This is a genomic window from Lacinutrix undariae, assembly GCF_052934785.1.
The window spans coordinates 2431612-2489282 of record NZ_CM128809.1 but is presented as its reverse complement, the minus strand read 5'-3'; the positions used below and the strand labels follow the sequence as shown (position 1 = coordinate 2489282).

The 57671-nt window shown below is 30.5% G+C and carries 51 protein-coding genes (2 of these 51 only partly in view); 28 read left to right on the top strand and 23 right to left on the bottom strand.

All coding sequences use genetic code 11. The annotated features are described in order from the left end of the window. From ACU4C5_RS11155 to ACU4C5_RS11130, 6 genes are all read left to right on the top strand, one after another. Window positions 1-222, top strand: the 3' portion of a protein-coding gene (locus ACU4C5_RS11155) for a UPF0158 family protein (protein WP_446844294.1). It extends 195 nt beyond the left edge of the window; 222 of the gene's 417 nt are visible here — the last part of the coding sequence; its start codon lies beyond the left edge, outside the window; it ends in the stop codon at window positions 220-222. Between the two features lie 188 nt (window positions 223-410). After that, entirely contained in the window at window positions 411-761 is a 351-nt protein-coding gene (locus ACU4C5_RS11150) for a hypothetical protein (RefSeq protein WP_446844293.1), read from the top strand. 546 nt (window positions 762-1307) lie between these two features. Then, window positions 1308-3239: an ATP-dependent nuclease gene (locus ACU4C5_RS11145; protein ID WP_446844292.1), complete on the top strand. Its 1932-nt coding sequence runs from the start codon at window positions 1308-1310 to the stop codon at window positions 3237-3239. After that, the gene (locus tag ACU4C5_RS11140; protein WP_446844291.1) at window positions 3236-5065 is read left to right on the top strand and encodes a UvrD-helicase domain-containing protein; all 1830 of its coding nucleotides are present in this window, start codon (window positions 3236-3238) and stop codon (window positions 5063-5065) included. Before ACU4C5_RS11145 ends, ACU4C5_RS11140 begins: the two co-directional genes overlap by 4 nt. Before the next feature lie 230 nt (window positions 5066-5295). Next, entirely contained in the window at window positions 5296-6483 is a 1188-nt protein-coding gene (locus tag ACU4C5_RS11135) for a hypothetical protein (protein WP_446844290.1), read from the top strand. Continuing rightward, on the top strand, window positions 6484-8745 hold the full coding sequence (locus tag ACU4C5_RS11130) for a hypothetical protein (protein ID WP_446844289.1): 2262 nt from the start codon (window positions 6484-6486) through the stop codon (window positions 8743-8745). A 444-nt stretch (window positions 8746-9189) separates the two neighbouring features. Here the strand turns inward: ACU4C5_RS11130 and ACU4C5_RS11125 are convergent, their stop codons facing one another. From ACU4C5_RS11125 to mnmE, 8 genes are all read right to left on the bottom strand, one after another. Continuing rightward, the gene (locus ACU4C5_RS11125; protein WP_446844288.1) at window positions 9190-10386 is read right to left on the bottom strand and encodes a primase-helicase family protein; all 1197 of its coding nucleotides are present in this window, start codon (window positions 10384-10386) and stop codon (window positions 9190-9192) included. Between the two features lie 2 nt (window positions 10387-10388). Continuing rightward, window positions 10389-10703 carry a hypothetical protein gene (locus ACU4C5_RS11120; protein ID WP_446844287.1) on the bottom strand — a complete coding sequence of 105 codons (315 nt, stop codon included), beginning with the start codon at window positions 10701-10703 and terminating at the stop codon, window positions 10389-10391. Between the two features lie 2 nt (window positions 10704-10705). Continuing rightward, complete coding sequence (locus tag ACU4C5_RS11115; protein WP_446844286.1) at window positions 10706-11110, bottom strand: hypothetical protein; 405 nt, start codon at window positions 11108-11110, stop codon at window positions 10706-10708. A gap of 29 nt (window positions 11111-11139) precedes the next feature. Further along, window positions 11140-11466: a helix-turn-helix domain-containing protein gene (locus ACU4C5_RS11110; protein WP_446844285.1), complete on the bottom strand. Its 327-nt coding sequence runs from the start codon at window positions 11464-11466 to the stop codon at window positions 11140-11142. Between the two features lie 184 nt (window positions 11467-11650). Then, complete coding sequence (locus tag ACU4C5_RS11105) at window positions 11651-12511, bottom strand: hypothetical protein (protein WP_446844284.1); 861 nt, start codon at window positions 12509-12511, stop codon at window positions 11651-11653. Then, window positions 12498-13640, bottom strand: coding sequence for a tyrosine-type recombinase/integrase (locus ACU4C5_RS11100; RefSeq protein WP_446844283.1), 1143 nt, complete (start codon window positions 13638-13640; stop codon window positions 12498-12500). The genes ACU4C5_RS11105 and ACU4C5_RS11100 overlap by 14 nt, the downstream gene beginning before the upstream one ends. Before the next feature lie 17 nt (window positions 13641-13657). Further along, a complete protein-coding gene (locus ACU4C5_RS11095) occupies window positions 13658-14011 on the bottom strand; it encodes a helix-turn-helix transcriptional regulator (protein WP_446844282.1) in 354 nt (117 codons plus the stop codon). Between the two features lie 255 nt (window positions 14012-14266). Beyond that, a complete protein-coding gene (gene mnmE / locus ACU4C5_RS11090; protein ID WP_446844281.1) occupies window positions 14267-15679 on the bottom strand; it encodes a tRNA uridine-5-carboxymethylaminomethyl(34) synthesis GTPase MnmE in 1413 nt (470 codons plus the stop codon). 143 nt (window positions 15680-15822) lie between these two features. On the opposite strand from mnmE, the gene ACU4C5_RS11085 reads away from it, so the two are divergent. Further along, entirely contained in the window at window positions 15823-16962 is a 1140-nt protein-coding gene (locus ACU4C5_RS11085; protein WP_446844280.1) for a redoxin domain-containing protein, read from the top strand. Window positions 16963-17034: 72 nt separating this feature from the next. Here the strand turns inward: ACU4C5_RS11085 and ACU4C5_RS11080 are convergent, their stop codons facing one another. Further along, window positions 17035-17685, bottom strand: a complete 651-nt coding sequence (locus ACU4C5_RS11080) for a rhomboid family intramembrane serine protease (RefSeq protein ID WP_446844279.1) — start codon at window positions 17683-17685, stop codon at window positions 17035-17037. 61 nt (window positions 17686-17746) lie between these two features. On the opposite strand from ACU4C5_RS11080, the gene ACU4C5_RS11075 reads away from it, so the two are divergent. Further along, complete coding sequence (locus ACU4C5_RS11075; protein ID WP_446844278.1) at window positions 17747-18637, top strand: lysophospholipid acyltransferase family protein; 891 nt, start codon at window positions 17747-17749, stop codon at window positions 18635-18637. Between the two features lie 20 nt (window positions 18638-18657). Here ACU4C5_RS11075 and ACU4C5_RS11070 read toward each other — a convergent pair whose 3' ends face one another. Both ACU4C5_RS11070 and glmM read right to left on the bottom strand, forming a co-directional pair. Beyond that, complete coding sequence (locus tag ACU4C5_RS11070; protein ID WP_446844277.1) at window positions 18658-20127, bottom strand: aminotransferase class V-fold PLP-dependent enzyme; 1470 nt, start codon at window positions 20125-20127, stop codon at window positions 18658-18660. 26 nt (window positions 20128-20153) lie between these two features. Then, on the bottom strand, window positions 20154-21542 hold the full coding sequence (gene glmM / locus ACU4C5_RS11065; protein WP_446844276.1) for a phosphoglucosamine mutase: 1389 nt from the start codon (window positions 21540-21542) through the stop codon (window positions 20154-20156). Window positions 21543-21615: 73 nt separating this feature from the next. Between glmM and ACU4C5_RS11060 the strand changes: the two genes are divergently transcribed. From ACU4C5_RS11060 to ACU4C5_RS11010, 11 genes are all read left to right on the top strand, one after another. Beyond that, a complete protein-coding gene (locus ACU4C5_RS11060; protein ID WP_446844275.1) occupies window positions 21616-22221 on the top strand; it encodes an acyl carrier protein phosphodiesterase in 606 nt (201 codons plus the stop codon). Further along, on the top strand, window positions 22218-23924 hold the full coding sequence (gene ggt, locus ACU4C5_RS11055) for a gamma-glutamyltransferase (protein ID WP_446844274.1): 1707 nt from the start codon (window positions 22218-22220) through the stop codon (window positions 23922-23924). Before ACU4C5_RS11060 ends, ggt begins: the two co-directional genes overlap by 4 nt. Window positions 23925-23942: 18 nt before the next feature. Next, window positions 23943-24647, top strand: a complete 705-nt coding sequence (locus tag ACU4C5_RS11050; RefSeq protein ID WP_446844273.1) for a hypothetical protein — start codon at window positions 23943-23945, stop codon at window positions 24645-24647. 154 nt (window positions 24648-24801) lie between these two features. After that, window positions 24802-27633: an excinuclease ABC subunit UvrA gene (uvrA, locus tag ACU4C5_RS11045; RefSeq protein WP_446844272.1), complete on the top strand. Its 2832-nt coding sequence runs from the start codon at window positions 24802-24804 to the stop codon at window positions 27631-27633. Window positions 27634-27783: 150 nt separating this feature from the next. Further along, window positions 27784-28470 (top strand): LOG family protein, encoded by a 687-nt coding sequence (locus ACU4C5_RS11040; protein WP_446844271.1) that lies wholly within the window; start codon window positions 27784-27786, stop codon window positions 28468-28470. Window positions 28471-28600: 130 nt separating this feature from the next. Then, the gene (locus ACU4C5_RS11035) at window positions 28601-31432 is read left to right on the top strand and encodes a gluzincin family metallopeptidase (RefSeq protein WP_446844270.1); all 2832 of its coding nucleotides are present in this window, start codon (window positions 28601-28603) and stop codon (window positions 31430-31432) included. Between the two features lie 153 nt (window positions 31433-31585). Then, a complete protein-coding gene (locus tag ACU4C5_RS11030) occupies window positions 31586-33997 on the top strand; it encodes an alpha-ketoacid dehydrogenase subunit alpha/beta (RefSeq protein WP_446844269.1) in 2412 nt (803 codons plus the stop codon). A gap of 331 nt (window positions 33998-34328) precedes the next feature. Continuing rightward, window positions 34329-35939: a class I SAM-dependent methyltransferase gene (locus ACU4C5_RS11025; protein WP_446844268.1), complete on the top strand. Its 1611-nt coding sequence runs from the start codon at window positions 34329-34331 to the stop codon at window positions 35937-35939. Window positions 35940-35948: 9 nt separating this feature from the next. Continuing rightward, on the top strand, window positions 35949-36326 hold the full coding sequence (locus ACU4C5_RS11020) for a DoxX family protein (protein ID WP_446844267.1): 378 nt from the start codon (window positions 35949-35951) through the stop codon (window positions 36324-36326). Further along, entirely contained in the window at window positions 36327-36590 is a 264-nt protein-coding gene (locus ACU4C5_RS11015) for a DUF202 domain-containing protein (RefSeq protein WP_446844266.1), read from the top strand. It begins immediately after the preceding gene. After that, window positions 36587-37063 (top strand): hypothetical protein, encoded by a 477-nt coding sequence (locus tag ACU4C5_RS11010; RefSeq protein ID WP_446844265.1) that lies wholly within the window; start codon window positions 36587-36589, stop codon window positions 37061-37063. Before ACU4C5_RS11015 ends, ACU4C5_RS11010 begins: the two co-directional genes overlap by 4 nt. On the opposite strand, the gene ACU4C5_RS11005 is transcribed toward ACU4C5_RS11010, so the two are convergent. Together ACU4C5_RS11005 and holA are read right to left on the bottom strand one after the other, a co-directional pair. Further along, a complete protein-coding gene (locus ACU4C5_RS11005; protein ID WP_446844264.1) occupies window positions 37064-37552 on the bottom strand; it encodes a MepB family protein in 489 nt (162 codons plus the stop codon). A 15-nt stretch (window positions 37553-37567) separates the two neighbouring features. Further along, window positions 37568-38572, bottom strand: coding sequence for a DNA polymerase III subunit delta (gene holA / locus ACU4C5_RS11000; protein WP_446844263.1), 1005 nt, complete (start codon window positions 38570-38572; stop codon window positions 37568-37570). A gap of 131 nt (window positions 38573-38703) precedes the next feature. Here holA and ACU4C5_RS10995 point away from each other — a divergent pair, with 131 nt between their 5' ends. The 3 genes from ACU4C5_RS10995 to ACU4C5_RS10985 all read left to right on the top strand — a co-directional run bounded on the left by ACU4C5_RS10995 (window position 38704) and on the right by ACU4C5_RS10985 (window position 41087). Then, complete coding sequence (locus ACU4C5_RS10995; RefSeq protein WP_446844262.1) at window positions 38704-39150, top strand: type I restriction enzyme HsdR N-terminal domain-containing protein; 447 nt, start codon at window positions 38704-38706, stop codon at window positions 39148-39150. Then, window positions 39147-40127, top strand: coding sequence for a glycosyltransferase (locus tag ACU4C5_RS10990; protein WP_446844261.1), 981 nt, complete (start codon window positions 39147-39149; stop codon window positions 40125-40127). The genes ACU4C5_RS10995 and ACU4C5_RS10990 overlap by 4 nt, the downstream gene beginning before the upstream one ends. A 102-nt stretch (window positions 40128-40229) precedes the next feature. Further along, complete coding sequence (locus ACU4C5_RS10985) at window positions 40230-41087, top strand: OmpA/MotB family protein (protein ID WP_446844260.1); 858 nt, start codon at window positions 40230-40232, stop codon at window positions 41085-41087. Window positions 41088-41162: 75 nt separating this feature from the next. On the opposite strand, the gene ACU4C5_RS10980 is transcribed toward ACU4C5_RS10985, so the two are convergent. Together ACU4C5_RS10980 and ACU4C5_RS10975 are read right to left on the bottom strand one after the other, a co-directional pair. Further along, on the bottom strand, window positions 41163-41783 hold the full coding sequence (locus ACU4C5_RS10980; RefSeq protein WP_446844259.1) for an L-threonylcarbamoyladenylate synthase: 621 nt from the start codon (window positions 41781-41783) through the stop codon (window positions 41163-41165). Window positions 41784-41836: 53 nt separating this feature from the next. Next, on the bottom strand, window positions 41837-44161 hold the full coding sequence (locus tag ACU4C5_RS10975; protein WP_446844258.1) for an ATP-dependent helicase: 2325 nt from the start codon (window positions 44159-44161) through the stop codon (window positions 41837-41839). Between the two features lie 136 nt (window positions 44162-44297). Between ACU4C5_RS10975 and ACU4C5_RS10970 the strand changes: the two genes are divergently transcribed. Beyond that, complete coding sequence (locus ACU4C5_RS10970; protein WP_446844257.1) at window positions 44298-45860, top strand: FMN-binding glutamate synthase family protein; 1563 nt, start codon at window positions 44298-44300, stop codon at window positions 45858-45860. On the opposite strand, the gene ACU4C5_RS10965 is transcribed toward ACU4C5_RS10970, so the two are convergent. The 7 genes from ACU4C5_RS10965 to ACU4C5_RS10935 are packed head-to-tail and all read right to left on the bottom strand — an operon-like array spanning window position 45853 to window position 52316. Further along, window positions 45853-46593, bottom strand: coding sequence for a LytR/AlgR family response regulator transcription factor (locus ACU4C5_RS10965; protein ID WP_446844256.1), 741 nt, complete (start codon window positions 46591-46593; stop codon window positions 45853-45855). The genes ACU4C5_RS10970 and ACU4C5_RS10965 overlap by 8 nt on opposite strands. A gap of 3 nt (window positions 46594-46596) precedes the next feature. Then, on the bottom strand, window positions 46597-49452 hold the full coding sequence (locus tag ACU4C5_RS10960) for a sensor histidine kinase (protein WP_446844255.1): 2856 nt from the start codon (window positions 49450-49452) through the stop codon (window positions 46597-46599). Between the two features lie 57 nt (window positions 49453-49509). Then, window positions 49510-50055, bottom strand: a complete 546-nt coding sequence (locus ACU4C5_RS10955; protein ID WP_446844254.1) for a hypothetical protein — start codon at window positions 50053-50055, stop codon at window positions 49510-49512. Window positions 50056-50064: 9 nt separating this feature from the next. Then, complete coding sequence (locus ACU4C5_RS10950) at window positions 50065-50499, bottom strand: hypothetical protein (RefSeq protein ID WP_446844253.1); 435 nt, start codon at window positions 50497-50499, stop codon at window positions 50065-50067. Window positions 50500-50523: 24 nt separating this feature from the next. Then, window positions 50524-51171: a hypothetical protein gene (locus tag ACU4C5_RS10945; RefSeq protein WP_446844252.1), complete on the bottom strand. Its 648-nt coding sequence runs from the start codon at window positions 51169-51171 to the stop codon at window positions 50524-50526. Between the two features lie 37 nt (window positions 51172-51208). After that, window positions 51209-51871 carry a hypothetical protein gene (locus ACU4C5_RS10940; RefSeq protein ID WP_446844251.1) on the bottom strand — a complete coding sequence of 221 codons (663 nt, stop codon included), beginning with the start codon at window positions 51869-51871 and terminating at the stop codon, window positions 51209-51211. A gap of 4 nt (window positions 51872-51875) precedes the next feature. Then, window positions 51876-52316 carry a hypothetical protein gene (locus ACU4C5_RS10935; protein WP_446844250.1) on the bottom strand — a complete coding sequence of 147 codons (441 nt, stop codon included), beginning with the start codon at window positions 52314-52316 and terminating at the stop codon, window positions 51876-51878. Window positions 52317-52768: 452 nt separating this feature from the next. Between ACU4C5_RS10935 and ACU4C5_RS10930 the strand changes: the two genes are divergently transcribed. Beyond that, window positions 52769-53296, top strand: coding sequence for a DUF7935 family protein (locus ACU4C5_RS10930; RefSeq protein WP_446844249.1), 528 nt, complete (start codon window positions 52769-52771; stop codon window positions 53294-53296). Here the strand turns inward: ACU4C5_RS10930 and ACU4C5_RS10925 are convergent. Beyond that, window positions 53293-54204 carry a patatin-like phospholipase family protein gene (locus tag ACU4C5_RS10925; RefSeq protein ID WP_446844248.1) on the bottom strand — a complete coding sequence of 304 codons (912 nt, stop codon included), beginning with the start codon at window positions 54202-54204 and terminating at the stop codon, window positions 53293-53295. The two genes, ACU4C5_RS10930 and ACU4C5_RS10925, sit on opposite strands and share 4 nt — an antisense overlap. Before the next feature lie 95 nt (window positions 54205-54299). Between ACU4C5_RS10925 and recG the strand changes: the two genes are divergently transcribed. From recG to ACU4C5_RS10905, 4 genes are all read left to right on the top strand, one after another. Further along, complete coding sequence (recG, locus tag ACU4C5_RS10920; protein ID WP_446844247.1) at window positions 54300-56402, top strand: ATP-dependent DNA helicase RecG; 2103 nt, start codon at window positions 54300-54302, stop codon at window positions 56400-56402. 66 nt (window positions 56403-56468) lie between these two features. Beyond that, on the top strand, window positions 56469-56840 hold the full coding sequence (locus ACU4C5_RS10915) for a hypothetical protein (protein ID WP_446844246.1): 372 nt from the start codon (window positions 56469-56471) through the stop codon (window positions 56838-56840). 106 nt (window positions 56841-56946) lie between these two features. Next, window positions 56947-57414 carry a hypothetical protein gene (locus ACU4C5_RS10910; RefSeq protein WP_446844245.1) on the top strand — a complete coding sequence of 156 codons (468 nt, stop codon included), beginning with the start codon at window positions 56947-56949 and terminating at the stop codon, window positions 57412-57414. Window positions 57415-57473: 59 nt separating this feature from the next. Beyond that, window positions 57474-57671: the 5' portion of a MarC family protein gene (locus ACU4C5_RS10905; protein ID WP_446844244.1), read on the top strand. Its footprint extends 417 nt past the window's final position; only the first 198 of its 615 coding nucleotides appear in the window; the start codon lies at window positions 57474-57476; its stop codon lies beyond the right edge, outside the window.

Sequence of the window (57671 nt, the reverse complement as noted above, 5' to 3'; positions counted from 1 at the left end):
AAAATTAACAAAATAGAAAGTGTTGCGTCTTTTCAAATAATGAAACAGTTTATTAACGAGGTAACTGATTCACACTTTAAATTGGAACTAGAAAATGCTTTACAAAAGAAAAAACCTTTTCAGAATTTTAAGTTTTTAATTGATAATTCAGAATTCAGACAATCATGGTTTAATTTCAAAATAACAGCATTAGAACACTTAGTAGAAAATCAATTAAAATAAACGTATTCATTTTAAATTCACACTAAAGAGATAACGATATTAATTACATGACGGGTTAATTTTAGTTTACTAATACAAACACGCCAACCAAAACAAAAATGACTCTCAAAAAAAGAATATTAGTTAACAAAGTTTTATTTCCTGCGGTATGCTTATTTTTTTTGGTGATATACCTCATTAATAGTGGCATGAATAATTTTAAAGCGTTTTATGGCTTTTATTTATTTTACGCTGCGTTGTGGATTGTAATAAGTTTAATATCTATCAGTAAAACGACTAACCACTTAATTAATTATTCTACCGAAAAGGAAATTATTAAGTTTACTTTTTACAAAAAACTAAATACTATTCAACAAATAGAAGTTCCTATTTATTCAATAAAAAAAACAAAACTAGATACAAGAAGTTTTCAATTTGGTTTTGATGTTTTAAAAATTTATTACATTGATAAGCATGAATTACATCAGCTTTTAGAATTAAGAATATCTGATAAAAAAGATTGGGTTTCCATTTTATCAATGGTTGAAAAAACAAACTAATCTCAACAAATCAAACAAAAAAAAGCCTCATCAAACAATTGTTTAATAAGGCTTTTATAGCTTAAAAAAGCATTATTTAATAAGGGGTAATCTTAATACATATTACTTTCCAATACAGAAAGAATTTTTATAGCATTTACGGTACATTAAATAATATGAGGTACAAAAAAGGTACAGATATCTATAAAAAATATTTTTACTCAGTAAAGTAATTCCTTCTTTTATTATTACTTCATACGTTATAAAAACAAGTAAAAAGTAATTTTCATTTTATAATAATGATTACTAAAAAACAACAGCTCTATTTAGAGTCATGCAATGTAAACTACATACTATTATTAAACTGTATTTGAATATGAAAAATTATTTTGATAGTTTATAATAAAGTAAGTACATTCGTATTAATGAGTTGAAAATCTAATTAATATGAATGGAGTTGTTACACAAAAAGCATCGTTATCCCTCCATTTTGACATATTATAAGATATTCAACAATCTATATAACTAAGTTAGCTGTAATACCAAACCACCTCCTAAAATCAAAGAATGTACCTATCATATATCAAAATAGAAAATTACAAAGGTGTTGAAATTGTAGAAACGGAATTTGACCCTAATATTAATATAATTATTGGAGAAAATGGAAGTTGTAAATCTGCTTTAATTGATGCAATCAGGTTACTTTACAACATTGGAGAACCAATTAGAGAAATATCAGTGTCATCTGATGATTTTCATCAAAAAAGGACAATAACTGATAGTGGAATACAAAATGAAAAAGCTAGCCTAATTACAATAACATATATCTTTAAAGGTCTTACGAACTCACAGAAAGGTGCTTTTTACGAATATATGGTAATCAACCCAGATGACACAGCAGAAGATTATGCGAAAATAACAATCAATTATGAAGAAAAAGATGGTAAGTATCCTCAGTTTTCTTACAATACAGGAGATATTGATGGTCAAAAAGCAGACTATAAAACATTTGAGTTATTTCAACATTATTATTTAGGAGCATTAAGAGATAGTACTCGTGATTTATTAAGTACTAGAGGAAATGTTTTAGGAAGAGTTATCAAAAGATTCGTAAAAAGAAATAAAACAGAAACAGAGATTGAGCAGATAATGAAAGAAGCAAATTCTCAGTTGCTTGGGAGAGAAGAAGTCATAAGTACTAGAGATGGTGTAAATCAAAACTTAGAAGGAATTTTTAAAAAATTCCTAGACAATAAAATCGGACTTAGAATAGAGGAATCGAGAACTGAGTATATTGTAAACGCAATAAAACCATTTTTACCTCATAATAGAGAGAGTCTAACAGAAGAGGGGTTTCATTTATGGCAAAACAGCTTAGGTTTAAATAATCTTATTTATATTGCAATTGTATTGGGAGACGTTAAAGAACAAATTGAAGATAACGAAATTCCTCATTATGCACTTTTAATTGAGGAACCTGAAGCTCATTTACATCCTCAACTTCAATTAAGTTTATACAACTTTCTTACTAGTGCAAACACTTCAGATAATAGCCAGCTATTCATAACAACCCATTCTCCTACGTTAACTTCTAAAGTGCCACTTAAGAATCTAATTCTTTTAGAGAATAAGAAAGCTCATAAACTAGAACATCAATTTCAAAATAGACTAGCTGAAGGTATAATTCAGGATACAACTAAAGGAGTTCCATTAAATGATGTTGGTTTTCAACTAAGTCAGAAAAAACTTGAACGATATATAGATGTAACAAAATCTCAGCTTTTTTACGCTAAATCAGTGCTATTTGTGGAAGGAATTTCAGAAGAACTTTTACTTTCTTCATTTACAAGGTTAGATGATTATGAACTTGAAGATTATAGAGTTGAAGTAGTAAATGTAAAAGGAACATCTTTTTATCCTTTCTTATATCTATTCAACAATCGAGAAGAAACTAAAAGAATAAATAAACCAATTACAGTACTTACGGATGATGACCGTTTTACATCTTCTAAAAAGTCAAAATATAGTTTTGAAAAATTGTTAGAAACAGATTATTCCGTCTTAGACGAATTAGATGATAGTATTCAAACTAGTATTCCTGTCTCAAGAATTGCTAATCTAAATTCAGTTGCAAATAATGCAGATAACATAAAAATATCTCACTCTTACAAAACTTTAGAATATGAATTAGCTATTCATAATATCAAGGAGAACCGCACAGAACTGCTTAATAATTTCCTTTTTGATTATGTCAATCAAAATTTACCAGATAAAATTGACAAAATTATTGAATACACTCAAACATTCGAAAATGATATTATGTCAGAAGCTGAAAAGCGAAAAGTAGGTATTTTATTATGGAAAGCATTACCATCAAAAGCTGACTTCGCTCAAAATTTTTCTATACATATCCTTGAAAACTTAACAAGTGCAAAAGATTCTTTTGTAATCCCTCCTTATATACAAGAAGGACTAACTCATTTAAGACAAGGGATATGATTTATGACTTAAATGAAGAAAGAAGTGCATATCTACAAGCAAGAGGTAAAATCATATTGAATGCTTGTCCTGGAAGCGGTAAAACAACTACAATAGCTCAAAAAATTATAGAGTTAGAACAATCAAAAGAAATTGATTCTTACTCCGGTATTGCTTGTCTTTCATTTACAAACTCTGCAAAAGATGAAATAAACGAATCTTATTCAAAACTAAGTGGGAAAATTTTAAGGTTTCCTAATCACGTTTCCACTATTGATAGTTTTATAAATAAATTTATCACACTGCCTTTTTATAATATCTTAAATCGAGATTTTAATAGACCTAAAATTCTTGACCATACAAATATCTTAGATGATATGTGGAAGAATGAATATACTGGTAGAGACGGAAAATTAAGAGAGGGTTTAAAAAGGCCTTTGAATAATCCTGAATATAAGGCAAAAAATAATAGAAGTATTTTCTATGCATATCCACCAAGTTCAATTAGAATAGAACCTGATGGAGCATTTACAATTGAAGGTAAGACACCTTCTAATGGTACTGTTGATTCTGATAAATTCAACAATTATTGCCAATTAATTAAACAAACACAGTTTAAAAAAGGGTTAATATCAACAGGAGATTCCGCATTTATTGCTCTTCATATTTTAAGAACAAATCCAAAAATTTGTCAATGGTTAGCATTAAGGTTTCCTTTTATTATAATTGATGAAGCTCAAGATAATTCTTTAATTCAACACGCAATTTTTGAAGAATTGGCTAAACAAGGATTAAAAAACATAGAACTAATTGGTGACCCTTATCAAAGCCTGTATGAGTGGAGAGATGCAAATCCAAATGAATTTTTAAAAAAATATAACGAAGATAATAGTTGGAACTCTTTTGACTTAACAGATAACAGAAGGTCTCCTCAAAATATTATTGACGTATTCTCTGTACTTAGAAAAACAGATGATTCAAAAATAAATTGTGTTGACAATCCTACTTTAGACAACTCAATTATTTTTTATAAATACTCTGAAAACAATCTTCAATCAATCATCAAACACTATGAAGAACTTTGCTCGTCTAACAATTTCAAAAAAAACAACATTGTAGTTAGAGGAAATTCATTAAAGAATAAATTATTAGGAAAAACAGCAGAAGAAAAACCTTGGGGAATTGAACTGCCAAAAGAAATTATTACAGCAAAAAATCGTTTTTTAGGTAATGACATTAAAAACTCTATAAACGAAATACGTACTATTTCTATAAAGTTATTAAATCCTAGTAGTGACTACCATCAGTTAAAAGAAATCGAAAGAGATTTAAAAGAAAATCATCTTTTTAATTCACTTTTATTTCAGATTCTAATAGAACTACCAAGATTTGATTTGACTGTTGCAGATTGGACAAGTCAAACTCAAAGCTTTATGAAAGAAAAATTGAATTTAGATTATGATGTTGATTTTAATCTGCGAAATAGAAAATCAAAATTTTTCAACAAAGAAAAAACATTAAACGAATCAATAAACATTCATTTTAAAAAATCATATTCTGAATCCAATATTCCAATTACTACTATTCACCAAGTCAAAGGAAAAACTTTAGATTCAGTATTAATATTTTTTAACGATAGAAAGCACGCTAGTAACATTCTATTTGAAGATATTTCAAATCCAGATAACAGCTTTCCTAACGAAAACAAAAGATTAATTTATGTTGCTATGTCTAGACCTAAAAAAGTCTTAGCAATGGCATTTCCTGACACAATAACTGATGAAAATATTATTGCGAAATTTGGAAGGAATATTAAAATTGTAACTGAAGACGAACTAAATGAATAAAGTACTACAGCTAACAAGGTATAAAAAACATAGGGCATTTGTGTTAACTCCAAAGTTCTGTGTTTATTTATAAAGTCCGCTAAATATAAAATTTGGCATTTAAACCAAAAATAAAAGCAAAATATTTATATTTAGCTAAGTTATAAACCGAAACGAAAGTGCTTATCAACCGCCCTACGTTTCTTATACAAACCGTTATAGGCAATTAAAAACTCAACTGAATAAAACTAATGATAGAAATAAAAATTCCAAAGAGTGTAACCCATAGCAAAATAAAATCGCTTCAAAAAAGTGTTTTATTATATACTGGAGACTCTAAAGAAATAACTATAATTCTTCCGAGTAGTATTACTAAATATAAATTTAGTTTACTTTCAGATTTATTGCAATTAATCATCACCGTTAATAACAAAATTAAAATATCAAAAGTTGTATTTGATTTTGAATTATCAAAAAGTACTCTTGAGTCTCTTTACGGACAAGAATTTATCTATCCTATTGTATCTCTTCTTTGGAATTCATCAAGGTTTATTGATTTAAATAAAAAAAACATTAAACCAGAGTTACGTGATTTTCAAAATGATTACTTCAAAAAAATGAATTCTCTTTCTCGATTTAAAGGAAATAAATTTATTCTAACAAATACAGACCATTTCTCCGAAAGCAAAGGATTAATTAAACTTCTAGAAAATTCAAATGGATTTAATGATAACGAAACTCAAATAATTGATTCTATAAGAAATGTATTATTGAATAATGTATTGACTTTTAACAAAAATAATTCTGAGGAAATAGAAAACATAATTGACGATATTGGAGCTATAGTTTATGAACTTAGTAAAAACACATATGAATGGGGAAGGACTGATTCTATTAACGTGCCTATTTCTCCAAGTATTAGAGGTGTCTATTTGAAATTTTACAACAATAAGAAAGAAAAAATAGTTGAAGATTATTCTGATACTCCATTAGCCGAATATTTTAATCAAGAATCCCTTATATCTAAAAGTCTCAACAAAGCAGGAAACATCTATTATCTAGAAATTATGGTTTTTGATTCTGGTATAGGATTTATTGATAAATTTAACAATCAAGATAAATTAACGGATTTAGATGTTTTAAAAAGGTGTCTAGTTAAAAATCAAACGTCCGCTACTTCAAATTTAAAATCTAAAAAAGGTTTAGGATTAGATCGAATTTTAAATATTCTAAACAAAACAGGTTTTATAAAAATATCCACAGATAAATATTGTGCCTATCGTAATTTAATTAAAGATGAATATACTCCAATAGATATTAGGAATTTAGACAGTTTAAAATTAGAAGATTGGAATAACAATGATTTCAGAGCAAAAGATTCTGAGAAAATTTCAGGTTCTTATCTAAGTATTCTTTATCCTTTTAAAAGCTCAAACTAAATGGGGAAATATTACATCTATAACTCAAAAGTACAATCAAAAAAGTACAATCAAATTACTGTTGTTTTTAACCCTGACATTAAATTCAATTTTAATAGTTTAAAACAAGAATTAACTAAACATTATAGTACATCTAGCCAAACAGATGCTTTGTTGTTTATCACAAGTTCTGATAACACAAATGTTGAAAAAGAAATCAAGGATAACATTCAACTAATTTTTAAAAGTATTCCTAAAGTTCAAGAAGACTCATTAATTGACAACCTATTATATATCCAATATGATGGAAATAATCTTCTAACTAAAACAAATACATTCCTTCATAAAAACAAAAAAGAGATAATTAATAAAGGACTTGCAAATATATTCATTAAAAATGGAGGGTTAGTTGAAACAAACGGAATGGCTCATCATTATGTTTTTCCTTCTGGAAAACATTCTTCAAAATTTTTAAGAACTGCAAATGTATTAGTAAAAAAAGCAGAAATTGATTTTATAGCTATTAATACTTTACACCTGTTTAAAGGACAGACTTTTAACAATATATACTGTGATACTTTATCTATAAATGTAATTGGTTATTCCATGATAAATTACATTAAAAGATTTAATGGCTCAACAGACATAAATGTAGAGTCTTTTAAATCATATGATGGATTATATAATAAAGAATCTGTCTTTTATGATAATTCAATATTTTTAATATCTGCCTCAACATCAGGTGGTTTAATTGAATATATTAAAACAAATCACCCTGAAGTTCATTCAAATGAAATTTGTGTTTTATTTTATCTTCCGATTGAAAAGAAATCAGAAGTCATTAACGAAAGAACAGTATGTAATTTAGAATACAACAACGATTTTGACTATGGATTAGATTTATATGACATATACAAACCACCTACCAAAAAATGTCTTTATTGCGATAATAATTCTGCCTCAATAAAAATTTTAGGTGATTCATTTAGTATAGATGAACCCATTATAAATACTAAAAACATAACGGTTAAAAATTATGTTACTCAAAAATTAAAAGATTTTACTGAATTATTTAAATATCAAAAAGATATTGGAACATCTTTAAAAGTTTCTTTCAGTGAAAATACTATCACCAGAAAAAAGTATAGTGTTTATATTGATTATGAAAACATTATTTCAAACATTACTTCATTTCCAAAACATAAGGAAAAATTAGATTCATATATCCAGCAATATGTTCCTGCTTCTTTAAAATATATTGTTCATTTAAATGATAATGGCTCTAAAATGCTATCAGAATATATTTTATCAGGCATAAAAGATTATGTAAATTCAGAAAAAGTAACAATAATTAATCAATCTGAATTAAGTGACTCTAATATAAATGAAGATGAAACAGGTTCAATCTTAATTGTAGGCTCTTGTATAAGCAATGGTAAAAATCTCTTATATTTAAGTAGATACTTTCGGAATTTTGAAAAAATAAGGTTAATTTATTTTGTAGGAATTAACAGGACTAGTGATAATAAAAAAAACAAGGAACTAAAGACTAATATTAAATATGGTTTATATGGTCCTGAAAACAGCACTTATATTGAGGTGGAAAATATAGACTGTGACAATTCTAATATAGAAACTCCTTGGGAGGTTGAGTTAAACTTCTTAAAAGAAATTCAACAAAATCAAGATGTACCTACTGAGTTTATAAACAAAAGAATAAGTATAATTAATCAGTTTGAAAGCATTGAAAATCGAGGAGGTAGCGATAGGATATTCTTTTCAAATTATCAAAATAAGGAGCTAGAGATTAGAAAAAATTCTGCTTTTTTCAATGACAATAAATACTTTGAAAACATATCACAATCAGATGTATATTTTTCAATATCTTGTGTTTTAAATAATATGAGAAATAACCAAAAAGATGGGTTATTTCAAACAACTTTTGTCAAAAATTTAATTGACCCGTTTATCTTCAATAGATTTAATGACGGAATAATTCAAGCATCCATTTTAAGAGCTTCCAAGTCTAATGAATTAAATTATTCATTAAGTTTTAATCAATCTAAGAATATGCTTTCGCTAATAAAAACCTTTATAAAATATAAAGAAGAACAGCAAGGTGAGGCTATTTTTGAATTTTTATATTCAATTGCAATTGGAAAACTAAGATTACATAATGACCATTATTTGGTTTTATTAAAAGAACTTGATGAACTTGATGAAATTAGAATGAATATTTTCAAACAAGAAATAAAAATTGTATATAAAAAAAACTGCCTATAACAAAGTACTGTGGTAAAAAACAAGTAAAAACGATTAAAACACGTCTATAGTTATTGTTATAAGTTAATCCTGATTCTTAATTTCTTATTAGGATTTTCCGTGTTCATTTTTAATAATATACTTCCTTCTGGTAGTTACGTTCTTTTTGATGTAATAGTGTTATTAACGTTCTGCACTACTATTAATAAGTGGGGCTATCGTTATAAGCTACGTTTGTAATTACAAAAGATGTTTTTAAAATTATAATAGTTATAAGTTTTATTAAAAAAATGTTGATTTGTTGATAAATCTTTGTGAAGCCATAAAGAATAAGAGTTTACTAATAAACATTGAAGCAACAATAAGTCAACAATAACTAAAACACGTTTGTTGCTTACAAGTTGATAATCTGTTGTTATCAAAAACACTAGCTAGCATAGTGTTTTGACACAAAACAGCAACAAATCAACCTAAATCATCAAACATTGTTTTCGTAAAGGTGTAATGTCTTCCTTTAAAAGTATTTTCACCAATAATTACTTTATTCCCTGCCCCATACGAAACATGATACTTAGTATAGGTGCTATTCTTACACTCTAACTTATAATTCTTTTTTAAAAGCTCTGACACCTTAAAAGAACTTGTTTTAATATTGTTCTTAGATAATTTTTCAACTAAATCACCAACAGAATATTTTAATTCAACGGTATCATACTGAGCAAACTCATCTAATAATATTTGCTCTAATTCTTTATCAAGAAAAGTCTTATTACCATTCATTAACACCTCTAAAGCATGTGTATGTATTTGTTCTTTAGTAAACCACATTCTTGTTTTTCGTGGGCTAATAACACTTCTTTTGTTTAAGAAACACATAAAATATGGTAATTCTTCTTTTAAACTATCCAATAAATTAGGGTTGTCTTTTGATACTTCGAAAGGAATTATTTTACGTACCCAATACCTAATTTCAGAATTATCGATATAAACAAAGTTCTCCTCGTTATTGGAGCACAATATAAATTTCCCAAAAAAGCTACCTTCAATTTTATCTTTCCCTTTTGCTTCACTTTTATAACTTTTTGCAGTAGATAAATTTTTCAAACGTTCACTGTCGTCTCTTTTATCTAATAAAACTTCATCTACAGCAATTATTAATTTTGATGCCCAATCTGAATTAAACCGACTTCTAAAATCTTCATTATTATTAATAGTCATATTATTTTGAAATATGAGTTTCATCCAATTTAAAAAAGTTGTTTTACCTGTGTTACGTTCATTACTAACTAGGCATAAAATTGGCAAAACCTGAGAGGGATGATGCCATAAAATACTTAGATAATCTAAACCTAACACATATTGTTCTCCAAAAATATGTTTCAAAAATCTAATTGTGTGAGGAAACTCGCCATCTATAAATTTATGTTCTAATTCTTCATAACTATTATAAAATCCTTTTATAATTTTTTCATAATTAGTGTGAGATGGGATTAGACAAAAACCATCATATCTGGAAATTTTCCCTAATACATCTTTTCCATAATCTGTTATTAGCTCACTCTTAGACCATGGTTGCAAAATGCTAATACTATCTTGACTTAATAAAGGTTTAGTTACATTTTTATAATAAGTCGTACCTATTCGTAAATATTTATTTTCCATAATCATACATTTACTTTTATGACACCAAATCTGCTATAATCTATATTTGGAAATTTTGATGCAAACGAAATTTGAATATTTACACCTTGCATTAGTTTATCTTCCTTACAGTGTTTAATTATTGCTTTTTCTATATCATAAAACGGTAATCTAGATTTGTTTTTATAGATCTCAAGAATTGTATTCACTTTTGAGATTAAATTATCAACGATTTTTTGCGTTAATTGGTCGTTTGTTTGAAGTGTCAGTAAATCTTTATATAGCTGAGTCAATCTATTTAAACATTCTGAGTTATCAACTATGTTATAATCCTCCATAATTAATGTTTATAAATTACTATTTGCTCAACTGTATCAAAATAAGCTCTAGCTCCATCACTCCTAACAGGTACATTTTTGATTAGAATACTTTTATTCAAACTAGCATCTAGAAGCTTTTGAATATCACCTTTAGTAGCAGGTTTATTTTCTTCTCTTGTAAAAATGTTTGTAATAACATTTGTTGCCAATGTTCCAACCGCAGCATTTCCAATTCCTGAAATACTCATTTTATCATTTTTAGGGCTTATTGTTCCATTTAAAGCTTCTGGAAAATTTTGTTTTAACGCTTGCTTACGTGTAAATGCATTTACACGACAACTATTACTACAATATTTCTGCTTATGTCTTCTTTTCGGAATGTAACTACCTCCGCAATAGTTACAAGTGTATGTATATTTATCCATTGTTCGTTATTTTAACGTTAGACTAACGCTTATTGAAATGGATTTTTTACAAGGTACTCATCTACCTTATTGAGAAGAACAGAATTTGTTTCACGCTTACCTTCCTTAATCCAATCTAAAATCTCGGATTTTAAGAAATAAAGCTTTCCTTTTTTATGATAAGGAATTGCATTTTTATGAACCAGTCCATAAATACTTCCTTTAGTCATATTTATAAAGTTGGCGAGTTCGTCAATAGAGAGAAAGACATCCTCATTTAGATTTTTAATAATACCAAACTCTTTTTTTAAATTTCTACAAATTGCAGCTGCAAGTTGGTTTACAATTTCCTGAGATAACAGTTTACTTTGTTTCATAATTTTTGATTTATTTTTAAATTCAAAACGAAAGTAATATGAAGGCAAACCGTTTTACACAACTAGTGGGATTGCCAGTGGAATGAAAAAAAACGAATTTAAAAAACAATAAAACACTTAAAAACAACACGTTAACACCTTTTCAGAAAAAGCAAACACATGTGTTTTTATTATCTTATTACTTTTATTTTTTGTTTAATTTTCTAATTAACAACCTTAATTCTCCTTTTATAGCTGTTAATTTATATGGCTCTAATTTATCTAGTATATCTGAAATCCATTTCTTTTTAGCACTATCACTATTCAGCTTATCTATACCACTAGATAAAATCTTATAACCATCAACATTTCTATAATCTTCTGATAATATTTTTTGGTTATCTATATTAGCCAACACTAAAACTCTAGCTATTTCTATACTACTCACTCCTCCTCTTCCCTTTTTAATTAATAAGATTAGAGTATGTAGTATTAAAAATTTATCATTTTCTGAAAACAAATCTTTTGGAACACCGATAGTCTTTACACTATCTGGGTCTTTAATAAACATCATTTCTAGATATTCTTTTGAAGCGGAAAAACTTTTACCATCAAAGGGTTCTCCATAAAAATAATCGAACTTCCCTGTAAAATACACCAATTCATAGTACTTGTAATAAGTGTCAAAATGCATTTTAATTTTATTAGTAGAATCTATATTGGCTAACTTTATTAAAAACTCATCATAAGCTGAGTACCCTTGATTTTTATATTCTTCTAATACATGATTACTTAATATAATATCTATTTTTTCATCATCTAAAACGGAATTATCTATTAAACTTGCTCTCTTATTAAGTAAACGAAAACATTCAGTTAAGTCATTTTTTTTAATCTCGTCAAAAATTTCATCATAGTCATTATCTAATCCCTTTATAAGACTTTCAAATTCTACATGAAAATTAGCTTTAATAGATTTTGCTGATTTTAACTTATTGATAGTATTATTTTTTACCCTTTGCCAATTATTATCAAATTGGTCTTTATATATATTATAGTAATCCATCTAAATCTAAATTAATTCGATTAGCCGCTTCAATCTTATTCTTATCCATAACCTTTGTGTAAATTTGAGTTGTAGATAAATTTTTATGTCCTAATAACTTTGATACTGTATAAATATCTGTACCGTTTGCTAATTGTAATGTAGCATAACTGTGTCGAAAATTATGAAATGAAATTTTTTTATTAATACCAGAACGTTTTATCCAATCTTTTAAAGGTCTTGTTATTTGATTGTATTTTATATCTGTAAAAACCTCTCCTACACTTGTTCCTTGTATTTCAAGTAATTTATACGCAGTATTTGATATTGGATGGTTATTGATGTTACCCGTTTTTTTCTCTCTTAATTTTATATAATACCCTTGATGCTTATCATTAAAAACATTCTCCCATTTCAAACTTATAACATCTGAAAAACGCAATCCTGTAAGTGCCGCAAAAAATGCTAAATATTTTATCTTTTTTATTTTAATATCAGTCTTCCATAAAACATCTAATTCTTGCTCTGTAAGATACTCTCTGTGCGTTTGTTCTTCTTTAATATAATCAGCTTTTTCAGCTAAATTCATTGATAACAAGTTCCTTTTGTTTGCTTTTTTTAAAACAGCAATAAAGTGTTTGAAATAAGAAGAAGCTGTATTTATCGATAGTTTTTGCTCCGCTTTAACTCTAAGGTTATTTGTCGTCAATAAAAACTCACGATACTGTCTAACATGATTTTCATTTAATTGATGCGTTTGAATATCCTTTCCTATAAACGTTTCTAAATAATTTAAAGACGATTTCCATGCGAGGTAATTTGAATGACTACCTGTATTTAATTTTTCCTCAACAACACTATTATAAAACACTGAAAAACTCACATTTAAACTCACATTCTCCTTTAAACCAAACTCTTTATCCCTCCATTGCAACAACCTCTTAGCTCTAATTATTTCTGCAAATTCAATAGTTTTTTTATTATGCAGCTTTTCTGTAGCACCTTTAGGCTCTGCATAAATTTGCAGTTTTAAAAACTCTCGTCTAGTTGGTTTTCCTGTTTTGGGACTTATAATAGGTGATGAATAATCTAAGTATAGACTTAACTTATTATTTACAAGCTTTTTTTTACGTACCGTTATGTTAGCCATAATTAAAAAATTTAAAATTAAGAAAGAAGGTTTTCAATATCTGCTTTTTTTACTCGCAGTAATCGTTGAGATAAATTTGAAGCTTTCAACTCACCGAGTTCTATTAATCTATAAATAGACCTTTTTGATACACTCAGCAACGCTGCGGTTTCTTTAACTGTTAAATATTCTCTTACCTGTAAAACTTCCAAAGGTTCAACCTGAACTTTTAGAGTTTGCGCATTAGACTTTTTAACCTTTTTAATTCTAGCCCTCTTTTTATATGCAATTTTAGCACATTTATCACCACAAAAACGTGTAACTGTTGTCTTTGCAACAAATGATGCATTACAATTTTCACAAATTCTTTTAACCCTAATATTTGAACTCATTTATACGATAACCTTCCGTTAATAATTAAATGCCTTTTAGGTGAAATAAGACACATTAAGTATCATTAAGTGTAATTAGGTGCCATAATCTCCCCCTAAAAACAAAAGTAAAATTATAAATCAAAAAAAGGTACAAAATCGGTACAAAATATTGTAAAAAATAACAAAATATAATAAATAAAAAAAACACCTAAAACATGTAAACAACTGATTAAGTGTGTTTTAATTTAAAATAGTTTATTATATTTTAGCACCCTATTTGCCAATACAGAAATTCGCAAAGATATTACCTAACAAATCATCGTTAGTAATCTCACCTGTAATTTCACCAAAATGGTAAAGCGCTTGCTTAATATCAATCGCCAATAAATCGCCCGAAAGTCCTGAATCTAAACCAAATTTCACTTTATCAATCTCCTCAAAAGCTTTTAAAAGTGCATCATAATGACGCGAGTTAGTCACAATAGTTTCGTTATTTCTAAGTGCGCCAGTATTAATTAAATTAAGTAAAGTATTAGTAAGTTCTTCTACTCCTAATTTAGTTTTAGCCGAAATAGGTATTAATTGAGACACATGAGGTGTAACAGCAGTTGTAATTTGTGCTAATTGAGCATCGGTTAACTGATCAATTTTATTCAAAATCACTACTAATTGCTTTTGTGGAAACTTATTTTTTATTTTTTCAATCTCTACAATAATTGCTTGTATTGCTGCTGCATCATCTGCTAGAGTTACTCCATTTACTAGAAATAAAACCACTTGCGCTTGAGCTATTTTTTCAAAAGTTTTTTTAATACCAATACTCTCAACAACATCTTTAGTTTCACGTATTCCTGCGGTATCAATAAAACGAAACCCAATCCCTCCTATTGAAATTTCATCCTCAATAGTATCTCTTGTAGTTCCTGCAATTTCAGATACAATAGCACGATCTTCATTTAATAATGCGTTTAGTAACGTTGATTTTCCAACATTTGGTTCACCTACAATAGCAACCGGTATTCCGTTTTTAATCACATTTCCAACAGCAAAACTGTCTATTAAACGTTTTAAAACAAAATTAATACGGTTTACAAGATCTTTAAACTGACCTCTATCTGCAAATTCTACATCTTCTTCAGCAAAATCAAGCTCTAATTCTATTAACGATGCAAAATTTAAAAGTTCTTCTCTAAGCTTTGCTATTTCGGTTGAAAATCCACCACGCATTTGTTGCATTGCTATTTGGTGAGACGCTTCATTATCACTAGATATTAAATCGGCAACAGCTTCTGCCTGACTTAAATCTAATTTTCCATTTAAAAAAGCACGTAAAGTAAACTCTCCAGCATCTGCCATTCTACAACCATTTCTTAAAAATAATTGTATAATTTCTTGTTGAATATATGAACTTCCGTGGCATGAAATTTCTATAACATTTTCACCCGTATAAGAATTTGGATCCTTAAAAATAGTCACCAAAACCTCATCAACTATACGTTTTCCCTCTACAATATGGCCTAAATGAACCGTATGCGTTTTCTGATTGGCTAATTTTTTACCCGAAACAGATTTAAAAAACTCAGATGCAATAGTAATCGCTTCGTCTCCAGATAATCTAATAACAGCAATGGCGCCACTTCCAGAAGGCGTAGCTAAAGCAACAATAGTATCGGTGTGCAATCTCATAGTTTATTTTTTATGCAAAAGTATTGTAAAATTGTAATTATATCGTAAAATCACGCCACTTCTTTTCATACTTATTAGCATATTATTACCCTCTTTTTTTATGATACTTAGTATATTTGTTGAAACTTAAAAATTGTATTGAAATGAAAAAAATCCTTAGTCTTTTTATAACAGGACTTATTTTAACGTCTTGTAATACGGAACAAAAACCTGATGGATATGTTATTAATGGAACTGCAAAAGGGTTATCTAACGGTATTAGAGCATATCTTCAAACAGATTCTCCAAACGGAAACCGTGTAAACAGAGATACAGCAATTATTTTTAATGAAACCTTTAAGTTTGAAGGAAAAGTTAGCGTACCAGAACTTCAATATCTTTATATTAATAGTGTGAATGCTAACAAACCTTTAATTGTTGAAAACGATATTATAAATATTGAAGTTTACAAGGATAGCTTATTCAAATCGGTTGTTACCGGAACAAAATCAAACGAGGTTTATAACTTATACCTTGAAGAATTAGACGTATTAGCAAAAAAGCAAAACGTTTTAAAAATAGACCTCAGCAAAGCAGGAATTTCAAGAGACACAGATGCTATTAACCAAGCAAAAAAAGCACTTAGCGAATTTAATAACGAAAGAAACAGACGTTCATATGAGTTTGTAAAAAAACATAATGACAACTTTTTTGTATTAACTATTTTAGAAACTTTAATTGACAGTAAAGTTGCTGATACTAATCAAATTGAATCAGCTTTTAACAGTATCACTCCTGAATTTAAAGAATCTATCTACGGAAACTCTATAAAACTAAAAATTGCAGCTTTAAAACATGAACAAGATCGTTTTACAGCTTTAAATATAGGTAAAGTTGCTCCTGCTTTTTCAGCTCCAGATACTAACGGTAATTTAGTGTCATTAGATGAAATGAAAGGAAAAGTAACTATTATTGATTTTTGGGCAGCCTGGTGTGGTCCATGCAGGAGAGAAAATCCAAACGTGGTTAAAACATATAAAAAATATCATGAAAAAGGTTTAGAAATTATTAGTGTTTCTTTAGATAAACCTGGAGAAAAAGATCGTTGGTTAAAAGCTATTAAAGACGACAATCTTACTTGGCATCACGTATCTAACCTAAAATATTTTAACGACCCTGTAGCTAGATTATATAATATTCGCTCAATCCCATCAACTTATATTTTAGATGAAGATGGTAAAATTGTAGCAAAAAACCTTAGAGGCGCAAGACTTGAAGCTAAAATAAAAGAGCTTCTCGACTAAATATATATCACATAAAAAAGCCTTCAAAATTTTGAAGGCTTTTTTTATATCTAAATTCTAAATAATTTACACTTATAGTTTTCCCATTTTATGCATTACAAACAATACAATAATAGGCAATGCTAACAAACATACCATTAAAAATTGTGTTTCAAATAATGTAGGAGCTAACATTAATGTAATCACATAACCGCCAATAGCACCTCCAAAATGGGCATCATGACCAATATTACCTATGCTCTTTTTCATTCCGTAAATAGAATATAAAAGATATCCAATACCAAATAAATATGCAGGAATTGGAATAGGAATAAAAAACATATAAAGACTCATATGAGGCTCAAAAAGTATGGCTGAATACAGTATTCCTGTCACCGCACCACTGGCACCAATAGCGCTGTAATGAGGCTCATTTCTATGAAAATAAAAGGATAACAAATTACCTAAAAGCAAACTACACACGTAAATAATAATAAAATTTAAGCTTCCTAAATAACTCACTACAATATCTGCAAAGAAATATAGTGTTAGCATATTAAAAATTAAATGCATAGTATCTGCATGTAAAAACCCTGAGCTAAACATACGTATTTGCTCCCCTCTTTTTATACTTCCAATATTAAATTTATAACGCTCAAAAAAACTATAATCTCCAAATCCTTTGTAAGAAATAATAATATTGGCAGCTATAATAACAATTGTAACTAAACTTAAATTACCCATAAACTTTAAACGTATAATTATAATATAACATATCTTTGTGCGACAAATTTAATACTTAATAATGCAATTTCTTGTTTACATATTAATTTATCCGTTTTTATGGTTAATATCAATTTTACCTTTTAGGTTATTATATGCATTTTCTGATGGCGTATATGTATTGATTTATCATATTATTGGATACCGAAAAAAAACAGTCGCTTACAATCTTAATCTTGTATTTCCTGAGAAATCCGAAAAAGAAATTAAGCGTATCACCAAAGCATTTTACCATCATTTATGTGATATGATTTTAGAATCTATAAAATCAATGACCATCACTGAGGCTGAAATGAAAAAACGTTTTACTTTTAGCAATGTCGAACTTATAAATGATCTTGAAAAGCAAAACAAAAGTGTCGCATTAATGTGTGCGCATTACGGAAGTTGGGAATGGATTTTTATCTTACAATCTTACGTAGAAGCTAAAGGATATGCGGTATACAAACGTTTAGCAAATAAGCATTTTGATAAATTAGTAAGACGCATTAGAGCGAAATACAACAGTTATTTAATTACTACAAAAGAAACTGTACCAACACTAATTAAAGCCAAAAGAGCTGGAGAATTAACTATTAACGGTTTTGTATCCGATCAATCCCCTAAAGTAGGAAAAGCTTTCCATTGGAATGAATTTATGGGCATAAAAGTTCCTGTACATACCGGTGCCGAAATGCTAGCTAAAAAATTAGATATGGCTGTGGTGTTTTTTAGAGTGAAGCGTTTAAAGCGTGGATTTTATGAAACAACTTTTGAGACTATAGCTGTTAATCCTAAAGAATTTGATAATTACGAAATCACAGATATCTTCTTAAAACTTGTAGAAAAGCAAATTTATGAAGCTCCAGAATACTATTTATGGACACACAAACGTTGGAAACATAAAGATAAAGTGCCTAAAGATTTTCAATAGGCACTTTACTTAAAACTTTTTTATAATTCAAACCAAGCATCAACAGGGGTTTCCTTAATGGTGCTTTGTTGGTTATGTACAAATTCGTTATTTGTTTTATTATATGTATAATCGTTTGCCCAATCGGTATGATGTTCAGCAAGCGCTTTAATACTTTCACAAACGTATTCTACTTCTTTTGTAGTGGTTGTTGGGTGAATAGACATTCTAATCCAACCTGGTTTTCTCGTTAATTCTCCAATGGTAATTTCGTTGGTTAACTCGTGAGAAGTAGCATAATCTACATGTAGTAAAAAGTGTCCGTAAGTTCCGGCACAACTACAACCTCCACGTGTTTGAATTCCGTATTTATCATTCAATAATTTTACCCCTAAATTATAGTGTAAACTATCTATATAGAATGAAAACACTCCCAAACGATCTTGATGCTGACCTGCAAGAATATTAATGTTTGAGACGTCGCCTAATTCCTTAAATATAATTTCAGAAATCTCGTGCTCACGTTTCAGCATATTATCAACACCCATTTGTTCTTTCAACTTAATAGAAAGTGCTGTTTTTATAGTTTGAAGAAAGCCTGGTGTTCCACCATCTTCTCTGTCTTCTATATTATCAATATATTTATGTTCTCCCCAAGGGTTGGTCCAACTTACGGTTCCTCCTCCCGGACAATCGGGAATCATATTTTTATATAATTTCTTATTAAAAACTAAAACTCCAGAAGTTCCTGGTCCTCCTAAAAATTTATGAGGTGAAAAGAATACCGCATCTAAAGCTTCGTCTTCATTTTCTGGATGCATATTTATAGCGACATAAGGTGCTGAACATGCAAAATCTACAAAACAAACACCACCATTAGCGTGCATTAATTTAGCGATTTCATGATAAGGGGTTTCAATTCCTGTAACATTTGATCCTGCAACAACTGAAGCAATTTTAAGTGTACAATCTTCATATTTAGCTAGTAATTCTTTAAGGTTTTCTAAACTAAATAAGCCATCTTCTCCTGGTGGTACCACTTCTACTTTTGCAATAGTTTCTAACCAAGAAGTATGATTAGAGTGATGTTCCATATGCGAAATAAAAACTACTGGCTTTAATGCTTCTGGGACAACAGTATGTGCTTTAAGATTTTCAGGAACTTTTAATCCTAAAATACGTTGAAACTTATTAATAGCTTCGGTCATTCCGCTTCCACAAACCAACAATACATCGTCAGCATTAGTGTTAACGTGGTCTTTAATAATATGTTTTGCTTTATGGTACGCTTTAGTCATTGCAGTTCCAGATACCGTAGTTTCTGTATGTGTATTAGCAACGTATGGTCCAAATTCATTACATAACTTTTCTTCTATTGGGCGGTATAAACGTCCTGAAGCTGTCCAGTCTGTATAAATTATTTTTTTAACACCATAAGGCGATTCAAATTCTTGATCAATCCCTACAATGTGTTGTCTGTATTGTTGAAAATATTTTTCTAATTCTGTCATAATCTTATCTATCTCTTAGCAAGCAATTAAATATTTGCTACATCTTTAATTTCAGCAATAATTTTATCGGCTAAAGTATCGGTTTCATTTTGAGAAGGTGCTTCAGTATATACTCTAATTATTGGTTCGGTATTACTTTTACGTAAGTGCACCCAACTATTTGAGAAGTCAATTTTCACACCATCAATAGTCGTTAAGGTTTCATGACTATATTTTGCTTCCATAGCTTTTAAAACAGCATCAACATCTAATTCTGGTGTTAAAGCTATTTTCTTCTTACTCATATAATAAATAGGATAAGAGGCTTTTAATTCGCTTACAGATTGTTGTTTTTCAGCTAAAAGACTTAAAAATAAAGCAACTCCTACTAACGCATCTCTTCCGTAGTGAGATTCTGGATAAATAATACCTCCATTACCTTCTCCACCAATTATAGCGTTGTTCTTTTTCATTAAGTCAACCACATTTACTTCTCCAACAGCACTTGCTTGGTAAGTTCCTCCATGTTTTTCGGTAACATCACGTAAAGCTCTTGTTGAACTCATATTACTTACCGTATTTCCTGGAGTTTTACCTAATACATAATCTGCACAAGCTACTAGTGTGTATTCTTCTCCAAACATCTCTCCTGCTTCATCCATAAAAGCTAAACGATCTACATCTGGATCTACTACAATTCCAAAATGAGCGCGCTCTTTTACAACAGCTTCAGATAAATCTGTTAAGTGTTCTTTTAAAGGTTCTGGATTATGAGGAAATTCTCCGTTAGGTTCGCAATATAATTTTACAGCTTCAACACCTAAACGATCTAATAATAGAGGAATTGCAATTCCTCCTGTTGAATTTACACCATCAACAACTACTTTAAATTTCGCTTTTTCAATAGCTTCCACATTTACTAAGTCCATATCTAAAACCTCATCAATATGAATATCTATATAAGCGTCATTTTTGGTGATTTTCCCTAAATCATCAACCTCAGCAAAAGTCATACTATCCGTTTCAGCAATTTCTAATATTTTAGCGCCTTCTGCACCGTTTAAAAATTCACCTTTTGCATTTAATAATTTTAAAGCATTCCATTGTTTTGGATTATGACTTGCTGTTAAAATAATTCCTCCATCGGCATGCTCCATTGGTACTGCTATTTCTACAGTTGGTGTGGTAGACAAGCCTAAATCAATAACATCTATTCCTAATCCTACAAGCGTATGCATTACAAGATTTTGTATCATTTCTCCCGAAATTCTAGCATCTCTTCCTACTACAACTCTGTAATCACTTTTATTACGTTGTTGTTTTAACCAAGTTCCATAAGCCGAAGCAAATTTCACCGCATCAATAGGTGTTAAATTCTCGCCAACAATTCCTCCAATGGTTCCGCGTATTCCTGAAATAGATTTTATAAGTGTCATGGTTTTTTTTATTTTTAACAAATATAGTATTTCAAACTTGTAATTCTAAAGTCCTTATTCGTAATTTACACCTATGAACTTTTTAGCACACATTTACCTCTCTCAAGAGGACCCAAATATTACTATTGGAAACTTTATTGCCGATGGTATAAGAGGAAAAGATTACAAATCTTACCCAAAAGATATTCAAATCGGTATTTTACTACATCGCCATATTGATACTTTTACTGATGCGCACCCTATTGTACGCCAAAGCACCAAACGTTTACATGAAAATTACAGCCATTATAGTGGAGTGATTGTAGATATTCTTTACGATCATTTTCTAGCAAAAAACTGGAGCGATTATTCAAATACGCCATTACCAGAATATGTGGATAATTTTTATAAGTTATTACAAGACAATATCAAAATTCTACCTGAGCGCATCCAACGTATGATGCCACATTTAATTACAGATAACTGGTTACTTAGTTATGCTGAAATTGATGGTATTCAACGTGTTTTAGATGGCATGAATAAACGTACAAAAAACAGATCAGGGATGCATACTGCGACTAATGAATTAAGAGCATTTTATACTGAATTTGAAACCGAATTTACCAGTTTTTTTAAAGAACTCATTATTTTTACTGCTGAAAAGCGCATTGAAATCACAAAATCACTTCTAGAAGAATGAAACATTTATCTCTAATCGCACTCTTATTTTTAAGTATAGTTGCTTGTAAAAACACCCCTACAAAAACAGAAGAACCAACAAAAGAAACGATTCCTAATACAGCAAAAAACGCGATGATTGTTTCAGCACGAGCAGAAGCATCGGCAATTGGTGTTTCAATTTTAAAACAAGGTGGAAATGCTTTTGATGCAATGATGGCTACTGAAATGGCACTTGCTGTCACGTATCCATATGCCGGAAATTTAGGCGGCGGTGGTTTTATGGTATACCGATTAGCCAATGGAGATCATGGTGCGTTAGATTATAGAGAAAAAGCACCTGCTGCAGCTACAAAAGACATGTATTTAGATACTGATAATAATATAATTCCTCACAAAAGTACCGTTGGCGCTTATGCCGTTGGAATTCCGGGAACAATTGCCGGAGTTTTTGAAGCGCATAAAAAATTTGGAAGTTTACCTGTATCACAGATTTTAAAACCCGTAATTGAATTAGCTACCAACGGTTATGTAGTGACCAAAAAACAAAGTTTAAAGTTTAACCAATATGATAGTATTTTTAAAGCCGTTAACAGAAAAGCTATTCTATATTCAAAAGATTTACAAGCGGGAGATACTATAAAAAACCTGCAATTAGCAACTACCTTAAAACGAATTTCTAAAAACGGAAAAGATGAATTCTACAAAGGAGAAACAGCACAAAAATTAATTAGCTTTTTAAATGCTAAAGGCGGAATAATTACAGCAGAAGACTTAGCGCAATATCAAGCCATTTGGAGAACACCTGTAACGTTTCAATATAAAGATTTAAAAGTCATTTCTATGTCACCGCCGTCAAGTGGTGGTTTGTGTTTAGCGCAAATTATGAAAATGATTGAACCTTTTGATTTAAAAAACTACGGACATAATTCTTTAAAAACAATCCAGGTAATTACCGAAGCTGAACGTCGCGCTTACGCCGATAGAAGTCATTTTTTAGGAGATCCTGATTTTGTTAAAATCCCTACCAAACATTTACTAAGTGATAGCTATTTAGCAGAACGTATGAGTGATTTCTCTTTTGAAATGGCTACACCATCATCTTCAGTTTCTCATGGAAATATTTTGGGTAATGAAAGTGACGAAACCACACATTATTCTATCGTAGATGCTTTTGGAAATGCTATTGCCGTAACCACAACGCTTAACGGTGCTTATGGTTCTAAATTATTTGTGAATGAACTTGGTTTTTTTCTTAATAACGAAATGGACGATTTTAGTAGTAAACCTGGAGTACCAAACTCTTATGGTTTAATCGGGTCGGAAGCCAATAGTATTGCACCTCAAAAACGCATGCTAAGTTCAATGACCCCAACAATTGTTGAAAAAGATGGCGAATTACGTATGGTTGTAGGAACTCCAGGAGGATCAACAATTATTACTTCAGTATTACAAACCATTTTAAATGTTGAAGAATTTAATATGAATATGCAAGAAGCGGTTGATGCTTCACGTTTTCATCACCAATGGTTACCTGACGAAATTAGAATGGAACCTCAAGGTTTTTCTGAAACGATTACCACACAATTACAAGAAAAAGGGTATTCTACCAACTTAACCCGATCACCTATTATAGGAAAAGTAGACGCTATTTTAATACAAGAAAACGGACAACTTCAAGGTGGTGCCGATCGTCGTGGTGATGATGCCGCTATTGGATATTAACCGAATGTTTATATAATTATGAGAAAAAAAATCACCCCAAAACGTATTCTAAAAATTGTAGTTGGAATATTTGTGTTTTTCACCTTACCTGCATTACTCCTTTTTGGTTATGTGTATTACAAACATCATGAAGAATTACCTATAGGTTCGCAACCAGAACAGGCCGATATTTTAGCACATAAAATGCTAGAAACATTAAATTATGACGCCTATAAAAATGCCAATTATATAGAATGGACCTTTAAGAAAAAACGCCATTATAAATGGAATAAAGCCGAAAACACTTGTGCTGTATACTGGAAAAACTACACTGTAAATTTAGATTTTAACACTCCAAGTAATAATAACGTACTCGTAAGTAAAGTGCTCGCTTCCGCGGAAGCGTCAACCAAACTTATTACCGAAGCTAAAGCCTATTTCACTGAAGATGTATTTTGGCTTGTAGCGCCATATACCATATTTAACGAAGGTACAAACAGACAACTCGTAACAAAAAACAACGCAAATTCTTTATTAGTGACTTACAAAAATAAGGACGCATATTTATGGGAACTTAATAATGATTTTTCTCCTAAAGGTTTTAAAATGTTTAATAATAAACTTCCTATTGATGGCGTGTTTATGACTTGGACAGATTGGACAACTGTAAACGATGTAGAGTTACCAAAGTTTCATAACTTCTTGTATTTTGGAATGGAAATTACAGATATAATTGTGAAATAAATGTTAACAATCTAGAAGTAGAAAATAACATCTAAATTACTCAATAACAATTACTTAAATCGTTATAATTTTTAGTTATTAAACTATATTATTAACTCATTAGGGAATGTGCATTTTTCAACACTAAATCTGTACCTTTGTTTTTTGCAATCTTATGAGTGAATTTAAAGAATTTATAGAGGTACAAGGTGCGAGAGTACACAACCTTAAAAATATAGATGTTATCATACCACGTGAAAAACTTGTAGTTATCACAGGACTTTCAGGAAGTGGAAAATCATCATTAGCTTTCGATACTATTTATGCCGAAGGACAGCGTCGTTATATCGAAACATTTTCGGCATACGCGCGTCAGTTTTTGGGAGGTTTAGAACGTCCTGATGTTGATAAAATTGATGGGCTTTCGCCTGTTATTGCTATTGAACAAAAAACAACTAGCAAATCGCCACGTTCTACAGTTGGTACTATTACAGAAATTTACGATTTTTTAAGACTTCTTTTTGCTCGTGCTAGTGATGCTTACAGTTATAATACTGGAGAAAAAATGGTGAGTTATAGTGACGAGCAAATAAAACAACTTATCACCGAAACCTATAACGGAAAACGCATAAACATTTTAGCGCCTGTAATTAAATCTAGAAAAGGACATTACAGAGAACTTTTTGAGCAAATTGCAAAACAAGGTTTTGTAAAAGTACGTGCTGATGGTGAAATTAAAGACCTTGTAAAAGGGATGAAATTAGACCGTTACAAAATGCACGATATTGAGATTGTAATTGACCGTCTTAAAATTGATAACACCGCAGATAACGATAAACGTCTTACCGAAACTATAAATACAGCAATGTATCATGGTGATGATGTTTTAATGATATTGGACCAAGACACTAACGAAGCACGCTATTTTAGTCGTAATTTAATGTGTCCGTCTTCAGGGATTTCATACCCTAATCCAGAGCCAAATAATTTTTCATTTAACTCACCAAAAGGTGCTTGTGCAAAGTGTAACGGAATTGGTGAGTTGTATCAAATAAATGAAGCTAAAATTATTCCAGATGAAAATCTGTCTATAAAAGCAGGAGCATTTGCACCACATGGTCCACAAAAAAATACATGGATTTTTAAACAGTTTGAAACTATAGCACAACGTTATAATTTTGAACTTACAGATGCGTATAAAGATATTCCGGAAGCCGCAAAACAAGTATTACTTTATGGAGGAAATGAGAAGTTTTCTGTTGAAAGTAAAACACTAGGTGTTACCCGCGATTATAAAATAGATTTTGAAGGCGTTGCAAATTTTATTGAAAGCCAATATGAAAATGCAGAAACAACAACCTTAAAACGTTGGGCAAAAGATTATATGGATAAGGTAGCTTGTAGCGAATGTGAAGGTAGCCGACTCCGTAAAGAATCATTATATTTTAAAGTAAACGGACTTAATATTGCTGAATTAGCTAATAAAGATATTGTTGATCTTGTAGCTTGGTTTAAAGATGTGCCAAAGCATTTATCTGAAAAGCAATTTAAAATTTCAGAAGAAATCATAAAAGAAATCAGTTCTCGTTCACAATTTTTATTGGATGTAGGCCTCGATTATTTATCTATAAACAGAAGTTCAAAATCATTATCAGGTGGAGAAGCACAACGTATAAGATTGGCAACACAAATTGGTTCGCAACTTGTAGGTGTACTTTATATACTTGATGAACCTAGTATTGGATTGCATCAACGTGATAACGAAAAACTGATAAACTCTTTAGTCGCTTTACGTGACGTTGGAAACTCGGTTATTGTTGTTGAGCATGATAAAGATATGATTGAACGTGCCGATTATGTGATTGATATTGGCCCAAAAGCAGGAAAATACGGTGGAGAAATTATTAGTATTGGTACACCTGCGGAATTAAAAACGCACAATACCATTACTGCACAATATATAAATGGAGAAAGAGCTATTGAAGTTCCAAAAGAACGTAGAAAAGGAAATGGCAAAAAAATCACCTTAAAAGGTTGTACTGGAAATAACCTGAAAAATGTATCTGTAAGTTTTCCGTTAGGAAAAATGATTGGTGTTACAGGTGTTTCGGGAAGTGGGAAATCGACATTAATAAACGAAACCCTCTACCCTATTATGAACGCCCATTATTTTAATGGTGTAAAAAAACCAATGCCTTATAAAAGTATAACTGGTTTGGAACATATTGATAAAGTTATTGATATTAACCAATCACCAATTGGAAGAACACCACGAAGTAATCCAGCAACTTACACCGGAACATTTAGTGAAATACGTAGTTTATTTGCCAAAATACCAGAAGCTTTAATACGTGGTTATAAACCAGGACGTTTTAGTTTTAATGTAAAAGGCGGACGTTGTGAAACTTGTCAAGGTGGTGGTTTACGTGTTATTGAGATGAATTTCCTTCCAGATGTTTATGTGGAATGTGAAACTTGTCATGGAAAACGTTTTAACCGTGAAACTTTAGAAATTAGATACAAAGGAAAAAGTATTAGTGATGTTTTAGATATGACTATTGCTGATGCAGTAGACTTTTTTGAGCATATTCCTAAGATTCATAAAAAGCTAAAAACTATTAACGATGTTGGTTTAGGTTATATTACACTTGGGCAACAAAGTACCACACTTTCTGGAGGAGAAGCGCAACGTATTAAATTGGCTAGCGAACTTAGTAAACGCGATACCGGAAACACCTTTTATATTCTAGATGAACCTACAACAGGATTACATTTTGAAGATATAAGAGTTTTAATGCAAGTGCTAAATAAATTGGCCGATAAAGGAAATACAGTGTTAATTATTGAACACAATATGGATGTTATTAAAATGATGGACCATATTATTGATGTAGGTTATGAAGGCGGAAAAGGCGGAGGAGAAATTATTGTAGAAGGAACTCCTGAAGCTATTAGTAAACATAAAAAAAGTTATACGGCTAAGTTTTTAAAACAAGAATTGAAATAATTAATAACCTTAACGTGATATTATGGTATTAAAAAAAGAACTAAATTAGCAAGTCCGTAAAAAGACAGAATTACAATAAAAACGAAAACAAAAATTAATTATAAAGCACTAGTTTTTTATACTAGTCACTAATTATTTAATATTAAAAATATGAGCGAACAACATCACAAACGTTGGAATGAAGTAAAAACAAATGATTCTTGGGCAATTTTCAAGATCATGGGAGAATTCGTAAACGGATACGAAAAATTAAGTAAGATAGGACCTTGTGTATCTATTTTTGGATCAGCAAGAACACAACCAGATCATAAATATTACAAATTAGCCGAAAGTGTAGCTAGTAAAATTGTAGAGCACGGATACGGTGTAATTACAGGTGGTGGACCAGGAATTATGGAAGCTGGTAATAAAGGAGCACATATTGCTGGAGGAACATCAGTAGGATTAAATATTGAATTGCCTTTTGAGCAACATGACAACCCATATATTGATTCGGATAAGAGTTTAGATTTTGACTACTTTTTTGTAAGAAAAGTAATGTTTGTAAAATACTCTCAAGGTTTTGTAGTAATGCCTGGAGGTTTTGGAACTTTAGATGAACTTTTTGAAGCGATTACTTTAATTCAAACTAATAAAATTGAAAAATTCCCTATTATCCTTGTCGGAAAAGATTTTTGGAGCGGATTAATGGATTGGGTAAAAGCAACATTATTAGATAAATTTGGAAATATTAGCGCTAAAGATTTAGATTTAATTCACCTTGTTGATACTGCAGATGAGGTTATTGAAATCTTAGATGTATTCTATAAGGAATCTAACTTGAGTCCTAATTTCTAGAAAAACTCAAAATAATATCATAAACAACAAGAAATTGCGTTATTAATATATCGTAGTTCCTTGTTGTTATTTTTTCAACCTTTAATTTGTCACTGCTCTACAGATAACCCTTTAAAGTTAAATTAGCCTTTTGAAAATACGTTTACTCATAATTATACTTTGTTTTATAAACCTATCGGTTGTAAGTCAAAATAAAATTGAATTAAAGGCCAACTTTGATGTGCCAAATAAAAGTATTTCAATTACAGAATATATTGTTTACAAAAACACATCAAAAGATACTTTAAATACCATATATCTTAATGATTGGAACAATAGTTATTCTACAAAAAACACACCATTAGCAAAACGTTTTACTGAAGAATTTAACACTAAATTTCACTTTGCTAAAAATGAAGAACGCGGTTATACCGTAATCACTTCAATTACCCAAAAAGACACACAACAGCTACATTACAACCATCTAAAAGAGCAACCAGATGTTGTAAAAGTGCATTTAAAAACACCTATTGCGCCTAATGCAAGTTATCAAATTACACTTAACTATAAGGTAGTGGTTCCTGATGATACTTTTACAAGCTACGGAATTTCGGATAATGAAAATTTCAACTTAAAATATTGGTACATTACTCCTGCCGTTTATGATGGTGAATGGCAATATTATAGCAATAAAAACCTTGGAGATTTGTATGTTCCTAATTCAGATTTACTTTTTGAAATAGAACATCCTCGAAACTACAAACTGTTTTCAGAATTAAATATTATAAACACCACGCAAACGGACAGTACACAAACGTCAATTCTATCTGGTAAAAACAGGATTAATGGTAATATTACACTAACTAAAAAACCAAATTATACTTACGTAAAAACAGATAATTTCACCGTAATTAGTGATATTGAAAGTAAGGAATTACAACCTCACGAAACAGCATTAATTACAGATAAGATTACAACATTTATTACTAAAAATTTAGGGGAATATCCGCATGAGCAACTTATGCTGTCTAATTTAGAGTATAAGAAAGATCCCTTATATGGATTAAACCAACTACCAGATTTTATAAGACCTTTCCCAGATCATTTTCAATATGAATTGAAACTTTTAAAAACAGCTTTAAACAGGTATTTAGAAAACACACTACTTACCAATCCAAGAAAAGATTATTGGTTAAAAGATGGTTTACAAATCTATTTTTTAATAAAATACATTGAAGAAAATTACCCAGACATGAAACTCCTTGGCTCTTTTGCTAATATTTGGGGTGTACGTTCTTTTCATGCATCAGATTTAAAATTTAACGAACAATACACGTTATTTTATATGCAAATGGTGCGTACTAATAAAGACCAACCTTTAACAACATCAAAAGATTCATTATTAAAATTCAATTCTAATATCGCAGGAAAATATAAAGCCGGTGTTGGACTAAAATATCTAGATGATTATATGGATTCTGATGTTTTAGAGAAGACTATATTAACGTATTTAAAGCAATCTAAATTACAACAAGCATCGTCCTTAGATTTTAAAACACTTTTAAAACAACAGAGTAACAAAGATATCGATTGGTTTTTTGAAGATTACCTAAACACGAGGAAAAAAATTGACTTCAAAATAAAAAATGTAAAAAAGACCGAAGACTCTATAACGCTTACCATAAAAAATAAACGTGATAATAATATGCCAGTATCGTTATTCACACTACGTAACGACACTATTGTATCTAAACAATGGATTACAAATATTACTGGTCAAAAAACAATAACTATCCCTAAAAATAATGCTAACAAGTTAGTATTAAACTACGATAATACGATTCCTGAAATCAACCTGAGAGATAATTGGAAATCCCTAAAAGGCATTTTTTTTAACAATAAACCTTTACAGTTTAGACTTTTTAAAGACCTTGAAGACCCAAATTACAATCAAGTTTTTATAATGCCGTTAATGGAGTATCAAAACATTTATGATGGGTTAAATATTGGTGCATCGATTTATAATAAAACCTTACTCCGAAAAAAATTAAATTATCGTTTCAAGCCACAATACTCAACACGATCACAAACATTAACAGGATCTGCATCTGTATTTTACACGCATAATTTAGAAAATAGTAATTTATACAATATTACTTATGGGATTGCAACTGGTTACGAATCGTTTGCAAAAAATGCTTTTGTTACCTCAATAACACCAAGTATTTCATTCTCTTTTAGAGATGATCATAATTTAAGATCCAATAGACTAGATAATTTAAACATAAGATATTTAGATATTTCTAGAGATCAATTAGAATCTGATATCGTATTAACCGAAGAACCAGATTATGGGGTTTTTAACATCAGATACGTAAAATCAAACCCTGGTTTAGTAAACTATTCTAAATGGTATTCTGATTTTCAACTTTCTAAAAACTTTGGAAAAGTAGCCGTTAATTATGAATACAGAAAACTATCAGAAAGTAATCGTCAATTTAATTTCAGATTCTTTGCTGGTACATTTTTATACAATCATAACGATATAAACTCAAACTATTTTAGTTTCGCTTTAGATCGCCCTACAGATTACCTTTTTGACTATAATTACTTAGGAAGATCGGAAGCTACAGGGATTTTTAGTCAGCAAATTATTATTGCAGAAGGCGGATTTAAATCTAAATTAGATACCCCATACGCAAACCAATGGATGACTACCATTAACACAAGTACTACACTTTGGAGATACATTGAAGCTTATGGTGATCTAGGAATTGTAAAAAACAAACTTGAAACCCCTGCAGTAGTTTATGATTCTGGAGTACGACTAAATTTAGTGACCGATTATTTTGAAGTATTCTTTCCGGTATATTCTAATTTAGGTTGGGAAATAGGACAAAAAGGTTATGATGAAAAAATAAGATTTAAATTCACAATAGACCCAGAAGTGCTTTTAGGGCTATTCAGACGAAAATGGTATTAACACATTCCTAACAAAAAGGCTCTTTTTTAGAATTATATATATAAACAACAGTCAAATAACCCATTTATTGTCATATTGATAATATTATAACAAAATTAGACGTTGCTAAAACTATAAAAATTCATTAAATTTGCATGAACAAATACCTAGACTATGCAAACATCCCAAAATATAAAACAAGATATTACTTTTGAAGATTTTCAAACTGAAGTTATTAATGATTACAAGATTGCTGTAACCAGTAGAGAATGTAGTTTATTAGGACGACGAGAAGTACTTACAGGTAAAGCTAAGTTTGGTATTTTTGGTGATGGAAAAGAAGTACCACAATTAGCATGGGCAAAAGTGTTTAAAAATGGTGATTTCCGTTCTGGATATTACCGTGATCAAACCTTTATGATGTCTATTGGACAATTAAATATTCAACAATTTTTTGCTGGATTATATGGTCATCCATCAATTGACGCAGATCCAATGTCGGCAGGTCGTCAAATGGGAGGTCACTTTGGAACTCATAGTGTTGATGCACAAGGAAATTGGAAAAATCTTACAGAACAAAAAAATTCAAGTGCAGACATTTCACCTACCGCAGGTCAAATGCCACGTCTTTTAGGATTAGCACAAGCCTCTAAAATTTTCAGAAACGTACAAGGTATTGATACTAATAAATTCTCAGTAGACGGAAATGAAGTTGCTTGGGGAACTATTGGAAACGCAAGTACTAGTGAAGGCTTATTTTTTGAAACTATAAATGCTGCCGGAGTATTACAAGTACCAATGGTTATTAGCATTTGGGATGACGAATACGGTATCTCTGTACATGCAAAGCATCAAACTACAAAAGAAAATATCTCTGAAATTTTAAAAGGATTTCAACGTGATGACACATCTAAAGGTTACGAAATTCTTCGTGTAAACGGTTGGGACTATGTTGCTTTAGTTGAAACCTATCAAAAAGCATCAAAAATTGCGAGAGAAGAACACGTGCCTGTATTTATTCACGTACAAGAATTAACACAACCTCAAGGGCATTCTACATCAGGATCTCATGAACGTTATAAAGATAAAGCCCGTTTAAACTGGGAAACAGAACACGACTGTTTAACCAAAATGCGCGATTGGATGTTAAGCAATAATATTGCTACTGAAGATGATTTAGACGCTATTGATAAAGTGATAAAAAAAGAAGTTAGACTTGGTAAAAAAGCAGCTTGGGAAGCTTATTCTAACCCAATTAAAGCAGAACGCGATACTGCTGTTACTATTATTAATAACCTTGCAGTAACAAGTCCTAACAATGCTTTTATTTCTAAATTAGCGAATGAGATTTCTGAAATAAAAGAACCAATAAGAAAGGATATACTTTCTGCAGCTAGAAAAGCTTTACGTTATGTTATTAACGAAACTTCTCCTGAAAAAACAGCACTTCAAACTTGGATAAACACCTATTTTGAAGATGTACAACCTAAATACAGCTCTCATCTTTACAACGAAAGTGTACATTCTGCCTTAAACGTAAAAGAAGTGAAACCTACTTATGATGCTAATGCAGAATCTGTAGATGCAAGACTTGTAATTAGAGATAATTTTGATGCCATATTTAGTAAATACCCACAATCTTTAATCTTTGGAGAAGATTCTGGTAACATTGGAGATGTAAATCAAGGATTAGAAGGATTACAAGAAAAATATGGTGAACTTAGAGTTGCCGATGTAGGAATTAGAGAAGCAACTATTTTAGGTCAAGGAATTGGAATGGCAATGAGAGGTTTACGCCCTATTGCTGAAATTCAATATTTAGATTATTTATTATACGCATTACAAATTATTAGTGATGATTTAGCAACCTTACAATATCGTACTTTAGGTCGCCAAAAAGCACCATTAATTATAAGAACAAGAGGTCACAGATTAGAAGGAATTTGGCATTCGGGATCTCAAATGGGTGGAATTATTCACTTAGTTAGAGGAATTCACGTATTAGTTCCAAGAAGTATGACAAAAGCTGCTGGTTTTTATAACACGTTACTAGAAGCTCAAGAACCTGCTTTAGTGATTGAATGCTTAAACGGATACCGTCTTAAAGAACAAATGCCAACTAATATGGGTGAATTTAAAACGCCTATTGGAGTTGTTGAAACCATTAAAGAAGGTGCAGATATTACTTTAGTATCTTACGGTTCTACACTTCGTATTGTAGAGCAAGCTGCAAAAGAATTGCTTGAAGTTGGTATTGATGCCGAAGTTATTGATGCACAATCATTATTACCTTTTGATATTAATCATGATATCGTTAAGAGTTTAGAAAAAACAAATCGTTTAATGGTTATTGATGAAGATGTTCCAGGAGGAGCTTCAGCATATATTTTAGACGAAATTATAAATAAACAAAACGGATATAAGCATTTAGATAGTCAACCAAAAACATTAACATCAAAACCACACAGACCAGCATATGGAACTGATGGAGACTACTTCTCAAAACCTTCTTTAGAAGACATTTTTGAAGCTATTTATGATGTTATGCATGAAGTTAATCCTACACAATATCCTGCTTTAAGATAATACTTAAAAGCACATACAAATCAATTAGCTATATTTCATTTTAATATAGCTAATTGATTTTTTTATTTCTACAGCTTCTACAACTGTTTTTTTCAATATAAAAACAGCAAAACCATCTACATTGAAATTCTTATTCAATAGGTTAAAACAAATACATTTCCCTTTTCAATTTAAATAAATAATATAGCATCATAATTTCTAATTTTATTCTGAAAAAATATATTCAGGCTATTTCTAATTCTAATATTAGTTAAAAAGCTCCTAAATTCGTTTTTAAACCTAAAATGGTATTCCGCTTTTAAGTATATTTATATGAAAAGAAAAAACACCTATGCTTACAAAATCAGATAAAATAAAATTAAGAGGCACTATTTTTAGACACCTCGACGGGATTGCAACTGCCACAACAGCTTTCTCATTATATAAAAAAGGAGTTTTACAATACCTTTTAGATCATAAATCGGCTTCAATAACAATATTAACCCAAAAATTTAATGCTAACGAAGGCTATCTTAATGTGGCTTTACGCGTATTATGCTCTCAAGGTTGGCTCACACAAGAGTTAGATAACAGCAGCAATACAGTTACCTATCATACAAATTCGCAAAGTGAAACCGCTTTTGCTTTAGTACATTTATATGAAGCACCGATAAACTTACTTTCACTTGCTGTTAAATACCCGAATCAGCATGAAGTTAGCCCAGAAGCTTTTATAGCTTTAGAGCGTGTTTTTAAAACTTACGAAGCTAATTTCGGATTAGAAAATATTGAAGAAGATAGTATTGCTCATCAAATATTAAAACATATTGAAGGCGTTATTGTCGCACCAATTGTAGTGTTACTTGGTGTAAATGGTTTGTTTCATAAGTATTTTATGGAAGCTTCTTTTACTGCCGAAGAATATCATAAAGATCCAGAGAGTTTTAAGAAAATATTAGACTTCTTTGCGCATTTAGGTTGGTTTAAAAAGAAAAAAAACACTTATCAATTTACAGATAAAGGATTGTTTTTTGCAAAAAGAGCCAGTGCTTACGGAGTAACCGTTTCTTATTTACCAACCTTTGTTCAGTTAGACGAATTGATATTTGGAAACGCATTAATCTTAAAAACCGACTCACCAAACGACACTGAAAAACATGTAGATAGAGAGATGAATGTTTGGGGAAGCGGTGGTGCGCACTCTACATATTTTAAAATTATAGATGAAATTATCATCAAACTCTTTAACAAACCTATTGATGAGCAACCTAAAGGCATTTTGGATATGGGTTGTGGTAATGGTGCGTTTATTCAGCATATATTTGAAGTTATTGAACACCAAACTACAAGAGGAAAACAGCTTGAAGAACATCCGTTATTATTAGTTGGTGCAGATTTTAATCAAGCAGCATTAAAAGTTACAAGAGCCAATTTAATAAAAGCAGATATATGGGCAAAAGTGATTTGGGGAGATATTGGTCGTCCAGATTTATTAGCAAAAGACCTCAAAGAAGATTATAATATTGATTTAAAAGATTTATTAAATGTACGTACATTTTTAGATCATAATCGTATTTGGGAAATGCCAAAAGCACCTACAAAAAGAATCAGTTCTTCTACGGGAGCTTATGTTTCTGAAGGAAAACGCCTCTCAAATAACTTGGTAGAAGACTCTTTATTAGAACATTTAGAAAAATGGAAACCTTACGTAGAACGTTTTGGGCTTTTAATTATTGAACTTCACACGATAAACCCTAAATTTACAGCAAATAATTTAGGAAAAACAGCCGCAACAGCCTACGATGCAACTCACGGATATAGTGATCAATTCATCTTGGAAGTTGACGTTTTCAATAAAATTGCTGCAGAAGCTGGTTTACTCCCAGATCCAAATTATTTTACTACATTTCCAAATAATGAACTCGCAACAGTGAGTATTAATTTATTAAAAGGAACGGAATAAATAATATATATGATGTTGAAAAAAAACTTTTACGACCTTGCTCTTTTATTACTACGTGTAGGATTTGGAGGTTTTATGCTTACGCATGGAATTCCTAAAATAGCAAAATTATCAGATCCATCTACATTTCCAGATCCATTAGGTATTGGACATTTACCATCATTAATTTTAGCATTAATAGGAGAAGTTATAGCACCAATCTTAATCATTATAGGTTTTAAAACTAAATTAGCAGCAATTCCTGCAGCAATTACTATGTTTGTAGCCGCTTTTGTGATGCATGCAAAAGATAGTTTAGCATCAAAAGAGCACGCACTTTTATACTTTATTGTATTTGTTGCACTATTTTTAACTGGAGCAGGAAAAATGTCTATAGATCGTATGTAAATGGAAAATAACAACGCATTAACCACTAGAGATTGGCTTGCTATTGAGCGTACAAAACTAGCTAACGAGCGTACGTTTTTAGCTTATTTTAGAACATTTGTTGTCTTTTTAGGAACCGGATTAACCGTACTTAAAATAGAATTATTTTCAGATTTAAAAGTCTTTGGAATTGTTCTTTTAATAGTGTCTCCTCTAATATTGAGTATTGGAATTTACAGACTTATTAAGACTAAAAAAATCATCAAAAAACATTATCAGGCTTGAAAGCAGTATCTGTAGTTACCATAAAAAAAGAGTTGCAACATCGTTCTCCGGAAGAGTTGATGCAACTCTGTTTGCGTTTATCAAAATTCAAAAAAGAAAATAAAGAACTCCTCACCTATTTATTATTTGAATCTGATGATGAAGCCGGTTATATTGAAATTGTAAAGGCCGAAGTTGACGAACAGTTTAGTACCATCAATACATCTAGTTATTTCTACATTAAAAAAAGTGTTCGTAAAATTTTACGATTGATAAAAAAATACGCGAGATATTCTCTAAAGAAAGATACAGAAGCCGAACTACTACTCTACTTCTGTTATAAATTGAAGCATTTTTCGCCATCAATATCAAATAACGTAACGTTAACCAATATTTATGATCGTCAGATTTTAAGTATCAAGAAAATTGTAAAAACACTTCACGAAGATTTACAATACGATTATAATATACAGTTAGAAGATTTGGGTGAATAATTACAGGTATAAAGATTTCACCTTCTCTAAATCTAAGGTTTTAGCATCATAGAAGTAATCTAATTGCCATTTTTGAGTTTTTTCGGCTTGTTTACTTGTAGGAATATCCCAAGAAGGATACACTCTAAATGCTCTTTTCCCTTCTTTTGTCGTTGTTGAAATAATGCCTTTTTTAATAAGTATCGCTTTAGGAAATACAAACTGACCAAAGCGATTGTCTTTACGAATATTCACTACAAAAAAATCAAAATTATCATCCCTATCAAAAGGTGCAATTGGGGCTTCATCGTTGGCGCGTTTCCAAAAAGTTACAAACTGCCCTACTTTTTTAGGTGTTATTTTTGACGACCTGCTTATAATCTGTTTTCTATTTAGTGTAAACTGACAAGCATCATATTCTGTACTTTCAGCTTCTATACGTAATGCTACTATCTTAAAATCACAAGATTTGTATACGCTATTTTGAATGTCTTCTAAATTAGTATTCATTTTAAAAAATTTCAATTAACTGAAAATTCTGACTAACATTTCTTTCAGTAAATCTCCTTGAGGAACAGCATTACTACCAACCCCTTTACTCTTAACGTCGTACTCTCTGAGTATTTCAATAATGCCACTCACTTTTCTCATTGGAAAGTTTTTGGCTGCTACTAGATATTCAGTTACAAAAAAAGGATTCACTTTTAATGCAGAAGCTACGTTACGTGGGTTTTTATCACTCATCCCATGTAATTTTAATATCTGAGAAAAATATCCAAATAATAAAGACACAGTCATCACCATAGGATTATCTTTAGGGTTTTCGCCAAAATAATTAACAATCTGAAATGATTTTACAGTATTACGTTCGCCAATTGCTTTTCGTAATTCAAAATTATTATAGTCTTTACTAATCCCAATATTTTCTTCAATATGTTCTGGCGTAATTTGAGTATTTTCTGGTAATATTATTTTAAGCTTTTCGAGTTCGTTATTAATTTTACTTAAATCGGTACCTAAAAACTCAACTAACATTTGAGATGCTTTTGGTGTAATGGTATATTTTTTACTCGCTAAAACACGTCTTATCCAATCGGCAACTTGATTTTCGTACAATTTTTTACTTTCAAAAACTACACCTGTTTTTTTAACTTCTTTATATAATGCCTTACGTTTATCTATTTTTTTATACTTGTAATTCATCACCAAAACCGTTGTAGGTTGAGGATTTTTAGCATATGCTGCTAGTTTTTCAATATTACGTGCCAAATCTTGTGCCTCTTTAACAATAACCACTTGTCTCTCGGCCATCATTGGGTAACGTTTGGCATTTCCTACAATATCATCAATCGTGACATCGCGACCATAAAGCACCATTTGGTTAAACCCACGCTCGTCTTCGGCAAGTACATTTTCTTCAATAAAATCTGATATTTTATCAATATAGTACGGCTCTTCACCCATTAAAAAATAAATAGGTTTTAAGTTTCCTTGCTTTATATCTGTTACTAATTGTTTGACTTCGTCCAAAATATATGTGTATTATATAAAAAATCTTAACTGGTTATGCTTCATTTTCAAAGTATTAAATCGTGAAAAATTATCGATAATATTTTTGTTGAAAATCGCCAAAACCGACATTATAATTATAAATTTGTGTAGTGCAAAAGTTAAATTTCCCCACATACACATTCCGATTCAAAAATAGCGAAAATAAAATTTCTATTTTCGATGAAATCCGTAAAAGATTTATGGTATTACAGCCCGAAGAATGGGTGCGTCAACATTGTGTGCATTATTTAATGACAGAGAAAAAATATCCTAAGTCATTAATTAATGTTGAAAAAGAATTAACTGTAAACGGTTTACGTAAACGCTACGATATTGTGGTTTTTAATCCCGATGGTAGCATTCATATTGTTGTAGAATGTAAAGCGCCTAAAATTAAAATTAGTCAGGCAACTTTTGATCAAATTGCACGCTACAACCTGGCCTTAAATGCCACTTTTTTAATGGTAACTAATGGCTTGGAGCATTATTATTGTCAAATGGATTTTGAAAACGAACGTTATGTCTTTTTAAAAGATATCCCAGATTATACCTCATGAAAACAGCTATTGTTATACTAAATTGGAATGGAAAAAAACTTTTAGAACAGTTTTTACCATCTGTAATTGCACATTCTGAAGCTGCAAAAGTTTATGTGGCCGATAATGATTCAACAGATAATTCGATAGCGTTTTTATCTTCAAAATATCCAAATATTGAAATTATAAAAAACACTACAAATGGCGGTTATGCAAAAGGCTATAATGATGCCTTAAAAAGGATTGATGCCGATGTTTTTTGTTTAGTTAATAGTGATATTGAAGTTACCAAAAACTGGTTAAATCCTATAATTTCTGAATTTAAAACAAATAGAAATACTGCAATTGTACAACCTAAAATTTTAGATTTTAAAGATAAATCTTACTTTGAATATGCTGGAGCAGCTGGTGGATTTATTGATAAATATGGCTATCCATATTGCCGCGGACGTATTTTTGATACTTTAGAAAAAGATAACGGACAGTATAATGATACTTCTGAAATTTTTTGGGCTTCGGGAGCGTGTTTCTTCATTAGAAAATCTGTTTTTGAAAGCTTAAATGGTTTTGACGAATCGTTTTTTGCTCATATGGAAGAAATTGATTTGTGCTGGCGAGCTTTCAACCAAAATCATACTATAAAATATATAGGAACATCAACAGTATTTCATGTTGGCGGCGCAACTTTAAATAGTACAAACCCTAAAAAAACGTTTCTAAATTTTAGAAATAGTTTAATCACTTTAGTAAAAAATGCACACGGTAATATCTTCTTATTAGTGTTTACGCGTCTCCTTTTAGATGGATTAGCGGGACTAAAATTCTTATCTGAGCTAAAATTTGCTCATTTCATTGCTATTATAAAAGCACACTTTAGTTTTTACAGTAAATTACCTTCAGTATTAAAACAACGTAAAACCCTTACTCAGAAAGGAAACTACTATAAAACGACATCAATTGTTTGGCAGTATTTTGTAAAAAAGAGACGCCAATTTTAATTCTCTTTAAATATGTTAAATTTTCTGTTAACATATAGCTAATCAATAATTCTTTTATATAATTTTGGTTATGTTAATATAACACCTATAATTACTATTATTATGAAGAAACTAATGTTATTAAGTATATCTGGAATGTTACTTTTAGGATCATGTGTCTCTAAAAAGAAATTTACAGATCTTGAAGCACAACAAAAAGAAACCCAAGATTTATTAAATACTGCTACTGTAAAATTAAACAGTTGTTTATCTGACAAAGCAGCATCTATGGCTCGTGTAGAAACAATGAAAGATCAACTTTCAGATCTGCGCAAATCGAACCAAGATTTAATTGACACAAAAGGGAATTTAACAACACTTACTCAAAAAGGTGCTGATAATCTTGAAAAATCTTTAGAAAGCTTAAAAGAAAAAGATTTAAAAATTACACGTTTACAAGATGCTTTAACTAAAAAGGATAGTGTAACACTTGCTATCGTTACTAGCTTGAAAAAAGAGGTTGGTCTTAACGATCCAGACATTCAAATTAATGTTGAAAAAGGAGTCGTGTTTATCTCAATTGCTGATAAATTATTATTTACTAGCGGAAGTTATAATGTAACATCTCGTGCTAAAGAAGTTTTAGCTAAAGTTGCTAAAGTAATTAATGGGAAACCAAACTTTGAAGCCATGGTTGAAGCTCACACAGATAATGTACCTTATAGAAAAGGTGTATTATTAGATAACTGGGATTTAAGTGTAAAACGTGCAACTTCTGTAGTTAGAACTTTAGAAGAGTTAGACGTAAACCCTCAACAACTTATTGCTGCTGGTCGTAGTCACTATGTACCTTTAGTTGCAAACGATACTGCTGAAAACAGAGCAACAAACAGACGTACTCGTATTGTTGTTTTACCTAAAATTGATCAATTTTACCAAATGATTGAAGAAGAAATGAAAAGTCTTTCTGAAGAGAACTAAGTTTCATTTTAAAACATAAAAAAGCTCAACTAATTATTTTAGTTGAGCTTTTTCTTTTTATAATATTATGAGCGCTTAAAAAATCTCTAAGCTTCCTTTTCCTTCTCTAACAATTACCGCTTCTCCATCTGAGAAATCAATGATCGTGGATGCTTGGTTATCCCCATAACCACCATCTATAACTAAATCTACAAGGTTATTCCATTTTTCAAAAATCAATTCGGGATCTGTGGTATATTCTATAATCTCATCTTCATCACGTATAGATGTTGATATTATAGGATTACCGAGTTGCTTAACAATCTCTAAAGCAATCGCATTATCTGGCACACGAATACCTACTGTTTTCTTCTTTTTAAATACGTTAGGCAAACTTTTTGCTCCTGGTAAAATAAAAGTATACGGTCCAGGAAGTGCACGTTTTAAAATCTTAAATGTTGTGGTATCAATTTGCTTCACATAATCACTTAGGTTACTTAAATCTTCACATATAAATGAGAAATTAGCTTTCTCTAATTTTACACCTTTAATCTTTGCAACACGCTCTAAAGCTTTTGTATTGGTAATATCGCAACCAATACCATAAACGGTATCGGTTGGATAAATGATTAATCCACCACGTTTTAAAACTTCTACAACCTTTTTAATTTCTTTAGGGCTGGGATTTTCTTCGTAAATTTTTATAAATTGAGCCATAAGACTATATATTATTACACTTTTTACTTAAAACATTTTTAAGCTACTCTAAGTTACCCAATAATCTGCAATTTTGCAAAACGAAGTAGTAAATTTTTAACACCTCCATTTTCAAAATTAATTTCTGCTTTTGTATCTGGTCCTACGCCTTCAATTTTTAAAACCTCCCCTTTACCAAAACGTAAATGTTCTACAATATTTCCTTTTACCATTTTACCATCAAATAAATTTGCGGCAGTTCCTGTAGCAGATTTAGATAAAGGTTTTAATTTTTTAGGGGGTACAAATTGTGGTGCTTTCTTTTGAGGCTTTCTAATTAATGGTTTTTTAAATCGTACTGTATTTGCACTAGGCATATCATCACCAAAAATATTAGGATTAAGCATTGGATTTTGCCTTGGGTCGTCCATTGGAGTTATCACATCTACATATTTTTCATCAATTTCTTGAATAAAACGACTTGGTTCAGCATCAATTAATTTTCCCCAACGGTAACGCGATAACGTGTATGTTAAATAAGCTTGTTTTTCAGCTCTTGTAAGTGCTACATAAAACAATCTTCGCTCTTCCTCTAGTTCACTACGTGTACTCATACTCATACTACTTGGAAACAATTCTTCTTCCATACCTACAATATATACGTATGAAAACTCTAGTCCTTTTGCCAAGTGAATAGTCATTAATGCTACACGATCATCTTCTCCTTTATCATTATCTAAATCTGTAGCAAGCGCAACATCTTCTAAAAATTCTGCTAAAGAACCTGTGGTATCTACCAACTCTTTTTGTTCTTCAACAAAATCTTTCATACCATTAAGAAGCTCTGCAATGTTATCCATTTTAGCAACTCCTTCTGGCGTACTATCTTTATTAAATTCTTTAATTAATCCGGTAGCTTTAGTTACATGATCTGCTAATTCAAAAGCATTTGCCGTTTCACTCATTACCGTAAAACTCTCAACCATTAAGGCGAAATCCCTTAATTTATTTTTGGTTCCAGAATTAATTTTTAGATCAATTTTATCTATATTCTGAATCACTTCAAAAATAGAACGTTTATAACCATTAGCAGCTACTATTAATCTATCAATTGTGGTTTGCCCAATTCCTCTAGCAGGAAAATTTATAACACGTTTTAGTGCTTCTTCATCGGCAGGATTAATTATTAAACGTAAATATGATAAGACATCTTTAATCTCTTTACGTTGATAAAACGAAACACCACCGTAAATTCTATAATCAATACCACGTTTACGTAAGGCATCTTCCATGGCACGAGATTGTGCGTTGGTACGATATAAAATTGCAAAATCACTATTTTTAAGTTCACTATTTTCTCGCATGTTTTCGGCGATAGAACTCGCTACAAAACGCCCTTCTTCACCATCGGTAAGCAAACGGTTCACTTTTATTTTTTCACCTTCATCATTTGCGGTCCAAACAATCTTATCTAATTTGGTTTTGTTTTTATCTATAACTGAATTTGCCGCATTTACAATCACTTTTGTAGAACGGTAATTTTGTTCTAATCGATACATTTTCACATCGTCATAATCCTTTTGAAAATTCAGAATATTATTAATATTTGCACCACGGAAAGCATAAATACTTTGTGCATCATCTCCTACTACACATATATTTTGAAAACGATCTGATAAGGCTTTTACAATTAAATATTGAGAGTGATTTGTATCTTGATACTCATCTACCAAAATATATCTAAAACGATCTTGATATTTCGCTAATACTTGAGGGAAACGCGTTAAAAGCTCGTTGGTTCGTAATAATAAATCATCAAAATCCATCGCTCCTGCTTTAAAACAACGCTCTACAAATTCTTGATAAATATCTCCCATCCTTGGTCGTCTTGCTGCTTTATCAGCTTCAATTAACTCTGGGTTATTACGGTATGCTTTTACGGTAATCAAGTTATTTTTATACGAAGAAATACGCGAACGCACCTGTTTGTATTTATAAATCTCTTTATCTAAGCCCATTTCTTTTATAATTGCAGAAAGCAATCTATCGGAATCTTGGGTATCATAAATGGTAAAATTTGCTGGATACCCTAATTTATCGGCTTCAATTCGTAATATTTTAGCAAAAACCGAGTGAAATGTTCCCATCCACAAATTTTTTGCCTCACTTGTTCCTACAATTTGAGAAATACGCTCTTTCATTTCTCGAGCGGCTTTATTTGTAAATGTGAGTGATAAAATATTAAACGAGTCTATTCCTAAACTCATTAAATAGGCGATTCTATACGTTAAAACACGTGTTTTTCCTGAGCCTGCTCCAGCGATAACTATCATTGGACCATCCTTTTGGATTGTTGGTGCTAACTGTGCTTCGTTTAACTGACTTAAATACTTCTCCAATTCATTTTCTTTTATGGCATAAAAATAAGAATTGTAGAGTTTTAAACCCCTTACATTTCTTAATAATTATAAACAATTCATAAAACTTTTATTTGTTCTGATAAAATTAAAATATCTTTGTTCAAAATTATTATTTATGAATTCTGTTCTCGATTTTTTAAGCCAAATAACATGGTGGATGTGGTTATTATTTATTATTGTACTTGTTGCAATAAGAGATGTTTTCTTTCAGAAAAGACATACCATAAGCCATAACTACCCTATTATTGGGCATTTTAGATATATTTTAGAAAAAATAGGTCCTGAATTAAGGCAATATCTTGTTGCTAATAACAGAGAAGAATTACCTTTTAATCGTATTGAACGCGGATGGATTTATGCTTCGGCTAAGAAGGAAAATAATTACGAAGGTTTTGGTACCGATAGAGATATTTACGCACATCAACATTTGTTTATTAACAATGCGATGATGCCTTACCAAGTTAAAGATGATCATCCTAACGCTACCGACCACTGCTTTTTACCATGTGCGAAAGTAATAGGTGCTCATAAAAATCGTAGAAAACCATTTCGTCCGGCATCTGTAATTAATGTATCGGCAATGAGTTTTGGGTCACTATCAGCAAAAGCTGTAGAATCTATGAATAAAGGTGTGCATATGGCTGGTGCTTATCACAACACTGGAGAAGGCGGACTTTCGCCATACCATAGTAATGGAGGTGATGTTATTTTTCATTTTGGAACAGGTTATTTTGGTGTAAGAGCTGAAGATGGTGGTTTTTCAATGGAAAAGATGAAAAAACTCGTTGAAAACAATCCGTTTGTTCGTGCTATTGAAATAAAATTATCTCAAGGTGCAAAACCAGGAAAAGGTGGTGTATTACCAGGTTCGAAAATTACAGAACAAATTGCAGAAATTAGAGGTGTTGAAGTTGGTAAAGATGTATTGTCTCCACCAAATCACAAGGCATTTAGTAACGTTCCTGAAATGGTTGAATTTATAGAACAAATTGCTAAAGAAACAGGACTTCCTGTAGGAATAAAAGCGGCTATTGGAAAATTAGAACAATGGGAAGAATTAGCAGATATTATGGCTGCAACGGGTAAAGGTCCAGATTTTATTACTGTTGATGGTGGTGAAGGTGGTACTGGAGCTGCTCCTCCAAGTTTTGCAGACCACGTAAGTTTACCATGGGTTTACGGATTTGGAGATTTATATAAATTATTCCAAAGAAAAGGATTAAGTGAACAAATTGTATTTATTGGAAGTGGAAAACTAGGATTTCCAGCGAAAGCTGCCATGGCTTTTGCAATGGGTGTAGATTGTATAAATGTAGCGCGTGAAGCAATGATGAGTATTGGTTGTATACAAGCGCAAGTTTGCCACACCAACAAGTGCCCAAGTGGTGTTGCTACACAAAGTAAATGGTTACAAAACGGAATAGACCCTACCTTAAAATCTGTACGTTTAGCACAATATTTTAGAACGTTTAGAAAAGAATTTATTGAAATAACACATGCTGCAGGTTACGAGCATCCTTGTGAATTTAAAATGAGTGATATTGAAATTAATGTAGATGATCACAACTTATCTAGCGAGTTGAGTGTTACTTATCAATATACAAAAACACCTGTTCCTTTTAATGGCATGCAAGAGTTGAAAGATTGTAAATATTTGGGTGGAAATAAAGCTAGTTAAACACTTTTAAAAACGCTTTTCGGTTGGCTTTAGAGATAGGTACACGATACTCATTCTCTAAAACAACATACCCTTCATTTTCAAAATGACGCACTTTCTCAAGGTTAATAATATGTGATTTATGGCATTTAAAAAAAACGGTGCTTAATAGTTTTTCAAAACGTCCTAAATTATAAGAACTTGTTATTGTTGTTGTGTTTATTAAATGAATTTTAGTGTAACCTTCATAACCTTCTAGATGAATTACTTCTTCTTGAGGGATAAATGACAAACCTTTTGAAGTAGGAATTATTATTTTCTTATTATCTGCCAACGCACCTGTTAACAAATTCACTAACTTATGGCTATTATTGAGTTCGCTTTTTTCGCTTATTACAGTAATCGCTTTATCTATTGCAACAGTTAAATCGGCATTATCAATTGGTTTTAGCACATAATCAATAGCATTTTGCTTAAACGCTTCAATTGCATACTCGCTATATGCCGTTACAAAAATCACTTGAAACTGAATATTAGATAACCGCGAGAGTAAATCAAAACCGTTAATTCTAGGCATTTCAATATCTAAAAACACTAAATCAGGTTGCTCTGTTTGCAACGCTTTTACGGCATCTTCAGGTTTTTGAAATGTATGAGTGATTTCAATTTCAGGAAATAATTTCCCTAGCTTTTGCGCTAAACCTTTTAGATTAGAAACTTCGTCGTCAATTAATACCGCAGTTAATGTTTTCATAAATTATAATTGAGTAATTATAAAGGTTGATTTGTTTCCTTTATCATTAAGTTCTGGTTGATATTCTTCTTCTGAATAAGTAATTCTCCAGTGTTCTGATTTATTTAAATATTTTAATCTATCTTTTAAAACATGAGACGATTTTATCTTTAGATTACTTTGTTTTTGTGTATTTATAAAACCTACTCCATCATCAATAATTTCAATTTTAGTGCTTTTATTAGATATATAACAGATGTTAATGTACACATTTCCGTTTTCTAATTTATTAAAAATTCCGTGATTTATAGCATTTTCAACAATAGGTTGTAAAAGCATTGTTGGTAATTTTACATGTTTAACATGAATATTTTCATCAATATTAAAATGATATTCAAACTTATCCTTAAAGCGGAGTTTTTCTATATCTAAATAACTTTTAATTAATTTTATCTCTTTATCTAAAGTGATTTCGGTTTCTTTTGATAGTTCAAAAAACTGACGAATAAGCTTAGAGAATTTTACCAAATATTTCTCGGAAGCTTCAATTTCATTATTATTAATATAATACTGAATTGCTGCTAATGAGTTAAACACAAAATGAGGATTCATTTGAGAACGCAATGCTTTAAGTTGCGTTTCTGTAAGCATTTTTTCTTGTATCAGTTTTTTGTTCTTTTTAAGTTGTGTTTGTTTACTCACATACCAAACAATATAACTTAAAATAGCTACAGAAAATAAAATAAGAAGTGATTTTGCCCAACCTTTTTGCCACCATAACGGTTCAATAGTAAATTTTAATTCCTTTACAATAGTCCCCGATTTTAAATTGAATACATAATCATTGGGCTGTAAATTATTAAAATTAAAAACAGGTATTGCTGTTGTAGTCCATTCTGTTTGAATAGGTTCTAATTTATAAGAAAAGTTATTTTTTGCAACTTCAGAAAAATCAATAGAATTTACAGTTAAGCTTAACGTATTATTAGTTGTATAGTAAAATTCAAAATTACATTCGTCAATAACATTTGTATTATAAGTCGCTTTTTCAATAAAAACATCAAAGAATAAATTTTCTTTTTTTTGCCGAATTGGTAAAATTGCCAATCCATTATTAGTCCCCACTATTAAACTAGAATCGTTTACAAAAACTTTATTTATGTTGCTATTAGGTAAACCATCTTCAATAGTATAGGCTGTTTTTAATTGATATTTTTTGTGTTGTTTTTCAAAATGTAACACCCCTGTATTTGTAGCTAACCAAATTGCTTGTCCTTTAATATATGCATCCTGAACAATTAAAAAATCGGAACCTTTTAAGGCATAAATATCATTTAAATTTGAAATAAAACTTCCAAAACCATCTGTGTTAATTAACAATTTATGATCTGGTAAAGTTTTTACACTTAAAACAGCTTTAGTAAACTGCTCGTTATTAAAATTAACATTTATAATTTTATCGTTTTTTAATTCCTTTAAACCATTATTTGTTGCAATAATTAAACGCGAATTAAACACTACAAAATCATTTGAACCACGTAGTTTAAAGTCATTTTCTATATGAAAAGTTTCAGGGTTTAATTCATAAATTCCGAAGGAATAAATACCATATAATTTATCATTAAAATAGATTACTTTTTTAATAAATGAGTTTACATATTCGGAGCGTTCTTCATCAATTTTAAAATCTATAGAGCGTTGTGTATGCTTTTTTTCAATAATTACATTTGCATTTTTTAAGAAATAGCAGGTATTAAATTCTTTAATTTCATTGACTCCAAATACATAATCTATAGATTCAATATATGGTGAGAACGTTTTTTTAATATCATTATATTTATAAAATCCTTTATTGTAAACTCCTACTATTAATTGGTTATTTATAAAATCTAAACTTTGTATTTTCTCCTTTTCAAAAGCATAATCAACATGTTGTTTTATATAAGGTAATTTGTACACGCCGTTAGCAAAAGTAGAAATCCAAATGGTGTTTTGCACATCTATATATCCAAAATGTGCATTTAATTCCGAAGGAAAAAAGAAAGGCGATTTAACATGAAAATTATCATCTAAAACACCTACAAAAGGTTCTCCTGAAATTTGAATGGTATTTCCTACTAAGTTAATTCGCGGGTATTTGATAGTATCAACACCTATTTCATCTTTAAATTTAAAACTCTTTAATTCTAAAGTCTCTAGATTTAAAATCATGTACATATGATTAGATGTCCAAAAAAAGACCTTTTCATTAATTTGACCTCTTGAGCTACTTAAAAAAAAACTACTTTCTATAGAAAAACGTTTTAAAATGGTATGATTTTTATCGTATACAAACAGACTGTCACGTTTCTTTTTAACTTTTAAATAAGCCACAGGAGAGTTGAAAATCATAATAACATCTTGAATCTCCTCTTTATTTGTAGGTGTTTCTATATGTTTCCAAATGCTATTTTTTAATTTAAAAATTTTATTTGGGCCTCCAAAATAGACATCGTTATCAATTTGAGTTGAGTAGATAGGATTTATAATTTCATCTTTATTTTCGTTTGAAAAAGATAATACACTATCGTTTTTAATATAACCTAATTTAGAAGATTTAGACATGTACCATACTTTACCATCTGGTGTGGAAAAAGCATCCCAAACATCATTATTTGGTAAGCCATCTCTCGTGGTATAAGTTTTAAAGGTTTTTCCATTATACTTTACCATGCCCTTATCGGTTAAAAACCACATAAATCCTTGGGCATCTTGTATAATGGTATATACCTGATTACTAGGTAAACCGTCTTTGGTAGAAAAATTGGTGTATTGCTGTGCCATTGAAATGCTCCATACTAAAAAGACGCAAACCGTAATATGGAGTGTTTTATATTTCAAGTATATAATTTTAATGGTTTAACACAAAAGTAATGGTTTTATATTATTAACTATTTATTATTGATCATCAAGACGATATATGCGTCCAGACCCAGAAACTGTTCCTTGAGATAAATTTCCTACAACACTAATATACTCTCCTTGAAAAGTAAATTCAAGATAATCACCAACATTAGTAGGATGTACGGTTACAATACATTCAACTGGGTTTGTTGGTAAATTTATTATATCTGAAAAGAATACATTTCCTGGTGTAAGTTCTGTAAAATAAAACTTAGCGTTTACACCATCGGAAATTCCCCAAGAAAAATTATTAGTATTTATAAATGTAGTCATATTTTGAAAGGTAAAATCGCCATCAACATATATACTAGCAGCTGAATTTGCACCCGCTCTAAAGAAAAACTTATCATAAGCGTTATTTGTATTTGATGTATAATATCCTTTTGCCGTTGTATCAAATATACGTTCGGGTCCGTTATTTATGGAGTACTTAAAATATTCACTTGTATTTAATGTTGGTGTAATTGTATCATCTTCCGAACAATTAAACACTAACAATACTAAAATAACTAACAGTAATGGTTTTAATTTTTTTTTCATCTTTATATATTATAAAACTTCATCAATAGTTACACAAAACTCTACTTCAACACCACCATAAACCACATCATATCTCACTTCATCTCCTACTGCAGATCCAGCGCGTTGACAAGTGACCACAACGCCTACTTCTTCAATACCGTCTAATAAGAAATAACCACTTCCTACTTCGTTTAGATCAATAACGTTAGTGGTAAAAAAAATTGTTGGTGATGATGAAAATGATGCAATTTCTATTCCTGGAGCACCATAAGGTCCGTTACTTGCGTTTGGAAAATATTGAGTATTTAATTCGGATTCCGCAACAATTGATTGGTCATTATTATTGCTATCTAAATAAGAAAACCCTTCGTAATTACATGATACTTGATTGGTTGCATCGTCGTCATTATTACATGAAACAATGGTAAACATTAAAATAAATAAAATAAGTAGATTTTTCATAATCGTAGTTTTAAAAGCAAAAAATTAATCTAAAATAATTCCTAAAGATCCTTCGTAATGCCCGGTAACAATATCACCGCTCAGTTTTACAAAAGTATAATCTACATTAATAGTGCTATTTTGCGGGTTAATAACATCAATATTTAAGACGTTAATAGTTATTGTATTTCCTTGGGTTGCTGGCCAATGTTCTGTAGTAACATCTTCAACACCTTCACCAAACTCTAAGCCGTTATTAAAATAAGAAGGTGATAATTGTGAAATTGTTCCTCCGGTAATAATTACAGTATCATGATCTGAAACTACATAAGTATTACCTACCGTAGGAGCCGAATTAGCTAAACTTGGATTATCTTCAACATTTACAGCTAAATACACCCATTCTGAAGTGTTTAAAGAAAACAAATAATCACTTGAAGACCCATTTACATCTGCATCATTATCAAACATTCGTCCGTTTGAAAAGAAGAAAATATAATCATCTGGATAACTATCTCCACCTGTTAAGGGATCGTCATCATCTTCATCTACTTCATAATATGCGTTAGGAGTTTCAAAAAATGTACTTCCTATTGTAAATCCATCGGTTGGATTTTGAGAATTTGTTTGTGCATCATCATTATTATCACAACTAAAAATAGTGACGGCGAATAACACAAAAAGTATTTGCATTTTTTTCATAAGTATACGCTATTATTTTATAAAATCATTAATCTAAGATAATCCCTAAAGTACCGTCGTAATGCCCGGTAATTGAAGTCCCATCTGCTGCTAAAAAAGTGTAATCAATATCAATTGTACTATTTTCTGGCGCAGAAGCATCTATATTTATAGCGTTTATGGTTACCATTGGTGCTACAGTTCCTACATAATACCAAGTTCCTGGAGTTTCTAGAAGATTTCCAAAATCAATACCATTTTCAGTACCAAAACTGGTTGCAACCAATCCATCAAAAGCAATTACAGAGTCTGCCGAAAAATTAGGTGTTCCGGTACTAAAACTAGAACCTATATAGGTGTTTCCTGCCGAAATAGCGCTTCCAACTAAACTTGTATTATCTACTGATCTAACTTTTATTAAAGCTAATTTAGAGGTTGTATTTACTGAATATGCATACTCATATCCTACGCCTACGTCTCCAAAAGTATCTGTAATTCTTCCGTCAGTAAACATAAAATTATACTGATCAGGATGTCCGTCTGCATTATTATCCAACTGATCAATAGTTATATAAGCATTTACCGTTTCGTGAAATACTGAATTAATAGTAAACCCATCAATTGAAGAAGTTGTAGCGTCATCGTTATTATCACAATTACATAAAGTGATTGCCATAATACTCATTAATAAAAATTTTGAAAATATTTTCATAAAATTATGGTGTTACCTGATCAATAACCACACATAATTCTGCCTCTCCTACTCCTGTAAGTACAACATCAAATCTTAATTCTTCTCCCACTGCGTTATTTGCTCTTTGGCAAGTAACAACACCAGCATAATCAACATCATCTATTCTAATTTCTGGATTAGTATCTATAGCTCCAACAGTTAAAGCTCTTGTAACTACAAATGTATTTCCTAAATTAGTGGTATAACCTACTTCTACTGCTGGAGAACCTGGTCCGTCATTATTTGGAAAGTAATGTGTGTATAATTCGTCTTCAGGTATTAATGTTATTGTACCGTTTATTTCAGCAGTAAGTCCTTCATAATTACAAACATCTACATTTGCTGCATTATCATCGTCATTATCACAATTTAAAAATGTTAATGTTAATAATAGTAATAGTACTGATTTTAAAGTCGTTTTCATGTGTATTGATTTTAGGGGTTATTATTATTTTTTTTTCTAAAGAAAGAAATACTACAATATTCAAAACAGATATTTACACCATGTTATTGAAATTTATATTTTGAATGTATTAAGAAATGCTATGTCGTTTTATGGTATTTTAAAACGATATCTTACTGATAAAACTACAAATCATAGTCATATCACAGAAACTAAGGGGAATTGTTTCATTGTTTTAAGATTTAGGGTAAAAAAAATCGTCAGCGTCATACAATTAAGTAACCCAAATTGCTGACGATTTTAAGTTAGTCTGATTAATAGTTATGATAAATATATGATGTAATATAAAAATTACAGATACCCATTACACTTCAGACAACTTTCATTTAATTAAAGGCCACATTCATTCAATTAACTGTTTTATTTGTACAATAGTTGGAAAGGGTTTAAGTTTGTAATCTAAATCATATTTTATGAACGTTGAAAAAATATTAGAAGTTATACTATACGCGGTTCCTGCTTTAATTACAGGATTAATTGCATTCTATTTTTTTAGAGAACATACTAAAAATGAAGAAGGCCGAAGACGTTTCCTGTTACATAAAGATTTACAAAGTAGCACCACACCGGTACGTCTTCAAGCATATGAACGTATGGTGTTGTTTTTAGAACGTATAAAGATTACAAAGCTTTTAGTTAGAATTCAACCAACATCTTCTAATAAGAAAGATTACGAAACTTTACTTATTGCAACTATAGAACAAGAATTTGAACACAATTTAACGCAACAAATTTATGTTGGTGAAGAATGCTGGAACTATATTATGGCTGCTAAAAATGCCACTATAAAATCTATAAGAACTGCAGGATTATCTACCGAAGTAAATTCGGCAGATAAACTAAGAGAAACAATCTTAACTGAAGGAATTGAAAGCTTACCACCTAGTGATGCAGCTTTATCTTATATTAAAGAAGAAGTTAATCAACTTTTTAGCAACTAATCTTTAAGCTCATTCATGGTCATACGAATACCATGTTTTTTTTCGGCATAATTAAAACCATCCTCCCACCATTGGGTCATTAATTTCTTATTAAAAATCAATGAATTTTCGGTAAGCTTAGTAGGTGTATAATATAAATTCAACTTTACACCTTTACTTTTGGCTGCCAATTTACCTATAATAACATCGCTACGTTCTACTTGATCTAATAAGTGACCAAATAGATTTATCATTAACGAAAACGGATTTTTACCTAAAACTTTAGTGCGATCCATTTGTTCAGACTCTAAAATAATGGCATCAATTTCAGTAGCGCCTCTTTTTATAGCTTCACGAATTGGCACAACACAACCTAATCCTCCATCTGCATATTCATAACCATTAACTTTTGCGAGCGACATAAACGGAATATAGTTACAAGAAATCCAGATCCAGTTACAAAACTCTTCGTAAGTACATTCGTTAACCGACTTATACTCTACTCTGTTTTTGGATAAATTAGAAACCGTAACTACAACATCTTCTTTAGTTTCTTTTATTAAATTGAATTCCAATTCGGTAAAATGCTTCTTTATATGTCTTTTAAGTGCTTTACTTTCACCAAAAGTACGCTTGCGTCTTATAAACTGCCAAATTGAATTTACAAAGTCGATAGACACATATTCTCTATCTCCTTTTTTACGTAGCACAAAAGGATTTACACTAAAAATATCACGCTGTCTTACATTAGTAAAAACATCGTACAATTTTCCTAAGTTATTAGTTGCCAAATGCGGTACTAATAAACTTCCTGTAGAAGTTCCTAAAAACATATCGTATTCTTTTTTTTCTTGCTCCATAAGATATTGAGCAACTCCACCGGCAAAAGCGCCTTTACTTCCACCACCAGATATAACTAATGCACGCATGTATTTTATTGTTTTAAACTATTATTTTTAGATTTACCAAAATACATAAAATTTAAGGTTTTATCTTTCAAGTATAAGAATTATATTCGTCTCCTATGAATACCAAACTTCAAACCCCTATTGATTATCTCAAAGGCGTAGGTCCAAATCGAGCAGATTTACTACGTAAGGAACTTGGTATTCACACCTATCAAGACCTAATTAACTTATTTCCAAACCGCTATTTGGATCGTACACAATATTACAAAATTAGTGAACTCCCTAATAGTTCAGCAGATGTACAAGTTGTAGGAAAGCTCACAGCGTTTAAAGAAGTGAAACAAAAACGAGGAAAACGACTTGTTGCAACTTTTGTTGACGATACCGGAGCCATGGAATTGATTTGGTTTAGAGGTCAAAAATGGATTAGAGACAGTATAAAACTACATACAACTTATGTGATTTTTGGTAAAACAAATTCCTATAACGGAAAATTTAGCATGCCTCACCCAGAATTAGAACTCTTTTCTGAACATGAAAAAAATTTACGTTCGGCAATGCAACCGGTCTATCCATCTACCGAAAAACTATCAAATAAAGGAATTTCAAATCGTGTGATTTCTAAAATAATGCAACAGTTGTTTTTAGAAACTAACGGACGATTTTCTGAAACACTTTCTGAAAACCTACTTTCAGAATTAAAATTAATACCAAAAAGTGAAGCGCTTTTTAATGTGCATTTCCCTAAAAGTCAAGAGCTATTAAGTAAGGCACAATTCAGATTAAAATTTGAAGAATTATTTTACACACAGTTGCAATTAATTCTGAAAAACTTAATCAATAAATCAAAAATAAAAGGCTTTCCTTTTAATAAAGTTGGCACGTATTTTAACTCCTTTTACAGTACACATTTACCCTTCAATTTAACCAATGCTCAAAAGCGAGTTCTTAAAGAAATTAGAATTGACTTAGGAAGCAACGCGCAAATGAATCGTCTGCTTCAAGGTGATGTAGGTTCAGGTAAAACTATCGTCGCATTCATGTCTATGCTAATGGCACTCGATAATGATTTTCAAGCTTGTATGATGGCGCCTACTGAAATTTTGTCAGTCCAACACTACAACAGCTTAAAAGAAGAATGTAATAAACTCAATATCAGCATACAATTACTTACAGGTTCAAGCAAAACTTCAGAACGAAGAAAGATACATGCAGCTCTAGAAAGTGGTGAATTACAAATATTAATTGGTACACACGCACTACTAGAAGACAAGGTGAAATTCAAGAACTTAGGGCTCGCTATCATAGATGAGCAACATAGATTTGGAGTAGCACAACGTAGTAAATTATGGAAAAAAAATACCATGCCTCCACATATTTTAGTGATGACAGCAACACCTATTCCTCGTACTTTAGCCATGTCGGTTTATGGTGATTTAGATATTTCAGTTATTGATGAATTACCTCCCGGAAGACAAGAAATAAAAACAGTACATCGTTATGATAATAATCGACTAAATGTTTTTAAATTCATTAGAGATGAAATAGAAAAAGGCCGACAAATTTACGTGGTATATCCATTAATTCAGGAAAACGAAACCATGGATTATAAAGATCTTGAAGATGGCTATGTAAGTATCACTAGAGATTTTCCGATGCCAAAATACCAAGTCTCAATTGTTCATGGAAAAATGAAACCTGCCGCAAAAGAATTTGAGATGCAACGGTTCATAAAAGGTGAAACTCAAATTATGGTGGCAACAACTGTTATTGAAGTTGGGGTAAATGTACCCAACGCTTCTGTAATGATTATTGAAAGTGCCGAACGTTTTGGGTTATCACAATTACACCAACTTCGTGGTCGTGTTGGTCGTGGTGCAGAGCAAAGTTATTGTATTCTTATGACAGGACACAAATTGAGTAATGATAGTAAAACTAGACTAGAAACCATGACCCGAACTAGTGATGGTTTTGAAATTGCTGAAGTTGATTTACGTTTACGTGGTCCTGGAGATCTTATGGGAACGCAACAAAGTGGTGTTTTAAACCTTAAAATAGCCGATATCATTAAAGATAAAGACATTTTAAGCAGCGCCAGATTTTATGCTAAAAACATATTGAGTGATGACCCAAGACTTATTAATCCACAAAACAAAGCTATTTTAGAAACTTATAGGCAACTCAGCAAGTACAAGAACATATGGAATTATATTAGTTAATAACTAATTACATTTTATAACATTTTTTTAGGAAAACTTAAGGAAAACACTATTAAATTTGTCATCATGAAAACCAGTGTAAAATTATTTTTACTAATAATCTCCCTAGCATTCTGTTCTATAACAGGACATGCTAAGGCACCGTCATTTTCAAATTTTAATACACAACTTGAGTCTATTCAAAAAAAGACAGAAAAATCTTCTATTTCTTCTGTCAACTATCTTAACAATAACACAGATTTTGAACGTATTGTTACTTACACCCAAACAGTAACACCTCAAGTACATCCTATCGATTTTGGAGATGCTCACCTATTTTTAAATTATAGTGAGCATGTTACTCAATTACAACACACTAAATATCTACAACATTTAAGAAACACCTTTTTAAGTTTCCTAACTACAGATATGATTTACCCTTTTCACACCTTCTGGTAACCCTTTTTTAAGTATTTAGCGTCATTTACAATGACATTTTCAACTACTAGCCATGTAACAACACATAGCTAAACACACTATATATTATACTTAAAAACATACAAAAATGAATACAGGAGTTACTATTACAACAATCACACTTACATTATTAATTATATTACCGCTTGCTTACATGCAAATGCAAAAGAAAAAAAGCAACAACAAAATACTTAATGCTTTAAAAGAACTAGCGCAACAACAAAATAGTAACATTACAACTCATGAAGTGTCTGGAGATTTTGCAATTGGTATTGATCAAAATAGTAAACGTCTTTTTTTTTACAGAGAAAAAGAGCATGAAAATGTAGCACAAAACATTGATTTAAATACGATTAAAAACTGTACTATTTTAAATCTAAAAAACACAAATAGAGGTTCGCATGCCATTGAACGTGTAGGCTTAACATTTACATCAAACAGTCCAAAAGAAAACGATAGTACCATTGAACTATATAATCATAATGAAAGTTACCAATTAAATGGGGAATTAGATTTTGTAAATAAATGGTCTAAAATCATACAGAATATTTTATAAAATAAACTTGTTTTTAAGGCTTAATACAGTATATTAAGCCTTAATTTTTAAATCAATTTATGAAAGAAGTTTTATCTACTATATTTTTCTTATTTGCAGTTATTGATCCTATCGGAACAGTTCCTGTTTACCTTGAAGCCACAAAACAATTTGATAAAAAACATAAAACCAAAATAGCCATAAGAGCTTCGGTTGTTGCATTTTTAATCTTATTATTTTTCATGTTGATTGGTCAATTAATTCTAGAAGGAATGCAA

Coding starts and splice junctions, on each gene's coding strand:
- ACU4C5_RS11130 (WP_446844289.1), top strand. CDS start 6,484: ATGGGGAAATATTACATCTATAACTCAAAAGTACAATCAAAAAAGTAC.
- ACU4C5_RS10930 (WP_446844249.1), top strand. CDS start 52,769: ATGAACGTTGAAAAAATATTAGAAGTTATACTATACGCGGTTCCTGCT.
- ACU4C5_RS10950 (WP_446844253.1), bottom strand. CDS start 50,499: ATGAAAAATCTACTTATTTTATTTATTTTAATGTTTACCATTGTTTCA.
- ACU4C5_RS11070 (WP_446844277.1), bottom strand. CDS start 20,127: ATGACAGAATTAGAAAAATATTTTCAACAATACAGACAACACATTGTA.
- ACU4C5_RS11135 (WP_446844290.1), top strand. CDS start 5,296: ATGATAGAAATAAAAATTCCAAAGAGTGTAACCCATAGCAAAATAAAA.
- ACU4C5_RS11005 (WP_446844264.1), bottom strand. CDS start 37,552: ATGAATACTAATTTAGAAGACATTCAAAATAGCGTATACAAATCTTGT.
- ACU4C5_RS11120 (WP_446844287.1), bottom strand. CDS start 10,703: ATGGAGGATTATAACATAGTTGATAACTCAGAATGTTTAAATAGATTG.
- ACU4C5_RS11015 (WP_446844266.1), top strand. CDS start 36,327: ATGGAAAATAACAACGCATTAACCACTAGAGATTGGCTTGCTATTGAG.
- ACU4C5_RS10940 (WP_446844251.1), bottom strand. CDS start 51,871: ATGAAAATATTTTCAAAATTTTTATTAATGAGTATTATGGCAATCACT.
- ACU4C5_RS11020 (WP_446844267.1), top strand. CDS start 35,949: ATGATGTTGAAAAAAAACTTTTACGACCTTGCTCTTTTATTACTACGT.
- ACU4C5_RS11140 (WP_446844291.1), top strand. CDS start 3,236: ATGATTTATGACTTAAATGAAGAAAGAAGTGCATATCTACAAGCAAGA.
- mnmE (WP_446844281.1), bottom strand. CDS start 15,679: ATGAGATTGCACACCGATACTATTGTTGCTTTAGCTACGCCTTCTGGA.
- ACU4C5_RS11150 (WP_446844293.1), top strand. CDS start 411: ATGAATAATTTTAAAGCGTTTTATGGCTTTTATTTATTTTACGCTGCG.
- ACU4C5_RS11050 (WP_446844273.1), top strand. CDS start 23,943: ATGAGAAAAAAAATCACCCCAAAACGTATTCTAAAAATTGTAGTTGGA.
- ACU4C5_RS11115 (WP_446844286.1), bottom strand. CDS start 11,110: ATGGATAAATATACATACACTTGTAACTATTGCGGAGGTAGTTACATT.
- ACU4C5_RS11080 (WP_446844279.1), bottom strand. CDS start 17,685: ATGGGTAATTTAAGTTTAGTTACAATTGTTATTATAGCTGCCAATATT.
- ACU4C5_RS10945 (WP_446844252.1), bottom strand. CDS start 51,171: ATGCAAATACTTTTTGTGTTATTCGCCGTCACTATTTTTAGTTGTGAT.
- ACU4C5_RS11075 (WP_446844278.1), top strand. CDS start 17,747: ATGCAATTTCTTGTTTACATATTAATTTATCCGTTTTTATGGTTAATA.
- ACU4C5_RS10910 (WP_446844245.1), top strand. CDS start 56,947: ATGAATACAGGAGTTACTATTACAACAATCACACTTACATTATTAATT.
- ACU4C5_RS10935 (WP_446844250.1), bottom strand. CDS start 52,316: ATGAAAACGACTTTAAAATCAGTACTATTACTATTATTAACATTAACA.
- ACU4C5_RS10985 (WP_446844260.1), top strand. CDS start 40,230: ATGAAGAAACTAATGTTATTAAGTATATCTGGAATGTTACTTTTAGGA.
- ACU4C5_RS10925 (WP_446844248.1), bottom strand. CDS start 54,204: ATGCGTGCATTAGTTATATCTGGTGGTGGAAGTAAAGGCGCTTTTGCC.
- ACU4C5_RS11040 (WP_446844271.1), top strand. CDS start 27,784: ATGAGCGAACAACATCACAAACGTTGGAATGAAGTAAAAACAAATGAT.
- uvrA (WP_446844272.1), top strand. CDS start 24,802: ATGAGTGAATTTAAAGAATTTATAGAGGTACAAGGTGCGAGAGTACAC.
- ACU4C5_RS10990 (WP_446844261.1), top strand. CDS start 39,147: ATGAAAACAGCTATTGTTATACTAAATTGGAATGGAAAAAAACTTTTA.
- ACU4C5_RS10915 (WP_446844246.1), top strand. CDS start 56,469: ATGAAAACCAGTGTAAAATTATTTTTACTAATAATCTCCCTAGCATTC.
- ACU4C5_RS10965 (WP_446844256.1), bottom strand. CDS start 46,593: ATGAAAACATTAACTGCGGTATTAATTGACGACGAAGTTTCTAATCTA.
- ACU4C5_RS10970 (WP_446844257.1), top strand. CDS start 44,298: ATGAATTCTGTTCTCGATTTTTTAAGCCAAATAACATGGTGGATGTGG.
- ACU4C5_RS11030 (WP_446844269.1), top strand. CDS start 31,586: ATGCAAACATCCCAAAATATAAAACAAGATATTACTTTTGAAGATTTT.
- ACU4C5_RS10980 (WP_446844259.1), bottom strand. CDS start 41,783: ATGGCTCAATTTATAAAAATTTACGAAGAAAATCCCAGCCCTAAAGAA.
- glmM (WP_446844276.1), bottom strand. CDS start 21,542: ATGACACTTATAAAATCTATTTCAGGAATACGCGGAACCATTGGAGGA.
- ACU4C5_RS11060 (WP_446844275.1), top strand. CDS start 21,616: ATGAACTTTTTAGCACACATTTACCTCTCTCAAGAGGACCCAAATATT.
- ACU4C5_RS11100 (WP_446844283.1), bottom strand. CDS start 13,640: ATGGCTAACATAACGGTACGTAAAAAAAAGCTTGTAAATAATAAGTTA.
- recG (WP_446844247.1), top strand. CDS start 54,300: ATGAATACCAAACTTCAAACCCCTATTGATTATCTCAAAGGCGTAGGT.
- ACU4C5_RS11145 (WP_446844292.1), top strand. CDS start 1,308: ATGTACCTATCATATATCAAAATAGAAAATTACAAAGGTGTTGAAATT.
- ACU4C5_RS11125 (WP_446844288.1), bottom strand. CDS start 10,386: ATGGAAAATAAATATTTACGAATAGGTACGACTTATTATAAAAATGTA.
- ACU4C5_RS11095 (WP_446844282.1), bottom strand. CDS start 14,011: ATGAGTTCAAATATTAGGGTTAAAAGAATTTGTGAAAATTGTAATGCA.
- ggt (WP_446844274.1), top strand. CDS start 22,218: ATGAAACATTTATCTCTAATCGCACTCTTATTTTTAAGTATAGTTGCT.
- ACU4C5_RS11085 (WP_446844280.1), top strand. CDS start 15,823: ATGAAAAAAATCCTTAGTCTTTTTATAACAGGACTTATTTTAACGTCT.
- ACU4C5_RS11025 (WP_446844268.1), top strand. CDS start 34,329: ATGCTTACAAAATCAGATAAAATAAAATTAAGAGGCACTATTTTTAGA.
- ACU4C5_RS11105 (WP_446844284.1), bottom strand. CDS start 12,511: ATGGATTACTATAATATATATAAAGACCAATTTGATAATAATTGGCAA.
- ACU4C5_RS11110 (WP_446844285.1), bottom strand. CDS start 11,466: ATGAAACAAAGTAAACTGTTATCTCAGGAAATTGTAAACCAACTTGCA.
- ACU4C5_RS10955 (WP_446844254.1), bottom strand. CDS start 50,055: ATGAAAAAAAAATTAAAACCATTACTGTTAGTTATTTTAGTATTGTTA.